Below are 57,671 nucleotides of genomic sequence, written 5' to 3'. Positions count from 1 at the left end.
TTTATCATCAACCGTCATCTTGAAGACAGTGCAGAACTCAACCTGGAACTTGGCGGCTTCGATAAATGTAAGATAGTGCGCCATATGACAATGGCTGGTCATGATCTAAGGGATACAAACTCAGCAGAAGAGCCCAATCGCGTCGTTCCAGAAGAAGCTCATGGCTTGACTGTGGAGGAAGTCCGCAGGATTACCGGATCTATTCCTCCGCTTTCCTATCATGTAGTACTGCTGACCTGCGAATGACTTACTGCCAAGACGCAAAAGAGGCTCTTTATGGACGGTGTCAAGCTGAAGAACGTTGAGAAGAACTTTGGGGACGATAAAATCATTCATGGGGTTTCCATGGACATCGCTCAAGGGGAGTTTGCCGTCTTCGTGGGTCCTTCCGGCTGTGGAAAATCTACATTGCTACGTACTATTGCAGGCTTGGAGGAGTGCAATGGAGGTAGTATAAAGATCGAAGGCAACGAGGTCACAGGCTTGGGGCCAGCGCAGCGCGGCGTGGCCATGGTCTTCCAATCCTATGCACTCTACCCGCACCTCACGGTGTTTGAAAATATGGCGTTCTGTCTGCGTCTGGCAAAAAGGAAGAAGCCGGAGGTGGAAGAAAAGGTTCGCCAAGCTGCACGTATTCTTCAGCTTGAAGAGCACTTATCCAAGAAGCCATCCCATCTCTCCGGTGGCCAACGCCAGCGAGTGGCTATTGGTCGGGCTATTGTTCGTCAACCGCAAGTTTTTCTTTTTGACGAGCCGTTATCCAACCTTGACGCTGAATTGCGTGTTCAAATGCGCCTAGAGCTTGCCCGATTGCACAAACAGATTGGTGCAACAATGATCTATGTCACTCATGATCAGGTCGAAGCAATGACGCTGGCAGATAAGATTTTTGTGCTCAAACACGGCACTGTGCAGCAAGCAGGCAGACCACTAGATCTTTACGATGATCCTGATAACCAATTTGTTGCCGGGTTTATCGGTTCGCCCAGCATGAATTTCATGACCGGCAAGGTCGTGTCGCAAGAGGAAAATACTGTAACTATCAAGCCAGAAGATAATGATGGGGGGGTAGTTACGGCACAGATAAATTACCAACAGCTTGACGAGGGCCTGACCGTCACGCTAGGCGTACGACCAGAGCATCTAGAAATTACGGATAATCCCCAAGCCGGCATCCACATTAAGGTAGATATGGCTGAAGAGCTTGGTGGTGTCTCATACCTCCATGCTCACACACTTTCTGGTCAGCACATCATTATAGAAAGGCGTGGGGCGCGGGATAACATGGAGGGAAAAGAAATATTTATTACGACCTCCCCGCAAAAGGCCCTTTTATTCGATAGTACGGGAAAACGTCTAAGATAGTCTGAGGCCAGATTTAATAAAACAATGAAAGGGAGAAACTCTATGCATAAGATGTTAAAAATATTAGCCGTTTCGACTGCACTTTTGTCATGGGCTATGCAGGCTGAGGCGCAAACCCAGCAAATCGAGTGGTGGGATTTTTTCACAGGTGGTGACGGGGTGCGTATGAAGTCTCTCATCAAGGAGTTTAATGAGGCGCATCCTAATATCCAGATAAACGCCACCTCTCTCGAGTGGGGTAATCCCTTCTATACAAAGGTAAATACGTCTACGGCTGTTGGCCAAGGCCCTGATGTAATGAGTTATCACTTGTCTCATATCCCCGCTGCTGTTCAGGCCGGCACCCTTAGCGAAATAACTGCAGCGGATCTCGAAGAAGCAGGTCTTTCCAAGAATGACTTCCACTCGAGGAGCATTCAGGCGGCTACTATAAATGGTAAGATATATGGCGTGCCTTTAGATATTCACTCCATTGTGCTTTATTACAATAAGCGCCTGCTAGAAGGGTCCAGATTCCTTGATGATAATAAGTTGACAGGTATAGAAAGTGTTGAGGATTTTGAAGAGGCGTTAAGTTATGCCAAGGAAAAAGGGAGCGAATCACCACTGTCCTATGCAACCAGCGATGATGGTGGTGTCTGGCGTGTATTTTATACGCTGCTTGCTCAACAGAACGGCGAATTTATAGAAGATGGCGAAATCCTGCCTGGAGACAATGCCGACAAGGCTGCTAAAGCAATCAATACTATGGCGCGCTGGCAAGAAAACGGTTGGACGCCCGAGCAGGCGTCGTATAGCGCATCGGTAGCCCTGTTCAGTGCCGGCAAGTCAGCGTTCCATCTGAACGGCGTATGGGAAGTTCCCACCTTTACCGATCTGGCCGAGCGGGATGCCCTGGGCTTCGACTGGGCAGCAGTGCAATTGCCCGCCCTCATGAAAACGCAGGCGACCTGGGCGGATTCACATGCTTTCGCGATTCCAAATGAAGGCGATGATACGGTTTCGGGTGAGAAGCGCAAGGCGGTTATGGAAGCTATTGGCTGGATGGAAAGACATGCCATTCAATGGGCTAATGCAGGGCACATTCCAGCCTACAAACCCATAACGCAAAGCGTCGAATATCAGAAAATGGATCCAAACGCAACTTACTCCCCCTTGGTTGAGACGGCGGTTTACGATCCTCCTTCGGAAATTACCGGGGTTGGATCACCAACTTACGATGCGGCAATCAATATCATATCGCCGGCTATCCATGGGTATATGTCTGGTGCTGACGCAGTAGAAATGTTGAAAGAGCAACTACAGCCTCTACTCAACTAGCCCTCCAAGCTAGCGTGGCGGCTCAGCCCCGGCTGAGTCGTTATCCGGCTCTACGTCAGCCTCGCATTGAGAACTGGAGAGATAGGCCATGTCCATGCCTTCCAATCGACGCAAGCAGTATCTTATCGCTTATAGCCTGATATCCCCTTTCATCATTACGTTTGGCCTTTTTTTTCTTTATCCGGCCATCAAGCTCGTTGAGCTGAGCTTTACTAACGCACCGCTAATTGGAGAAGGCGAATGGGTCGGGCTTGATAATTATATACATTTATTTTCTGATCGTTTATTCTTTACGTCATTATTTAACACCGGTTATTTTGTTATTCTCACTGTAGTACCTACTACCATATTAGCCTTGGTAATAGCCTTGATGGTTAGCCGTCTTTCCGGTCGTCTGCAAGCATTTGTTCTTGCCACATTCTTCCTTCCTTACATTCTTCCCGTTTCGGTGGTTACTCAGATATGGGATTGGATGCTGGATTTCCAGTTCGGTGTCTTACAGCCGGTTATCGAATTCTTCACTGGAAAGTCTGTTGCTGTATTCAAGCACCCGCATTGGGCCATGCCAATGGTTGCTGCAGCCACCATCTGGTGGACCAACGGCTTCAATGTACTGTTGTTCATTGCAGGCCTGCGCAATATACCGAATGACCTCTACGAGGCTGCAGCGCTAGATGGAGCCACGATGTGGCAGCGCTTTTGGCGTGTCACCTGGCCCCTGCTGTGGCCGGTAACGGCTCTTGTCCTAACGCTACAATTGATCTTGCAACTCAAGATATTTGACCAAGTCTATCTGCTGACCCAGGGTGGCCCGTTTAACTCATCCTATGTACTTCTGCTCCTTGTCTATCGGGAAGCCTTCCAGCTTAACCATGGTGGTTATGCCTCGGCGATCGCTCTCGTCCTGTTTGCCGTGATTGCTGTGGTTTCTGTTTTACAGTTCCAGTTGCTACGCGTTGGAGGTCGGAAATGAAGCTCGGTTCGAAGCTAGAGAATAGTGCGTTAACAGTAGTTACGCTGGCTGCGGCGGCATTATGGGTGTTTCCGCTGTATTGGGCCTTCATTACTTCTATACGCACCGAGGAAAGCGTAGTTTCCGACCCGAGCCTGCTGCCGGATGAGTTCAATATTGCTTCTTATGTTGATGCCTTGTTAAATACTAGCATGCTGACATGGTATCTGAATTCAATAGTGACAGCCGTTGTTACCACTGTTGTCGTGATTTTGTTTGGAATGATGTGCGCCTATGCCATTTCGCAAACTAGATTTCCTGGCCGCAAACTGCTCTATGGAGTCGTGCTGGCAAGCTTCATGGTACCCTCACAAGCACTTGTGGTTTCTCAATTCATCTTGATGAACGATCTTGATCTGGTCAATACATGGGCAGGCATTATCCTGCCACAACTGATAGTCCCCGTAGTTATTATTGTTTACAAACAGTTTTTCGATTCCGTTCCCAAAGAGATGCGTGAAGCAGCGCTGCTTGATGGAAGCGGGGAGTACACGATTCTTTTCAAAATTTACCTGCCACTTAACTGGGGGATCACATCAGCTCTTTCCATTATAACTTTCATAATGACCTGGAATGCTTTTTTCTGGCCGTTCCTTGTGACCACTTCAGAGTCGATGATGACTATCCCCGTGGGTATTACCCAAGTCAATGATATGTTTGGTGTGGCGTATGCCCGTGTCATGGCTGTTGCGCTTCTAGCCGCAATGCCGGTGGTTGTGGCCTACTTGATATTCCAGAGAAAGGTAACGCAGGCAATCATGATTTCTTCCGGTGTAAAAGGCTAGCGGGGCCTTGCCTGAAAACTTAGCTAATAACTTTTACCTGAAATATAGCTCCTGCTAGCCTTCTGCGTCAGGCATACAGGGCTGCCATGGCAGGGCATAGGGGATTTCCGATTAGGACCGGGCATTGAGAGGATATCGTTTCGCCTGACACGTCCGGTGGTCGTAGGCTCTTCGGCGAGATGCCGACACGCTCGAGTATGTCCTGTCACGGCTGCAACCGCAGCTGAGAGGGGAAGTTTATATAGATGGTCAGCCATCTTCTAGCCGAGGCGACCTGACAAACAGAACTCATTTGTATCTGATGCTAATGGGGCTGCCTTGAGTCGCCGCCATCAGTTTTCGACAGAAGGCTTGCCTGCCACTCGATAACTGCTCTCATGCGTTTCGCGGGGATCCCTACTAACTTGGTCGAGACTAGCGCCCTCGCCCTGCCCCAGCGTATTCTTTTCATAGACCATCCCAAGAATATACCGACATGTCTGAAGAATCGTTAGTGAATCGTCCAGCCACCATCCACTAGCAGTGAGGTTCCAGTTATCATAGAGGATGCCGGTGAGGCCAAAAAAAGCACAGCTGCTGCTATATCCCCTACCTCGCCGAGCCGGGGTAATAGAATCTTTCCCTCAACGTAAGCTCGAAAATCCTTTTGATTCAGACCGGCCTTAGTCATAGGCGTTTCGACAAAAGTCGGTGCTACAGCATTAACTCTTATTCTGTACCCAGCCAATTCATAAGCCATAGCTTTTGTCAGCCCCTCGATCGCGAACTTGGATGCGCAATAGACACTGCGATCCTTCAAGGCTCGATGCCCTGCTTGAGAAGACATGTTAATAATGGAGCCCTCGCCCCCTTGTGTAACCATCTTCTGCGCAACTGCCTGAGCAGCGAAAAAAGCGGCCCGTACGTTCAAATTCATCACAGTATCGAACGTCGCCGGGTCTACTTCTAAGAAAGGCTGAGGCTTATTTGTCCCGGCATTATTAACGAATACATCAACCGGTGAGAGACTGTTAAGCGCTTCGGCGAAGGCATCGATATCCGTGACATCCAGCGCCAGAATTGTGGCTTTTCCGCCCAAGGAGTGGAGATGCTCAGCGACGTTCTCAAGATCGGCCCTGCCACGGCCAACGAGGGTTACCATAGCCCCGGCACTAGCTAACGCCTCGGCACAGCCAGCACCAAGGCCTCGTGATGCTCCGGTCACCAGAGCATGGCGCCCCTCTAGTCGAAAGCTTTCCAACACATTATTGGCGGCCATCATTTATCCTCCTCTCTCGGTACCACTTGATTGCGATGCGCGACTAACGCCATGAGCCGTTTGTCTCGCCAGCTTCGCCGCTCTGCTAAAGAAGAATACGGCAATGCCCCGCGTCGTTCGGCTTCCACAGCCTTAATCAGGCTAGTTCGCCACGGCTCCTGGTCGGTACGGGAAAGGGCAATAGAATGGTAAAGTGGGCCTAAACGCTCCGCATAGTCTGCAATGCCTCCCGGAGCGTTTAGGTCAATCGTCTCGAATGGCCCCATAAATGACCACCGTAACCCAAGCCCATCACGTACGGTTTTATCGATATCCTCGATACTAGCGTAACCTTCCTCATATAGTGCCCAAGCCTCCCGCAGTAGCACGCCTTGTAGGCGATTCAGAATAAAACCCTCGATCTCTCGCTGCACAAGTACGGCTGACTGACCAACCGCCTCCATTAACTGCCGTGCTGTCTCGACAGCTTCAGGCGCTGTCCAAGGCGTTGGCACCAATTCGACTACCGGTATCAGATAGGGTGGATTCACGGGATGCACCACTAGAAACTGCTCACGCCGTGATACATCAGATGTAAAAGCTGAGGCGGGAATACCCGACGTGGAGCTACCAACCACTGCACCAGGGGCCAGATAATCAGCGATCGAGGCACTGATGCGTTTTTTTATATCAGCCCGTTCAAGAACAGACTCCTGCACGTAAGATGCACCTTCGACTGCCTCGCCAAGACTTTCGCAAATCTGGATCCGTTCTAGAATGGTAGCTGGGTCGTCCACTAAGCCATGAGCGGCTAACTCCTTGAGCTGCGCTGCTAGCGTATCGCGCAGCGCCTGCCGGAGGCCTTGGTCATCGTCAAAGACGCGCACAGCACGCCCAGCACGCGCGAACACAATGATCCACCCAGAACCGACAAGCCCGGCCCCGACAATAGCGATATGCCCTTGCATCGGATACCTCCTTAATTAACCATCTTTTTCTTTTGATGCGCTCTCCGAGATGAAAACATCCGGCCGCTTTTCATCAGCATGCAAACTATGCATTAAACTCCGCAGCCACGTTCTTTACCTTTATTCCTGCTTACCCCTCACTTACTACCTTTTGGTCGTGCGGCGTTTCACTAAATGGCCTGCGATACATCTAATGAGAGGTGGCCGCACCCCGCCGGCAATAATTTCCTGTGCTAACTCAACAGTAACTGAAACCATCTCTTTTACAGGCTGATGGTAAGTAGTCAGTGAATAGGAATGCCAACTAGCCATCGCGATATCATCAAACCCCACCACCGCAATGTCTTCCGGCACTCGCAATTTGAGGCTCGTAATGGCGTCGAGTGCTCCTAGCGCCAGTATGTCGTTAGCGCAAAAGACAGCATCCGGACGCTCATCTCCGGATAGTAACCGTAGGGTGGCGGTATAACCCGCATCATGGGAGAACAGCCCGGCTTCCTCTTTCACTGGTGTGCTGTGCCCTCTCTCCCGACAGCGTTCAAGGAAGCCTTTCCAGCGATCCTGACTGGTGGTAGCACCCGGTAGGCCGGCAACGAAAGCCAGCTTCTGATGTCCAGTTTCGATTAGATAATCCGCGACTTCGCGCCCGCCGAGGCGGTTATCGCAAATAACAGTGAAGGCGTTGCTATCGGGCACGTAACGATTAAAGAAAACTAAATGCGTTCCCTTCGCTGTTGCCTGTACCGCCACTTGGGACGATACGGTTGCGGCCATGACCACCACTAGGTCTGGCTGATAGCGAAGCGCGAGAGGAATCGCCTCATCTGCCCCATTTTCGCCATTACCCGTGAATAACATGACATTAAGCCCAATCTTCTGCAGTGCTTCAGTCAGACCTGTAAGCACTTCAGGATAAAAAGGATTGGTAATATCGGAAACTATGATTCCGGCAATTTTCGTGCGCTGCGTAATTAAGCTCTGGGCATAGGGATTTGGCTGATAGCCAAGCTCCTTGGCGCGCTGCAGCACGCGTTGGCGTGTTTTATTTCCGATAGCCGAGTTTGGAGAAAAAGCACGGGAAATAGTAGAAACGGATACCCCTAATTCCTCGGCAAGGCGTTTGGCTACCACCTTTTCTTTTATACTCGGCTTGGGTTGCATGGAGAGATTCCTATTTGCCGATCTACGGCTGGCACATGGTCACGAGGAGATTACACCTTCGTCTACCGCTCAGACGCTAATAGGGCTAGGCCAGCTCCACAGTGTATAGGGCGGTTACGACGGACAAAGCAACTGTCCACGTTTTTTGAAAGACGCTCCCTTATTACCATAGTCTGACTCAGCGCATGCCCCTTATCCTGCAACTATTTATATGCTTACTACGCTCTGTCTGAAAAATTTCTTCGCTCACTCATACAGCGTTAAAAATCAGCTCGGGCGCGAGTCCGATCAAAATGCTCATTTACACTACGTAAACTCTGCTTTATCGCTGATTTCTGCCTTGCCTGAGCATCGCTCGCCAATTTTCAGACAGAACTTAAGATTAATCGGATGTAGTTTTTACATTTCTGCAATCGTTTGCATAAACTGGACTTCCATCCGCTTGCTGTCATTTGTACTTTAGTATGAGTTAAATGCCATGTAGTGACAGAGCAAGCCCTGTTTAAGGAATGACTAATTTATATCAGGTGCTGGATAACGGTTCCCCGCCCAACCTACTGATTAAACTTTAGCCTTACATTCCAGAAGAGCTTAATAATAGCTTTACAAATTACTGCCCAAAAAATAATCATAAAAACAATAGATTAAAATACCTTCTCTACTATTTTCATTTTCCATTCATCTATGCTGATAAGCAATGTTACGTTCTTTTATGCAATGACCTTCTTGACCTGTTGCTCCTTCTGCTCAATGTTGTGCAAACGATTGCACTAGAATTGCATATTGCATATGGCCAAGCTTATTGGCTTGCACGACGTGGAGACGGAGAGATGGCTAAATATCTGAAGCGCGGACTTGAACAGGCCGAAGTCGCGGAGGCCGATGCTAAAGTCCGAGGCATTGTCGAGGGAATACTGCAAGATGTTGAGGCCCGGGGTGACTCAGCAGTGCGGGAGCTTTCAGAGAAGTTCGACAAGTGGTCTCCCGAGACCTTCCGTTTATCCGAGCAGGATATCGCCGATGCCATGAGCCGCGTCAGCAAGCAAGACTTGGAAGACATTAAGTTCGCTCAAGAACAGGTTCGCAGCTTTGCTCAGAAGCAGAAAGAGTGTCTTCGTGATTTGGAAGTGGAGACAATGCCTGGTGTTATTCTTGGCCACAAGAACATCCCCATGAATTCGGTCGGCTGTTACATCCCAGGCGGTAAGTACCCCATGGTGGCCTCTGCCCACATGAGCGTTGCGACTGCCAAGGTAGCCGGCGTTAAACGCATCGTGGCTGCCGCTCCACCCCATGAGGGAGCGCCACATCCCGCTATCGTAGCCGCCATGCACCTAGGGGGAGCCGATGAAATTCTAGTACTGGGGGGTGTTCAAGCCGTCGCGGCCATGGCACTCGGGACTGAAAGCATCGCACCGGTCGATATGCTCGTTGGCCCCGGCAACATGTTTGTCGCAGAAGCCAAGCGTCAACTGTTCGGACGGGTTGGTATTGATCTGTTTGCAGGCCCGACCGAAACATTGGTGATTGCCGATGATAGTGTCGATGGAGAGATCTGTGCCATTGATCTTCTAGGGCAAGCAGAACATGGCCCGACCTCACCGGCAGTGCTTCTGACCACTTCCGAAAGCCTCGCCAACGACACTTTAAAAGAAATCGAACGCCAGCTTGAAATCTTGCCCACCGCCGAAACTGCACGGAAGTCTTGGCAAGATTACGGAGAGGTTATTGTCTGTCGTGATGAGGAAGAAATGCTAGCCGAGGCCGAGCGCTTGGCTTTTGAGCATGTCCAGGTAATGACCCATAATCCTGATTACTTCCTTGATAACATGGTCAACTATGGCGCTCTTTTTCTCGGCCCGAGAACGAACGTCGCCTTCGGCGACAAGGTCATAGGAACGAACCACACTCTACCCACCAAGCGTGCGGCACGCTACACCGGCGGTCTCTGGGTCGGAAAGTTCATCAAGACACACACCTACCAGCGGATCGTGACAGACGACGCTTCGGCATTGATAGGCGAATATGGTTCACGCCTATGCATGCTGGAAGGCTTTGCCGGCCATGCTGAACAAGCCAATATTCGCGTGCGCCGCTACGGTGGGCATGATATAGCCCCGTACACTGCAGCCAGTGTAACAAAGAAGTCTGATTCCAAATAAAAACCAACGGTAAATGAAAGCCACCATTCATTAAATAGTTTCCGCTGCCCTAAAGGCAGGATAAAAACAAGGAACTAAACATGCCAAGTCATCTTCATACTCATACCCTACTCAACGCTAGCATCGGTGCAGTCCTCGCTGCTGCGCTGAGCGTTCCGGCCCTCGCTGAGGGGCCTAAACAACTCAATGTAGCGAGCACCTTCTCGACCCAAAATTTTCTGGGCCAGGGGGCTGTGCATCTATCCAAGGAGCTTGAGGCAGCCACCGGTGGTGAAGTATCCCTGCGCGTTCATGAGCCAGGGGATCTGGTTCCGCCCTTTGAGGTATTTAATGCGGTATCTTCCGGTGCTATCGAGGCTGGCTGGGCCTGGCCCGGATATTGGGCCGGCACGGTTCCCATTACTAACCTTTACGGGGGATTGCCATTCGGACCTTCTCCCGAAGCCTTCATGTCATGGATATGGGCTGGCGAAGGCACCGAGCTTCTTCAGAAAGCCTACGACCCCTACGGGGTTAAAGTGCTGCCGTGCTTCATCTCACCACAGGAAACGGGCGGCTGGTATAACAAGGAAATCAATACGCCAGAGGACTTCCAAGGTTTGTCGATGCGCATCTCCGGTCTCGGCGCCAAGGTGCTCAACAAACTGGGCGCTTCCACTCAATTGGTTCCCGGCAATGAAATTTACCTCGCACTGGAGCGGGGCCGTGTTGATGCTATCGAATTCTCGGCGCCTATTGTGGATTCCGCCATGGGTTTCGAAGAGATAGCGCAATACTATTATTTCCCAGGCTGGCACCAAGGGGCTAACTGGAACAACCTGCTCATTAACAAGGACGTATGGGATCAGTACAGCGACAAGCGCAAGGCCCAGTTCGAGACCGCCTGCCGTGCCAATGTACAGTGGGCATTATCGGTAGGTCCCCCCGAGCAGACGCGTGTCATTCGCCAGTTCAAGGAGAAAGGCGTCCAGGTGAAGCGCTTCCCCGATGAAGTTATCAATGCATTACAGAATGCCTGGGTCGAAGTCCGTCAAGAAGAGATGAAAAACGCTCCAGCTTTCGCTGAAGCCTACAAGTCGCTAATGGACCACACCGCACTGATCGATGAGTGGTATGAGTTGCAAGCCATGCCCGCACCCAAGCCGGTTCAGGGTGAAGGAGACAACTGATGCCGCATGCCCGCCTTGCGCCCTGGCGTGAGCAGGGTGCGGCAGTGTGTACCACCCTGGGCCGACCACTGGTCGGACTGGGGCTGGTAGTCGGCCGCATTACCAGTTGGCTGGTAATGCTGGTGATGCTGGCCGTTCTCACTACCGTCACGCTCAACGCCCTAGGCATCAACGAAATCACCCGTTGGCAAAACGATATCCTGCTGTTCGGCAATGCCCTGACTATCAATAGCATGACCGAGCTGCAGTGGCATATGTTCGGCATTCTCACCTTATTCGGTGGCACCTATGCCCTACACCACGACACCCATGTACGTGTCGACTTGGTCTATCAGAAACTATCCCCGCGCGGCCGGGCGATCATCGATATCCTCGGTCATCTGCTAATGTTGATTCCGTTCTGTCTGCTAATCGCCTGGCTGTCCCAACATTTCGTGGCTATGGCGTACAAATCTGGAGAAGGCTCCAATTATGGAGGCCTGACAGACCGATACTTGATCAAGGCGATGTTGCCTATTGGCCTGGTCTTTCTGGCGTTGGGCGCACTAGGTCAGGTATTCAACAACCTGGCGGGGCTGTTCGACCCTCGGCACCTGACACCGTCAACGACGCTGACACAAGCGGCGGAATCGATAGACAAGGAGCCGCCGCATGTCAGTTGAATTCTTCAGTGAATACGCTCTGGCCATCGCCATGGTCGTGGCGCTGCTGGCGGGTATCTTCACCGGGTATCCGGTGGCTTTCCTGCTCGGTGGACTAGGTATTGCCTTTGCCTTTATCGGCGGTATTCCTATTCCCTTTCTGGGTACGGTCGGCTCGCGCATCTTTGGCGGAGTCATCGAGAACTGGCTGATGATTGCGATTCCGCTGTTCGTATTCATGGGCCTGATGCTCGAACGCTCGGGCGTGGCCCGGCGCCTGCTGCTGACCCTGCAGCGGCTGTTCGGACGCACCCCCGGTGGCTTGGCGATCTCGGTAGCGATTCTCGGCGTGGTGATGGCGGCGAGTACCGGCATCATCGGCGCCTCGGTAGTCATGCTGGGTCTTCTGGCGCTGCCGGTAATGATGAAACAGGGTTACCGCGCCGAGATGGCCTGCGGGGTGATTGCCGCCTCAGGCACGTTGGGTATCTTGATTCCACCCTCGATCATGCTGGTGCTAATGGGGTCGATTCTGCAGGTCTCGGTGGGAGGCTTATTCAAAGCTGCGCTGTTGCCCGGGCTGCTGCTGGGCGTGCTCTATATCGCCTATCTCCTGATCACCGCGTGGCTCAGGCCCGATTGGGCCCCCCCGGCCGATCCCAATGCTGTTGATGCCGACACCACACCGCTACCCTTGGCACTACTGCGCGATCTGCTGGGCCCGGTGGTACTGATTACCGCAGTGCTGGGCTCGATCATGGCGGGCATCGCCACCCCCACCGAGGCCGCCGCCATCGGCGCCGCAGGTAGTCTACTGCTGGCTCTGGCGATGCGCAGCTTGGATTTTGCCACTCTGCGCGACGCGGTACGCGAGACCTCGCGCACCTCGGCGATGATCCTGTTCGTAGTGATCGGTGCGACTTGCTTCTCGGTGGTGTTCAAGCGCCTGGGCGGCGATTACATGATCGAGGAGATGATCACCGGCACCGGCCTGGGCCCTTATGGGTTGTTGTTGTTGATCATGGCGCTGATCTTCGTGCTGGGCTTCTTTCTCGAATGGATCGAGATCAGCTTCGTGGTGCTGCCGCTGGTCGCTCCGGTGGTCGAGCTGCTCGATTTCGGTTACGGCCTGTCGGGACAGGCGCTGTTGATCTGGTTCGCCATTCTGGTGGCGATCAACTTGCAGACCAGCTTCCTGACGCCACCGTTCGGTTACGCGCTGTTCTATCTCAAGGGCATCACCGAGGGCAAGATCGGCATCGGTACCATCTACCGCTCGATCATCCCCTTCGTATTGCTGCAGATTACCGGCCTGGCGTTATGCATTCTCTTCCCCGGACTAGTGTTGTGGCTGCCCGGGCTGATGCCGTGAGAGTGTGGAATGACCAAGCATGTGCTTTCCTGCCGGCAGTGGCGAACGCGCCCTCGCCGGCCAGGTGCTGCGTTTATGCGGTAGATGAACCGACATCTTTCGCAGCGGTCAATGCAGGCTTTCGACCGCCATGGCCGTCGCTTCGCCGCCGCCGATGCAGATCGCGGCGATACCCCGGCGCAGCCCGTGCGTACGCAGGGCATTGAGTAGCGTCACCAGAATCCGAGCGCCAGAGGCCCCGATGGGGTGGCCGAGCGCACACGCCCCACCGTGGATGTTGACTTTGTCGTGGGGGAGATCGAGCTCCTGCATGGTCACCATGCTGACCACGGCAAAGGCTTCGTTGATCTCGTACAGATCGACCTCCGCCAATGACCAGCCGGTCTTGTCCGCCAACTGCCGGATGGCGCCGATCGGCGCCGTCGGATACAGGTTCGGTGCATCGGCGAAGGCGGCATGGCCATGGACGATGGCCAGCGGTGTCAGGCCGCGCCGCTCGGCCTGGGAGCGGCGCATCATCACCAGCGCCGCGGCCCCGTCGGAGATGGAGCTGGCATTGGCCGCCGTGACGCTGCCGCCCTCGCGAAAGGCGGGACGGAGTCCGGGTATCTTGTCCAGCCGCGCCTTGGGGGGCTGTTCGTCGTGTTCTACGGTCTGCTCCTGCTTGCCGACTCGAGCGGTGACCGGCACGATCTCGGTCGCGAAGGTGCCGTCACTGATAGCCTGCTGGGCCCGGGTCAGCGAGGCGATGGCGAAGGCATCCTGGGCTTCACGGCTCAGGCCGTAAGTCTCGGCGCAATCCTCGGCGAAGGTGCCCATCAAACGTCCCGTGTCGTAGGCATCCTCGAGCCCGTCGAGGAACATGTGATCGACCACCCGGCCATGGCCCATGCGGTAGCCGCTGCGCGCCCTCTCAAGCAGGTAGGGGGCATTGGACATGCTCTCCATGCCGCCGGCCACGGCCACCTCGCGGCTGCCGGCCAGCAAGGTGTCGTGGGCCAAGATGGCGGCCTGCATACCCGAACCGCACATCTTGTTGAGCGTGGTACATAGCGTCGATTTCTCCAGCCCGGCTCCCAGCGCCGCCTGGCGCGCCGGCGCCTGCCCCAGCCCGGCGGACAGCACGCAGCCGAACAGCACCTCCTCGACCGCCTGAGGTGCCAGGCCGCTGCGCTCGAGTGCCGCACGAATGGCCGCTGCGCCCAACTGGGGGGCCGTCAGTCCCTGCAACTCGCCCAGAAAACCGCCCATCGGGGTGCGGGCGGCACCGACGATCACGACGGGATCCGATGTGGTCATAAATGCCTCCAGACTATTTGGCTGCCATCCGCAAGGCGCCGTCGAGACGGATCACCTCGCCATTGAGCATGGGATTCTCGATGATGTGGCGCACCAGCGCCGCGTACTCCCCGGGGCGGCCCAGGCGCGAGGGAAACGGCACGTTCGCGCATAGCGCATCGTGCGCCTCCTGCGGCAGGCCCTCCATCATCGGGGTCTCGAAGATGCCGGGGGCGACGGTCATCACACGGATGCCGTAGCGGGCCAGATCCCGGGCCGCCGGCAACGTCAGACTGGCGATGGCCCCCTTGGACGCCGCGTAGGCGGTCTGCCCCATCTGCCCATCGTAGGCCGCGATCGAGGCGGTATTGATGATGACGCCACGCTCGCCCTCGCCATCCGGTGCGTTGTCCGCCATGGCCTGTGCCGCCAGGCGCAGCATGTTGAAGCTGCCAATCAGATTGACGTTGACGGTTCGCGCAAAGCTGTCCAACCCATGCGGCCCCTTCCTGCCCAGCACCTTCTCGGCATTGAGCACGCCGGCGCAATTGGCGAGCCCATGCACGCCGCCAAACGTGCGCAGCGTGGCCTGGACTGCCGCTTCGACGTCGTCCTCACGGCTGACATCGGCGATGGCAAAACTCGCGTTCCGCCCCAGTTCCGCGGCCCGCGCCTCGAGTCTCTCGGCGTTGACATCGACCAGCATGACCGAGCCCCCCGCCTCGACCAGCATCCGGGCAGTGGCTGCGCCAAGCCCCGATCCCGCACCGGTAACGATGAAGACATGATCCTGAATATGCATGCACACCTCGCGACTGTTTCGATCCTGACAGGCCATTTCGCCATGCCAGCCATCCTTCGAATTATTGCTGCCGCAGAATGAAACGCTGCACCTTGCCACTGGGCGTCTTCGGCAATTCCTCGACGAACTCGATCTCGCGGGGATAGGCATGCGCCGCGAGGCGCTGGCGCACGTGCTGTTGCAGCGTCTCGACCAGCGTGTCTTCGGGCCGGTATTGTGCGCCCAGCACCACGAATGCCTTGATCCTCTCGGTGCGCTGAGGGTCGGGCTTGCCGACCACCGCGACATCGGCGACGGCGGGATGCTCCAGCAAGGCACTTTCGACATCGAAGGGCCCGACTCGGTAGCCCGAGGTGGTGATCACGTCGTCGCTACGTCCGATGAAGCTGATGCTGCCATCCTCGTTCCACTCGACGGTATCGCCGCTCAGGTAGTAATGCTCGACGAAAGCGGAGGTCGGCATGTCCTGATAGCCCCCGAACCAGCACATCGGCGACTGCGCGCGATCGACGGCCAGGATTCCCGGCTGTCCGGCCCCCTGCTCGCGATAGTTCTCGTCAAGCACCGCGATGCGATGCCCGGGGACTGGAAATCCCGCCGAACCCGGGCGCACGGTATGTTCCAGCGCATGATGGTTGCACACCACCATGCCAAGTTCAGTCTGGCCATAATGGTCGTGAATGGTCACCCCGAGCCGCTCGGCAAACCAGCGGATCACCTCGGGATTCAATGGCTCCCCGGCGCTGCTGACCGCTCTCAACTGTCCGCGCAGGGCTTTCTCGACCTCGTCACTCGCCGCCATTAGCAGGCGATAGGCCGTGGGCGACCCCGCCAGATTGGTGATGCCATACTTGCGAACCACCCGGCAGGTGCTCTCCACCGTGAAAGGTCCATTGTAGAAGGTCGTCGGGTGGCCCATCGCCAACGGGCCGGTCACGGCGTAATACAAGCCATATGCCCAGCCCGGATCGGCAAAATTCCAGAAGGCATCCTCCTCGCGCAAGCCGACGGCATCGCGCATGTAACCGACAAAGGCGACGATGGCCTTGAGCGGCACCTGCAACGGCTTGGCGGGTCCTGTCGTACCGGAAGTGAACATCAGCAGGAACGGATCCTCGCCGCTGCGCATTATCGGCTCGAATCGATCCGGCTGACGCTCCAGCTCGCTCCAGAAGCTGAAATCATCGCGCCGGATTCCCCGCCCCTTGTCGCCACCGACGGTGACGACGCTCGGCACGTCGGCGATCTCTTCCAGCTTGTGCCGGTTGGCCCCATCGGTCACCACCAGGCGGGTCTTGCCGATGCTCAGACGATGTTCGATCGCCTTGGGGCCGAAGGCGGTGAACAACGGCTGATAGACCGCGCCCAGACGCCAGGTACCGAGAATCGTCACCAGCAGTTCGGGAATGCGCGGCAACAGCCCCGCCACACGGTCCCCCGGCTGGACGCCCTGGGCATGGAGAAAGTTGGCGAACCGGGCAGCCTGCTGCTGAAGCTGGGCAAAGGTATGCATTTCGCTAGTGCCGTCCGCGCCTTCCCAGAACAGCCCCACCCGTCCCGGCAGCGCATGTCGGTCACAGCATTCGACGCAGGCATTCATGGCGGACAGATTGCCGGCCAAGACGCTATTGGCCACGGTCGAATAATCGAATTCGGCGGTGGCTTGGGTATGACTGCGCATGATCGATGTCTCCCCCACGGAATGTAAATACGAGTTGTTGTTAGGCTTACCGATGGGTCTTGAGCCGGCGCATGGTCACGGCGCTCGGAAATGTTTGCGCCGCGGGCGCAGGCCTCGACAATGTTCGCCTGATCGCTCTGACGTGAACAATGGCCTAACCCTTCAAGCTGTGTGAGCGTTTTTGCCATGGTCGATCATGACGCCTGCTCTGCGTCGCCGAGAAGCAGATCGCGATAATGCCCAGGATTGGATCCCGTCCAGCGCTGGAAGGCTCGGTAAAACGAACTGGCATCGGCGAACCCCAACTGACTGGCGATCTCCTCGACGCGCAGCGAGGATTCCGCCAGCAGGGCCATCGCCAGGTCCTTGCGCACGCTATCCTTGAGGGCCTGATAGGTTCGCCCTGAACGCTTCAGTCGCCGCCTGAGTGTCGAAGCCGACATGTGCAACTCCTGAGCCAGCCTCTCCACATGTGGCCAGGCATAGGCCGGCCGCTGACGCAGAGACGCCTTGATACGGCTCGCCAGGCTGTCGGGATCGCGGTACCTGACCAGAATGTTCTCCGGGGCTCTGGCGAGAAAGCGAGCAACTTCCGCTCGTGTGCGTTGTATGGGTAGATCGAGGTGACTGGCGGCAAAGATGATCCGTGTGACGGGGCGGGAAAAGCGCAGATTGTCGCTGAACATTACCCGGTAGTCGTGACTGTATGTCGGCAAGTCGCTGCGCAACTCCACGGCCAACAGCGGAATCCGTCGCCCCACCAGCCAGCAGGCGATGCCATGCAGGATCATCCAGTAAGTGAAATACGTGAACGGCCGCAACGGCGGTCCCGTTTCGCCCAGGCTGATTTCCGCCAGATTCGTATGCCGCCTCAGGGTGGCCGGCACGCCGTCGAGCATCAGCGAGAGAAAGCTTAGATGATGCCGTAGAGCGTCTTCGAGTTTCGTATACGCAAGCGATGCGCGGCACATGAACGCAAAGCTCCCCGTCGTCAAAGGCCGGGAATTCATGCCAAAGAATTCATCACCCAACTGTACGGCGATCGCCCGCCATAGTCGGGCGTACTGGTGTGCAGGCACGCGCCCCTCGGGTTGCTCAAGCAGCGTGGCATCGATTCCCGCTTGCCTCAGCAGGGCCTGCCGATCCGCCCCTCGGCGGACGGGCGCCAACAACGCCTCATGGACCAGCAATACCGAGATGGTGCCTTTATCCGTCACGATGATCCTCTTCGACATGGGCCGGGTACAGAGTACTCGGCGCTTACCGCTCGCACCGACACGACGCAAGCGTCTCTCTTGAAGCCAATACCGCCCCGAACGCCCCCGTCAATGGCAGCATACGCCGCGGCGCAGCGTATGCTGACGCAGCACGGCATAGACCATAGTCCCAGACGTGGTTGCCATGCTGGCACTTCCTCGCCGCAAGGCTTACGTTAACGTAAAGGTATGCCAGGTATCGTCACGACGCGCCTGGTATGGAATCCGCGCCTTCACGAGAGGCGCGTCTCTCCTCCGCCGTCACCCAGGAAGAGGATCATGACAACAACAATGTCGCCCAATACGTCAGCCATTCACGTCCATACCCCTACCTTCATGAATGGGGAAGACATTCATATTCCCGTGTTCACCCTGCTCAAGCAGGACGGCACGCTGCATGAGGGCGGCATGCCGCCTTCGCTCGACCGGGACAAGGCGCTGCGCATCTATCGCGCCATGCTGTTCACCCGTGTACTCGACGAACGCATGATGGCGGCGCAACGCCAGGGGCGCCTGAGCTTCTACATGCAGTGCACAGGCGAGGAAGCCTCGGTGATCGGCGCCACCGCCGCCCTCGACGATGCCGACATGATCATGGCGCAGTATCGTGAACAGGGCGCGCTGGCCTATCGCGGCTTCACCACCGACGAATTCATGAACCAGCTTTTCGGCAATGCACTGGACTATGGTCAGGGGCGCCAGATGCCGGTGCACTACGGCTCGCGTGAACTGCATTACATGACGATTTCCTCGCCGCTGGCCACGCAGATTCCTCAGGCCGCAGGCTATGCCTACGGCCAGAAGCTCGATGGCGATGGCCACTGCACCCTCACGCTGTTCGGCGAGGGGGCCGCCTCGGAAGGCGACTTCCATGCCGCGCTCAACATGGCTTCGGTGCTCAAGGTGCCGGTAATCTTTCTGTGCCGCAACAACGGCTATGCCATCTCCACCCCGGCGGTGGAACAGTTCGCCGGCGACGGCATCGCCCCGCGCGCCTTCGGTTACGGCATGCAGACGATTCGCGTCGACGGCAACGATATTCTCGCCGTCTACGAGGCCACGCGGGCAGCGCGCCAGCTGGCGGTTGAACACCACCAACCGGTGCTGATCGAGGCGATGACCTATCGCCTTGCCGCGCACTCCTCTTCGGACGACCCGTCCGGCTATCGCAGCAAGAAGGAGGAGGAAGCCTGGCGCGAGAAAGACCCGCTCATGCGCATGAAGCGCTGGCTGCTCGATCTGGGGTGGTGGAGCGAAGAGGAAGAGAAGCCCTTGCAGGACAGCCTGCGTCGCGAAGTGCTCGAGACCATGAAGCGTGCCGAGAAGCGTCCTCCGCCCGAGCTCGACACGCTGGTCAGCGACGTGTTCGACGAGGTCACCCCCCAGCTCGCCGAACAGTTGGCCAGCCTCAAGGCGCATATCCGCAAGTATCCCGAGGCATATCCGCATAGCGCACGCCAGGCAGACGCCGAACCGGCAAAGCGTGTGGGAGGTGCGGCGCATGACTAGCATGAACATGCTGCAGGCGATCAACAATGCGCTGGACATCGCCATGGCCAGCGACGCGCGCATGGTCTGTTTCGGCGAGGACGTGGGCATCTTCGGCGGCGTGTTCCGCGCCACCAGCCATCTGCAGGAGAAATACGGCCGGCAGCGCTGCTTCAACACGCCGCTGGTGGAACAGGGCATCATCGGCTTCGCCAACGGCCTGGCGGCCCAGGGCGCGACGGCGGTGGCCGAGATCCAGTTCGCCGACTACATCTTTCCGGCCTTCGACCAGATCGTCAACGAGTCGGCCAAGTTCCGTTACCGCTCCGGCAACCTGTTCAATGTCGGCGGATTGACGATTCGCACTCCCTACGGCGGCGGCATCTCCGGCGGGCTCTATCATTCCCAGTCCCCCGAGGCTTACTTTGCCCACACGCCGGGCCTGAAGATCGTGGTGCCGCGCAATCCCCATCAGGCCAAGGGCCTGCTGCTCGCCGCGATCCGCGATCGCAACCCGGTGCTGTTCCTCGAGCCCAAACGGCTGTATCGCGCCTCGGTGGGCGACGTTCCCGACGAGGACTACGAACTGCCGCTGGGCCAGGCCGACGTCATCAAGCAAGGCACCGATATCACCCTGCTCGCCTGGGGTGCGCAGATGGAGCCGTTGAAGGACGCCGCCGAGAAAGCCGAGCAGACCGGGATCTCCTGCGAGCTGATCGATCTGCGCACCATCGCACCGTGGGACGTGACCACCGTTTGCGACTCGGTACTCAAGACCGGTCGGCTGGTGATCTCCCACGAGGCGCCGCTGACCGGCGGCTTCGCCGCCGAGATCGCGGCCACCGTCCAGGAACGCTGCTTCCTCTATCTGGAGTCGCCCATCGCGCGGGTCACCGGGCTGGATACGCCGTTCCCCCTCGCGCTGGAGAAAGAATACCTGCCCGATCACCTCAAGATCTTCGAGGCGATCCAACGCAGCATCGACTTCTAGAGGAATGGCGTGATGAGCGAATTTATCCTACCCGACATCGGCGAAGGCATCGTCGAATGCGAGCTGGTCAAATGGCTGATTCAGGAAGGCGACCTCATCGAGGAGGACCAACCTGTAGTGGAAGTGATGACCGACAAGGCGCTGGTGGAGATTACCGCGCCGTACCAGGGACGCATCACCCAGCTCTACTACCAGGAGGGCGAGACGGCACGGGTACATACGCCGCTGTTTGCCTTCACCCCGGAGGACGACTCGGCCGGCACGCCAGACCGCGACAAGCCCCGCGCCGACAAGCCCGAGGCCGGCGAGACGCCGGCGGCACGCGACGAGACGACGCTCGACGCCGAAGTGCCGGGACGCCCGCCGGCCAGCGCATCGCCAGAGGCCGACACGCCGGCTTCAGACTCCGTGCCGAGCCCCGATGCCGACACCGACGAGGCGACCGAGGATTTCCTGCTGCCCGACATCGGCGAAGGCATCGTCGAGTGCGAGGTGGTGACCTGGCATGTGACCGAGGGCGAGCCTTTTGAAGAGGACCAGCCGGTCGTCGACGTGATGACCGACAAGGCACTGGTGGAGATCACCGCACCCAAGGCGGGACGGATGACCCGGCATCATTGCCAGGCGAAGCAGCACGCCCGGGTGCATGCCCCGCTGTTCGCCTTCGTGCCGCGCGATCGGCAAGCCTCTCCCGCACCGAGCGCATCGGCAGCGCCGTCGAGCCCCGAGCAGGTCAGCATCGAGCCGACCGCTGCCGCCGACTCCGCCCACACCGCGCCGTCCCCCCCTTCGGCCCGTCGACGTGTCCCGGCCAGCCCGGCGGTACGGCGGCTGGTACGCGAGCATGGTTTGCGCCTCGAGGACATTCCCGGCTCCGGCAAGCATGGGCGCGTGTTGAAGGAGGACGTGCTGGCCTTTCAAAAGACTCCTGCCCCGGCTGCCACCTCCTCCGAGCAGGTCCCGCCGACACCGGCCACGCCGCCAGAGGACGGCGTCAAGATCGAAGCGCTACGCGGCGTGCGGGCGGTAATGGCCAAGCGCATGGCGACGGCCGCTGCGACGATTCCGCATTTCGCCTATGGCGACGAGATCGACGTCACCGAACTGCTGGCTCTGCGTGAGACCCTCAAGCCTCAGGCCGAGGCACAGGGCACCCGGCTGACATTGATGCCCTTGATCATGAAAGCCATGGCGCTGGCGATCCAGGCTTACCCGATTCTCAATAGCCGCTTCGAGGCACACGCCAGCGAAATCCATTATCAGCCGCACTGCAACATCGGCATGGCAGTAGATAGCCGCGCGGGATTGATGGTGCCCAACATCAAGCGGGTGGAAACCTTGAGCCTGCGGGAGATTGCCGCCGAGGTCGAGCGCCTGACCCAGGCCGCTCGCGAAGGTCGTGTCGAACAGAAGGATCTTCAGGATGGCACCATCAGCATCTCCAACATCGGCGCGCTGGGCGGCACCTATGCCGCGCCGATCATCAATCCACCGGAAGTGGCGATCGTCGCGCTGGGCAAGATCCAGCGGCTGCCACGCTTCGCCGACGACGGGACGGTGGTGGCGCGCTCGATCATGACCATTACCTGGTCCGGCGACCACCGCATCCTCGACGGCGGCAGCATGGCGCGCTTCTGCAACCTGTGGAAGGGCTATCTGCAGGCGCCGCAGACGATGCTGCTCGAGATGCGCTGAGGGCCACGGGCGGGGTGGATGCGATCCAATGACACACGATGGCCTGCAACAGTTCTATATTCCCGAGGAGCAGTCGGTCTATCTGCTCAGCCATACCGATGCCCGCAAGCTCAAGGAGTGGGTGGCATTATGCAAGGCCCAGCTCGTGCAACTGGGCTATCGGGACATCGAGCTGATCGGCAAGGGCGCCTACGGTTTCGTATTCGCCGGCGTCACCGCCCATCAGGCCCACTATGTGTTCAAGTTCACGCGTCTCACCCTGCCCCAGCAGTTTCATGAGCGCCTCGAGGAGGAGGCGTTCATGCTCGAGCAGGTCGACCACCCCCAGGTGCCCAAGCTGATCGCCTACCAGCAGGTGCGCCGCCAGTCGATCCTGGTCATGGAGCGCGCGCCGGGCATCAATCTCGAGGAGTATTCGCTGCGTCACGGCCGTCTTCCGCCGCGCCTGGTGATCAGGATCGCCGCACAGCTGGCAGACATCCTGCGTAGTCTGCGCCAAGGCGCGGGGCCCTCCGGCAAGCCCATCGTGCATGGCGACATCAAGCCCTCCAATCTGGTTTTCGATCCGCGTACCGAGCGGATCGCGCTGATCGACTGGGGCTCGTCGGTGTTCGCCCAGCTCGACGCCAACCTGCAGTTTCTCGCCAGCAACGTGATGGAACTGATGTCGGACAACCTGCAGCAGACCAACGCCCGCCTGGGCGACGTCTATTTCATCGGCGAGGAGCAGTTGAACGGTGGACTCTCCTCGCCGCGCTTCGATGAGCAGGGTACGGCAGCCACGCTATACGCACTGGCCTCGGCGCAGTCCTGCCGTTTCGGCCATCGCGCCATCCCCGCGGTGTCGCTGGGGTTACCGCGGGAATTCGCCCGCCTGCTCGACGCCCTGCTCGATACCGACCCGGCGGTGAGAATGCGCGCCGGCGATTATTTTCTGGCACATATGGCGCGTATCGCACGTACCGTGATGCTCGACTTGCCCACGCCCCCCGAAGCAGCGCGGGTACCGGTCTGGGTACGGCCTAGCCGACGTGAAATCGATACCGTGGTCTATAGTTCGCGCAAGTCGTTCCTGCGTGAGGAGAGCCGCGAGGATGCGCTCAGCGAAGTCAACGACGTCCAGTTGGACCGCTATTACCGAAACTTCATGCAGGGCATGGGCGAGACCGAGAAGGCGTTTCTCGCCGCCGTCAGCCGGCTGGGCAAGTATCCGGTGGTCGGCGGCCTGGCGGTGCGCTGGGAGAAGGACGGCGTCTATATCGACACGACGCTCAACCTGCACGATGCCAGCCGCAAGGGCGCCTTCGTCGCCGCGGTCAACAACATGGTCCAGTTGGCCCGCGCCATCTATCGTCAGGGTATCTTCAAGGCTTGCCTGTTCAATGCCCGCGATACTCTACATATCGACCGCGCCACCCCCGACCGGCCGTTCAAGCTCGAACCGGGCATGAGCCTGCCCTACGAAGTCAGTGCTGTTCCCGATCTGGAAGACACCAGTCGCGTCCACTCCTATTTCGAGGATGGGCCGGACCCGGAAGAATATCTGGTCCTGCCGCAGGCGATCATGGATACGCTGATCGAGCTCAATGCCATTCATCACACCGGTATGATCATCTTCGAGGCCCTGCCCACTCATCTCAAGATTCACAGCTACTACCGCCTACTCGACCCCGCACGGGAAGCGGAATTTCGCGCGTATCTGGACACCCTGCTCGCCGCGGTACCGCAGATCAACGGCCTGGGCATCTCCGGCTTCATGAAGATGCCCTACAAGGACACCAAATTCTTCAACCACGTCGAGTGCCTGCCGGAACACTACTATCCGCGCAACCCACGTAGCGTGATAAGGCAAGGGCAAGCCGCCGACGCAAGGCAGCCCGCCAGAGATAACTGACGGGTCGTAAGAAATAATCCGATGACAGACGTGTGCAGATTAACCGCGATCAGCCGAACTTCTCGTTCTCGCCCATGTCGGGCTGCCCCTTGGTGAGGTTGGCCTTGGCGATTTCGTAGAGCTGGTAGGTCTTGCTCTCCTTGGCTCTCCAGTGCTCGCCAAACTCGACGCGAATCTCCAGCAGCGCAACGTCAGGATCATCTTTGCCCTCGGGGAACCAAGCGGCCACAAACGGATTCCAGTACTTGTCGATCAGCTCGCGATCATTGCTCAGTCCGGCCCTGCCGGTCAGCGAGACGTAGACGCCCTCTTCCTGGTCCGAAAAGCTGATGCTGACGGCCTGCTCCTGCTGGGCCTCGAAGGTCTTCTCCGCGCTACGTCGGGTATAGAACCACAAGGTGCCGTCGTAGGCGTCCTGAACGAGATGCATCGGCCGCGCACGCGGGACGCCGTCATCCAGCGTCACCAACATACCGACCTTGATATCCTCGATCATCTTCCAGATTTTCTGCTTGTGTTCGGGACTCGACATGAAAGGCCACCTCCTTTGCCTTTGGATAGTTTTAAACGCGCTCGCCCCTGAAGGCGATTCCGTGCGTACAGTACCGAGCCTAGTCCCGACAATGGTGTCGAGCAAACGGCACGGACAATGAGCAGCGCTATCACCGCGGATCAAACGCAGCCGGTCTGCGAGCATATGGTATGGTCTGGTAAACCTCTTGATGACGCATGCTGGGCATGGCATCTCAAACATAAGGAAATTTCATGAGTGAATTTTCCACTCGCCATCAGGCAATAGGCCTCGTCGTCTGGCTGGCGATCTGTTTCGTTGCTGCGGCGATCGGCGCCGTAGCCTCCATTGACGCCGCCGCGTTCTATGCAAGGCTCGAACAACCCGGCTGGGCTCCCCCGGCGGCGGCCTTCGGCCCGATATGGACCACACTGTATGCCTTGATGGCCGTCGCCGCCTGGTGGGTGTGGCGAATCGGCGGTTTTCGCAACGCGCGCGAGGCGCTGACGCTGTTTTTGGTCCAGTTGGCCGTCAACGCCCTATGGAGCTGGCTGTTCTTCGTCTGGCATCTCGGAGCGCTGTCGTTCGCCTGTGTCGTCGTGTTATGGGCCATGATCGTGATCACCTTGGTCGCCTTCTGGCGACTGCGCCGCCTCGCCGGTTTGCTGATGCTGCCTTACCTGCTATGGGTCGGCGTGGCCATGGCACTGACCTATTCGGTGTGGCATGCCAACCCGCAACTGCTCGGCTGAAGCGCACCGTCAGCCGGCTTGCCGGCGCCTGACCTGTACGCAAGAAGCCTGCCACACTCGCCGGGCCAGGCACCGCTGAGGCAGATAGATGCCGACGGGTCGGAATCGATGAGCCTGTTCATGTCCAAGGGTTTAACGCACAATTTCTTTGCCTTGCTCGACTTTCGATGCATTGCCTATAGGCCGGACGGACACTAGCCTGGGAACGGTTTCATACCCCTCTATCATCGACGGAAATTGCCTTGTCTTCAGCACCGGCTACATCACGCAGCACCATTATCGAGGTCGCCCGCGATGCCGGTGTCTCCAAGACCAGCGTGTCGCGCTACCTCGGTGGCGAGCGCCATTTACTGTCCCCCGCCATGCAAGCGTCTATTGCCACCTCGATCCATCGTTTGGATTATCGCCCCAACCAGATGGCACGCGGGCTCAAGGGCGGGCGTTCGAAGCTCATCGGCATGCTGGTGGCCGACATTCGCAATCCATTCTCAGTCGACGTGCTGCATGGCGTCGAGCAGGCCTGCCGGGCGCGGGGTTTTTCACTGCTCGTGTGCAACACCGACAACGACCCAGCTCAGGAGCGAGACCACCTAGCCTTGCTGGCGTCGTATCAGGTAGAAGGCTTGGTCATTAACGCCGCCGGACGCCCCAGTGCCGAACTCAAGACGTTAGCCACCCAGGGCATGCCCATCGTCCTGCTCGACCGTAGCCTGAGCGACTTCGAGGCGGACGTCATCGGGCTCGACAACATGGGAGCCATCGATATGGCAGTCGACCATCTGCTTGCCCAAGGTTACGGCGAGTTGCTCTATGTCAGTGAGCCACCCCAGGCGGCAAGCTCGCGCCAGGTACGCCTGGAACGCTTTCGCCAGCGTCTGCGCGAAGCCGATCTGAACGAGAATACGCTGTGCCTGGAGATGCAGCTCGACAACCCGCCGCTGCGCGAGGCGCTGGAAGATTTCCTCGCCGGCCCCCAAAAAGTGCCGCGTGCGGTTCTCTGCGCCAACGGCAACGTCACGCTGGCGGTTACCCATGCGTTGCAGAAACTCGAGATTCGCCTCGGTGAAACCGGCCTGATGGGCATCGACGAGCTCGACTGGTGTGCACTGGCCGGCCCGGGCATCACCACCCTGGCCCAGCCCACCGATGCGATCGGACGCACCGCGGCCGACACTCTGATGTATCGGCTGGAAAACAAGGGCCGCAATGAGCCTCCCAAGCGTACCGAGTATGCCGGCCTGCTGATTCCTCGCGGCTCGACACACCGTTGATTCTTCTTTAATGCCTTTGCAGGACATCCTATGCAAGACTTGATGGTAACGTTCCCAAAAAAGTCGCTCCAGCGACCCTCGCTATGGGTCGCCACCTCGGCCTACGGTCATGCATCGGTGGCACGCTACGGACAGGCCGGACTGCTGCCTTGGCTGGCAGAGGCCGGTGCCGATGGCGTGGAGATTCGCCGCGAATTGCTCCCCGAGAGCTTCGAGGATGGGGGGTTCACGGATCTGGGACGCGCCTGTGCCGAACATGGCCTGGCGGTGATCTACTCCGCCGCGGATGAGCTCTGGCAGGGCGACATCGCCTCGCCGGCCGTGGCTCGGCGTCTGGCCGAAGCCGAGGCACTGGGCGCCATTGCCATCAAGTTCTCGCTGGGGCATTACATATCCGGTACGTCCGCTGCCTGGACACATCTGAGCGAGGTCCTGGCGGCCTCGGACGTGCCGCTGATAATGGTCGAGAACGATCAGACAACATCCGGCGGGACCCTCGAACCACTGAGCGTATTTCTCGCCGCCGCCGAACAGGCCGGCTGTCCCCTGGGCATGACCTTCGATATCGGCAACTGGCGCTGGACTGGCGACGATGCCGCCGCTGCCGCACAGCGCCTGGGGCGTTACGTACGTTACATGCATTGCAAGGGCATCGATATCTCGCAGGGCCGGCCGCATGCCCGTGTGCCAAGCGAGGCTGAATTCGACGCCTGGCAAGCGTTGATGGGGCATTTTCCCGCAGGCGTACCGCGTGCCATCGAGTATCCGCTACAGTCAACGGATCCCATCCAACTTACCCGGCAGGAAATCGGACGGCTGGCCACACTCTGATCGCAGCCCACCGTTAACAGGAGCTTCACATGTCACAATCGACCGCCCCCGAGATTCTCGCCTTCGGCGAGGCCATGACCCTGTTTGTCGCCGAGCAGAGCGGAGAGCTGGCCGACGTCGAACGGTTCCATCGGCGTATCGCCGGTGCCGACACCAACGTTGCCATCGGTCTGGCCCGCCTGGGCTTTCATGTCGGTTGGTTGAGCCGGGTCGGTGCCGACAGTTTCGGCAGCTATATTCAGCGCACCCTGGAGGCCGAGGGGCTCGACTGCCGGCATCTGCAACGCGACCCCGATCATTCCACCGGACTGGTATTCAAGGCCCGTGCCGAACGCGGCGAGGATCCTCAGGTCGAGTATATCCGTCGCGGCAGTGCCGCCAGTTACCTTTCGCCCTTGGATGCCGGCGAGGTCGAGTTCGGTGCCGTTCGTCACCTGCATGCCACCGGCATTCCCCCGGCCCTATCGGCTACTGCCCGCGAACTCTCCATGCATATGCTCGACCAGGCACGCCAGGCCGGCGCCAGCATCTCCTTCGACCCCAACCTGCGTCCCAGCTTATGGAAGAGCGAACGCGAGATGCGTGAAACCCTCAATGCCCTGGCGGCCAAGGCCGATTGGGTATTGCCCGGCCTCGCTGAAGGCCATCGTCTGTCCGGACTGGAAACGGCACATGATATCGCCGGTTTCTATCTCGATCGGGGCGCCAAGGCGGTCATCATCAAGCTGGGCCCCGCAGGCAGTTACTACCGCGACCAACACGAAAGCTTTACCGTGGAAGGCTTCCAGGTCAGCAAAGTGATCGATACTGTCGGTGCCGGTGATGGCTTTGCGGTGGGCATGGTCAGCGCCCTGCTCGACGGCTTGTCGCCACGCGCCGCAGTACGTCGTGGCAACCTGATCGGCGCTCTGGCGGTTCAGGTCCCCGGCGACATGGAAGGCCTGCCCAGCCGTGAGCAGCTCACCGCTCTGGAAGCCGACCTCCCGACGCTGAACTGATAACTCAACAAGAAAAGGATTCCCAAGCATGCAAAAGCGCATCGTCGCCTTTCGTCGTCTCAACGAACAGCAACTCGCCCAGCTTCGCGAGCAGTTCCATGTCGACTATTTCCCCTCGCTCAGCGGCGCCGACGATCCCGGCTTCCGCGATGCCCTGGCCGAAGCCCACGGCTTGGTCGGCGCCAGCCTCAAGGTCACCCCCGAGCTGCTCGACGCCGCACCGCATCTGGAGGCCATCGCCAGCATCTCGGTGGGCTACGACAACTACCCCGTCGATGAACTGACCCGGCGCCATATCCTGCTTTGCAATACCCCTGACGTCCTCACCGAAACCACTGCCGATACCGGTTTCTCGCTGATCATGGCCACGGCGCGTCGAATCGTCGAACTCGCCGAATTCGTCAAGCGCGGCGACTGGCAGGAGAGCATCGGCGAAGCGCAATTCGGCGGAGACGTACATGGCAAGACGCTGGGCATGGTCGGTTTCGGGCGTATCGGCGCCGCCGTGGCCCGTCGCGGAGCCCTGGGCTTCGGCATGCGGGTGCTTTACTCGAACGCCTCGCCCAAGCCCGAGCTTGAAGCCGAGCTCGGCGCCCGGCGCTGCGAACTCGACGAATTGCTTGAGCAGGCCGATTTCGTCTGCGTCACCGTACCGCTGACCGCCGAGACCACTCACCTGTTCGGCGCCGAGCAGTTCTCGCGCATGCAGAAAAGCGCCATCTTCATCAATATCGCCCGCGGCAAGGTGGTCGACGAAGCGGCGTTGATCGCCGCGCTGGAAGCCGGTGAGATCCGCGCCGCGGGGCTCGACGTCTTCGAACAGGAACCCTTGCCCGCCGATTCGCCGCTGCTGCACATGGCCAATGTCGTGGCGCTGCCGCACATCGGCTCGGCGACGCATGAGACACGTACCGCCATGGCCCAGCGGGCGGTCGACAACATCACTTTGGCGCTCAATGGCGAACGTCCCTTAAGCCTGGTCAACGAAGAGCTCTGGGCATCACGCTAGACATCGTTTCGCCCTTTTCTGCGCTCGCGAAGAAACCCAAGAAACGGCCGGCGCCGCCCCTGCGCCAGCCGTTTTCAGGTCCCGCGCTATATTTTCTGTCCCTAAGCCCCGCGTCATGCCACTAAAGAAGAATTGGTGAAGCCGTAGGAGTCGCCTAGATTTAGATCGATCCAAAACAAACGCGACCCATCCAGAAAAACGTATCCACAAGCGGAGACGGCATGGCCAAAGACAACGACAGCCGCCAGAGCATTAAGCGCGATGGCAGCGTGACGCTGCAGGATATCGCTGCCCACGCCAGCGTATCGCGCTCTACGGTGTCGTTGGTGTTGCGCGAAAGCCCGCTGGTCGCCGAGCGTACCCGTGAAAAAGTCCAGGCCTCGATCAAGACGCTGGGGTATGTCTATAACCGCGGCGCCGCCGCATTGCGCGGCAGCCGGACCCATACGCTGGGTGTGGTGGTGTACGACATTGCCAACCCCTTCTTCGGCGCCATGGTCGCGGGTATCGACGCCGCCCTGAACCGCCAAGGCTATGTATCGTTTCTGGCCAACAGCGAGGACTCGGCCACGCGTCAGCAGCGTTTTCTCGAGCGCATGCGCGAACACCGCGTCGACGCTATTTTGCTATGCCCCGCCGAAGGCACCGACCCCCGACTGATCGAAACCCTGCATGCCTGGAACCTGCCCTGCGTGCAGGTGTTGCGTCATATCGGTAAGCCGCCTTTCGATTACGCCGGTACCGATTTCGAACTCGGCGTACGCCAGGCCGTCGATCATCTCGTCTCGCTGGGCCACCGGCGCATCAGCTTCGTTGGCGGCCACGCCGAACATTCCGCAACCCGGGCCCGCTGGCGCGGCTATTTTGCCGCCATGGCCAGTCACGGCCTCGAGCAGACGCATTTGCTGCGCAGCGGACTGACCCGGCAGGCCGGTTTCGATGCCATGCAGGCTCTGATGAACACCCCAGCCCCGCCCAGCGCGGTGATCTGTCACAACGACCTGATTGCCTTTGGCGCCATGCTCGGCCTCAAGCGACTCGGGCTGATACCCGGCATCGATTGCGCGGTGATCGGCATCGATGATGTCGAGGAAACCCAACTCAGCGATCCGGCACTGACCAGTGTCGCGACCCACCCCTATGCGATCGGTGAGGAGGCGGCACGCCTGGCGCTACGCCGTATCGCCAATCCCGACGGGGCGCGGGAGCAAGTCGTACTCTCGCCTCGACTCCATGTACGGGACTCCTGCGGTGCGCAGACACGCCTTCCCGTACTCGACCACGCCAACCCAAGCGTCACCATGAGCGACGATTGATCTGCGTCTTGCGCAGACAACAACAACGAGGTGTAACTCATGACTCAGAAATGGATCGATCCAAAACAGCCGCACGCTTCCAATGGATTCGCCAAAGGCCTGCTTGCCGGTGCCGTTCTCGCCGTCGGCCTGGGCCTGTCGGCTGCCGCCCAGGCCGTCGATCTGCGCTTTGGACACAGCGGCACCGCAGATACCGCTTATCAGCTCGGTGCCGAGAAGTTCAAGGAGCTGATCGCCGAGAAAAGCGACGGCGAGATCGGCGTGACCATCATGGGCAACTCGGTACTCGGCCATGAAGGTGAGATGTTCGAACAGCAGATGGCTGGCGCGCTGGACATGTCGATCATCAACCCCGGCCTGATCACCGAGTTCTCGCACACCGCCAACGTCTTCTCGATCCCTTTCATGTACCGCGACGTCGATCACTGGAGCACGGTACTCGACGGTGAGGTGGGCCGCGAAATCGCCGACCGGATCGAAGACGAAACCGGGGTCAAGGTGCTGGCCTTTTTCGGCGGGGGCAAACGCCAGATCATCAGTACCCGGCCACTCGAGAGTCTCGACGATCTCAATGGCATGAAGCTGCGCACCAACCCCACCGAGCCTCTGATTGCGGCTTGGTCGGCACTCGGCGCCGAACCTACGGTCATGTCTTGGAAAGAGATCTATACCGGGCTGCAGCTGGGCGCCATCGATGGGCTGCTCAACGAAGCGGTATCGGCTCTGGAAATGCGTTTTCATGAAGTCGCCCCGCATATCGGCCTGTCCGAGCACGACATCACCGTGCGTCTGCTGACCATGTCGCAGATGAGCTGGGAACAGCTTGACGACGATCAACGCCAGGCAGTGATGGCAGCGGCCCAGGAAGCCGCCCAATATGCGCGCAACGTACAGCTCGAGCAGGACGCCGAAGCCCTCAAGACTCTTGAAAAGGAAGGCGCCACTCTCTACCCGATGGATCGCGAACGCATGCAGGAAATCGTCGCTGAACCGCTGCAGCAAGTGATCGACGAGATGGGCCTGAGCGAGCTGCACGAGAAAATAGTCAACGCCGGCAAGGCATGATCTAGGTCCAGGACACCGCATTCGGTGTCCTGCCCTTCCTGTCACTTTCAGACGACGAGGACCACGCCATGGACTCTCTCCTGCACGGTCTGTCACGCCTCAACCGCGGGCTGGAGCGTGTGCTCAATCTGCTCCTGCTGGCGTTGCTGATGAGCTTCATTCTGCTGGTGATCTACCAGATCGTCAGTCGTAACCTGCCACTGATGCCCCGACTTTACTGGACCGAGGAGTTCAGCCGCTTTGCCTTTCAATGGATGATCATGCTGGGTACGGCGATCGGTGTTTATCACGCCGACCATTTCGTGCTTGAAGCGTTTCCGCGCGGCACCCGCGCCGATATGGCGACACGTCTGATCCGCGATCTGGCCTGCCTGGCGGTCGGCGTGATCTTCATTTATTACGGCAAGGATTTCGCCCTCTCCGGCCTGCGCCGCAAAGCGACGGCTTCGGGACTCTCGATGATCTACGTCTATTCGGCCTTCACCGTCAGTGGAATCTTTATCGTGCTCTACAGCGTTGAACGCCTGTTGCACACCGCCCTGCATGGCATGACAGCCATGGAATCGGCCCTCAACACTCCCACCGAGCTCGACGAACTCGCCCACGTTGACGAGGAACGGCTCGAGATCATCGAAAAAGGACCGACACCATGATGCCGATGGATTGGGTCTTCGTGATGCCCTGGCTGATGTTCGCCCTGCTCGGCGTACTGATTATTGCCGGGATCCCCATCGCCATGTCGCTAGTGTTGACCGCCTTCAGCATGATTCTGCTCGATCCGCGCCTGACGATGTGGGTGATGTTCCAACGCATGTACAACGGCATGGACTCCTTCGTGCTGCTTGCCGTGCCGCTGTTCCTGCTCGCCGGCAATCTGATGAACGCTGCGCACATCACCGACCGGCTGATCACCTTGTGCATGCGCCTGGTCGGCCATTTCAAGGGGGCGCTGGCGCATGTCAACGTCATGGTCAGCATGCTGTTTGCCGGCGTCTCCGGCTCGTCGACCGCTGACAGTGCCGGGGTGGGTACGGTACTGATCCCAGCGATGAAGCGCGAGGGCTATCCCACGCATTTCGCGGTGGCCGTTACCGCCGCTTCGTCGGTCATGGGCATCATCATTCCGCCGTCGATCAACATGATCGTGTGGGGCGCGCTGACCAATACCTCGATTGCCGGGCTGTTTCTCGGTGGCATCGTGCCCGGGGTGATGATCGGCATAGCCCAGTTGCTGCTCAATCTGGTCTACGTGCGCCGCTATGACGTACCGGTACGCAAGCGCGCGACCTTCTCGGAGCTGATGAGTTCGGGCAAGGATGGTCTGCTGGCAGCGGGGATTCCCATCGTGATCATCGGCGGCATTACCCTGGGCCTGGTCACGCCCACCGAGGCAGCCGTCATCGCGGTACTCTATGCCTTGGCGCTGGGCTTCTTCGTCTATCGCGAGCTGACCATGAGACATGTCCTGGAAGCCTCGACCAGTACCGTGCGGCTGTGCTCGCTGTCGCTGTTCAGCCTGGTCGGCGCGGCAATCTTCGGCTATCTGATCAGCTTCTACCAGATTCCGCCCAAGCTGATGGCGGGAGTCAACATCACCGATCCGGTGGTTCTGCTTATCGTCATGACCATCGTCATGCTGGTCATCGGCACCTTCATGGACTCACTGCCGGCGATGGCCATCCTGGCACCGATTTTCCAACCCTTGGCGATGCAAGCCGGCGTGCATCCGGTGCAGTTCGGGATCATCGGTGTAATGGCGCTCGGCCTGGGGCTGATCACGCCCCCCTACGGCCTGTGCCTGATGATCTCGGCCAAGATCGGCGGTATTCCGCTGCTCAAGGCGCTGGGTACCACCCTGATCTATCTGGCCATCATGCTGGGAGTCATCGTGCTGTTGATCTTCTTTCCGCAGCTGATCCTCGCCGTGCCCCGCTGGCTGACACCGGACTTCGTGTAATCTCCCCATCGGGCCAGGCTATCTGGCCCGATGAATCGCCTCTAGCCTCTTCTCGGCGCTCCTGCCCGAGCGGCAACGCCTCGTAAAATTGCCAATCGGAACATCACATTCAGAGTCCGAGGCGCTCGATCTCGGCGAACATCGCCTTTTCCATGACCTCGAAGGGTGCCCGCTCGCCCCCGGTATACAGCTCGACCTGACCACAGGACTGATGCACCATCATGCGAGTCCCGGGAACCGTCACACAACCGAGCGCATCGGCCTCGGCGATCAGCTTGGTGCGAGTCGGAATGAAGGCGACATCCATCACGATCAGGTGCGCCGCCAGGCGACCTTCGAGCGGGCTGGCGCCGGCATCTCGAAAGCCGACAGAGGTGGCGTTGACCACCACATCGAAGGCATCGGGGTCGAAGCTCTCCAGTCCGCCGCCGTAACCCACGCCAAGCGATTCGGCGAGGTCCCGGGCCTTCTCTTGAGTGCGGTTGAACACCCTCACTTCGGCACCTTGCTCGCGAAAACCGTAAGCCACCGCCCGTGCCGCCCCACCGGCGCCGATTACCGCCAGGCGCTTGCCCGCCGGGTCGGTGACCTCCCGCAGCGCGCGTACCGCGCCGACATAATCGGTGTTATAGCCGGTCAATCGCCCCTCGAGGTTGTTGATGGTATTGACGGCCCCGATAGCCTCGGCGGCCGGGTCGAGAGCATCGAGATGGGGAATTACCGCCTGCTTGTAGGGCATCGAGACGTTGGAGCCTCGAATCCCGAGGGTGCGGATCGCCCTGATCGCCGCCTCGGGATCCTCGACGCCGAAACAGACGAAGGTGTAATCGAGCCCCAGCGCCTGGTAGGCGGCATTGTGAATCCGTGCGCTGAGCGAGAAGGGCTTGCCCATAATCGAACCGCACAGCACGGGAATCGAAGTTGGCATCATGATCTCCTGAATCGATTGTAATTAAATTTATGGGAACGGTTCCATAAAGAAGCGCACCCAAACCATCGGCAGGCTTCAAGCAACCGGAAACGAGATCCCTCTGAAAAGTGGATAGGCAATGGCCAGACAAGGCAAGAATTGACGAAAGCGGGGATTCACATGGCGTGAATATTTCGAATCAATTTTTAACGTCGTATGGGCCAGCAGAGGCACTTTTCAGACAGGTTCTAGCGACTACAGCCTGTACCATCCACTATAGGGGCCGGGAAAGGCTTGCAGCAAGCCGACCGCGGCAACAGCCTATGGAGCAGACACCGTTCTTGACACGACGCATACCGGGAAGGAGCTGTCCGACGTGAGCCCCATCAGGTTGGTGAAGGCTTCGCCCATAGCAAGCGCGAACCGGACGATACGATTATCCCATCGATAAGGGCAGATTAAATTTTCGCCATGCCGGGCAGATAAATCATTCATGTCTCCGGTCTGATATGCTGATTCAAATTTCTTAGTATGGCTTAGGCCAAAGAGTACGAGGGACATATGCCAGTCGCGAACGACACTCAACCTCCATCCGAACTCCCCGCTTACCTGAAAGTGATCGGCGTCGGCGGCGGCGGCGGCAATACCATCCTGCACATGCTCGCCAGCAACCCTCTCGAGGGGGTGGACTACATCGCGGCAAATACGGACCTGCAGGCTCTCAATACCGCGCCGCAAGGCGTAGCGCTTCCCATCGGCTCGGCGACGACCCGCGGCCTGGGTGCCGGCGCCAACCCAGAGGCCGGCAAGCAAGCCGCGGAGGAAAGCCGTGAAGCGATTCGGGCCCGTCTGGTGGGAGCTGACATGCTCTTTATCACTGCCGGCATGGGCGGTGGTACCGGCACCGGTGCCGCCGCCGTGGTAGCGGAGATCGCCCAGAGTCTGGACATGCTCATCGTGGCTGTCGTCACGCGGCCCTTTTCATTTGAAGGCGCCAAGCGTCGCCAGGTCGCGGAGGCCGGCATCGAGGCCTTGGCCAAGACGGTTGATTCCCTGATCGTGATCCCCAACGACCGGCTCATGCAGACGCTCGGCAAGAGCGCGTCCCTGATGAGCGCCTTTGCCGCCGTGAACGACGTGCTCAGAAACGCCGTGACCGGCATCGCCGAGATGATTACCTCCCCCGGCATGATCAATGTCGATTTTGCCGACGTGAAGGCCGTCATGCAGATCAAGGGGCGAGCCAAGATTGGAACCGGTACGGCCCAGGGCGAAACCCGCGCCAAGGACGCCGCGCTCAGTGCCGTGCAGAGCCCGCTGATCGAGGAAACCGATATCAAGGGGGCCCAGGGCGTGCTCGTCAATATCACGGCCGGCCCCGACCTCACTATTGGTGAATTCAACGAAATAGGCGAAACCGTCCGGGCCTTTACCGCCGATGAGGCCATCGTGGTGGTGGGGACGTCTCTCGACATGGAGATGGAAAACAGGATTCGCGTCTCGGTAGTCGCCGCAGGCCTCAAGGAGCACGCCGCCGGCGAGGGCGCCACGCCGGCCAAGGCATCCTCCCGTCCGCCAGAGCCTCGAGCCAGAGCAAAAGAAACGCAGCAGGAACGGCCAAGTAAAGAAGACTATCTTGATATCCCGGCCTTCTTACGGCGCCCCAGCAAATAAGCGTCGGTAGCTTTTCTTCAAGGTCAGGCGGTGCTTATGCAATGCACCTCCTGAACCTATCCGACAAGGACGTCCGCTCAGCAATAACCGAACGCATACACAAGCGGCACTGGGCGCTGGAGGATCTGGGCTAGATATTCAGGCAAGGCGACAACAGGGCAGAATACGACAATCGAGGGGCGTTGGATCGCAGCGTCATCTCGTCAATGTTGACGATGGCAACCCTCCAGACAGCATTGGACACGAAGGTATACAGAGAACGAGAACCGCACTCACCGTTTTTACTTCGCATACAAGAGCGGAAACGGGTCTAGAAAGCGGCTGAGTTCGTGTTAGAAGGGCGTCGTATGGCTCCCCGAGCAGGACTCGAACCTGCGACCCAATGATTAACAGTCATTTGCTCTACCAACTGAGCTATCGGGGAACGACAAAACAAATCAATTCGGCACGCGATTGGCTCCCCGAGCAGGACTCGAACCTGCGACCCAATGATTAACAGTCATTTGCTCTACCAACTGAGCTATCGGGGAATGGCCGAATTGTAGTGTTCAAGATCACGCTTCACATGGCATGTGAAGTGGCTCCCCGAGCAGGACTCGAACCTGCGACCCAATGATTAACAGTCATTTGCTCTACCAACTGAGCTATCGGGGAACATCCGGAACACGCGGCGTAGTATACGTAACGAAAAAATTTCGTCAAGGGTTACGGCTGTTTACCTTCCTCGCGAACCGAGAAAATCCTCAAGGCCAAAGGCCATGGGCATACGAAAAACGCCCATCGGAGTTAGCCGATGGGCGTTGTATCGATTCTGGTGGCTACGCCCTGATTTGAACAGGGGACCCCATCATTATGAGTGATGTGCTCTAACCAGCTGAGCTACGTAGCCACTGCATCGTCAGCTAGCGCATGACACCGTTCGACGATGGAGGCGAATTATGCACATGGGCCTGCCCGATGGCAAGCCTATATCGCGGACGCACTGCCGCCGGATCAGTCCTGCAGGTCCAACGCCTTCTTGACGGCCGGCAGTCCCGGCTCGCCGCCAACGGTGGTCACCCCGTCAAGCCAGGTATCGAGCACCTCGGGATGGGACTGCAGCCAGCTACGCGCCGCTTCCCGCGGCTCTTCGCCTGCGTCCATGATGGCGCCCATGATCTGATTCTCCATCTCGAGCGAGAAGGTCAGATTCTCAAGCAACGCGCCCACATTCTGGCACTCGTTGGCATAACCGCCCCGCGTATTGGTGTAGACGGTCGCCCCACCCAGATCGGGACCAAAGTAATCATCGGCGCCTTCGAGATAAGCCATGTCGAAGTTGGTATTCATGGGGTGCGGCTCCCAACCGAGGAACACCATCCACTCCTCGTTGCCGGTCTTCGACTTGAGCTCGGCGAGCATGCCCGCTTCCGAGGAGTCGACCAACTCCCAATCGCCAAGGCCAAAGGCATCGTCATCGATCATCTGTTGGATGATCTCGTTGCCATCGTTGCCTGCTTCGATTCCATAGAGGCGATGCGCAAACTTATCGGCATGCGCATCGAGGTCGGCCACGGACGTCACACCCGCGTCGCGCACATACTCGGGAACGGCCAGCGTATACTTGGCCCCTTCCAGGTTGGCCGTCAGGCGATCCACACTGCCCTTTTCGATGTAGGGATCACTAATCGACGCCATTGACGGCATCCAGTTGCCTAGGAACACGTCGAAATCGCCGTTCTTCATACCCGCATAAGCGACCGGCACCGATACTGTGTCGGCGCGCGTTTCGTAGCCCAGCGCGTCGAGCAGTACGCTCGATAGTGCCGTCGTCGCCGTAATATCGGTCCAGCCGACTTCGGCGAAACGGACGCTCTGGCAGCTTTGCGGCACATCCGCCAAAGCCAATGGCGCGGAGAGCACCGCCAGCCCGGCGGTGACGGAGAGAGCGAGCGTTTTTTTCTTCATCGTACAATTCCTCAGGATAAGGCCGGAACCTGACACGACAGGGATACCGGCAGCGCTTGCGCGTGGCGCACCCCGGTGACGAGGGCCACGGCTGCGATAAAGATTATGCGAAGCAACTCCTGATCTTCGATAATGTTTCTTTATAGTAAAGATGTAAAGCTAGGTAATCCACCCAACACTTTTATTGATTGAACGTTCAATAAAAACGTTGCACACTATAGCTGAGCGCTACACTGACATGCCACACGCGCTTTCAACGAAGCGGTAGCGCCACCATGCAAGAGGAGACAACGCGGTGCCCAAGCTTGGAATGGAACCCATCCGCCGGCAGCAGCTGATCCAGGCCACCATGGAGGCCATCGATGAAGCCGGACTGGCTGATGCCACCATTGCCCGCATCGCTCGCCGGGCCGGCGTGTCAACGGGGATTATCAGTCACTACTTCGGCGGGAAGGATGGCCTGATCGAGGCCACCATGCGCCACATCCTCCGCGACTTGGGTAACGCGGTCATTCAACGACGCAACAGGCTTAAGCACGACACGCCGCAGGCACATCTGCGTGCCATCATTGATGGTAACTTCGACCGCAGCCAGATCAGCCAATCGGTCATGAAGACCTGGCTGGCGTTCTGGGCTTCGAGCATGCACCAGGCCGACCTACAGCGCCTGCAGTATGTCAATGACCGCCGTCTCTACTCGAACCTGAGCTCCCAGTTTCGTCGCTGCCTGCCCAGGGAACAGGCCCGACAAGCCGCCAGAGGACTGGCGGCGATGATCGACGGCCTCTGGTTACGCGGCGCCCTGGCCCCCGAAGGCCTGGATGTCGACCGCGCGCGCCACTTGGCCTATGACTATTTGGATACGCAGCTAAAACGCACCGAATGCAGCGCCTGAACGTCACGCGCTCGGCTCTGCACTACACGCCAATTTCGCAGGAGGCTCTCCATGGCCACATTCGAAACCCAGCAACTCTATATCGGCGGCCACCGGGTGGATGCCACATCCGGCGAGACGTTCGACACCCTCAACCCAGCCAATGGCGAGGTGCTTGCCAGCGTACAACAGGCCTCCCAGGCCGATGTCGACAAGGCGGTCGCCAGCGCTCGCGAAGGACAGAAAGTCTGGGCCGCCATGGATGGCATGCAGCGTGCCCGGATACTCAACCGTGCCGTCGCCCTGCTTCGTGAAAAAAATGACGCGCTGGCACACCTGGAAACGCTGGATACCGGCAAGCCGATCAGTGAAACCAGCGCGGTGGATATCGTCACCGGCGCCGACTCCCTGGAATATTTTGCCGGTCTGGCGCCGGCCATTGAAGGTACGCAGATTCCGCTGCGCGAGACGTCCTTCGTCTATACGCGTCGCGAAGCACTAGGCGTAGTGGGCGCCATCGGCGCCTGGAACTATCCGATCCAGATCGCCTGCTGGAAAGCCGCGCCGGCGTTGGCCGCCGGCAATGCCGTCGTCTTCAAGCCCAGCGAGGTGACGCCGCTCTCCGCTATCAAGCTGGCCGAAATATTTACCCAGGCCGGTCTGCCCGATGGCGTATTCAACGTGGTCCAGGGCGACGGTCGCGTGGGCGCGATGCTCACCGAGCATGACGATATCGACAAGATCTCCTTCACCGGCGAGGTGGGTACCGGCAAGAAGGTCATGTCCGCCGCCGCCGCGTCGACGCTCAAGGATGTCACCATGGAACTCGGTGGCAAGTCGCCGATGATCGTCTTCGACGACGCCGATCTCGACCGCGCCGCAGACGCCGCGATGATGGGCAACTTCTACTCCAGCGGTCAGGTCTGCACCAATGGCACCCGTGTCTTCGTACAGCGCTCGGTGAAGAAAGCCTTCGAGGCCAAGATCGTCGAACGCGTCAACCGTATCAAGAGCGGCGACCCGCTCGACCCCTCAGTCAATTTCGGCCCGCTGGTCAGTTTCGAGCATCTCGAGAAGGTGCTCTCCTACCTGGAAATCGGTCAGCAGGACGGTGCGCGCCTACTGGTGGGCGGCTCGCGAATGACGCAAGGCGGCGGTTCCGGTTACGACTATGGTAAAGGCGCCTGGGCCTCGGCCACGGTGTTCACCGACTGCACCGACGACATGCGCATCGCCCGCGAGGAGATCTTCGGCCCGGTCATGACCATTCTTGCCTTCGATGATGAAGAAGAAGTCATCGCCCGCGCCAACGACACCCATTACGGCCTGGCCGCTGGCGTGTTCACCGAGGGGCTTAACCGCGCGCACCGGGTCATTCAGCGCCTCGAGGCCGGTATCTGCTGGATCAATACCTGGGGCGACTCCCCGGCGCAGATGCCCGTCGGAGGTTACAAGCAATCCGGCGTCGGCCGCGAGAACGGTCTGTCGACGCTCGATCACTATACGCAGATCAAGTCGGTGCAGGTCGAGATGGGCCCCTTCCCAGCCGTTTTCTAAGCGACGGCAGCCGGGACTGTCCGGCTGCTCCTCTCCGCAGTATCCGCTCCATGAATATCAATAGGAGGGCCTTGGTATGGCACAGGCTCGTGAATACGACTACATCATTATCGGCGCCGGCTCGGCCGGCAACGTGCTCGCCACGCGGCTGACCGAGGATGCCGATGTCAGCGTACTGCTGCTGGAAGCCGGCGGGCCCGACTACCGCTTTGATTTCCGTACCCAGATGCCGGCGGCACTCGCCTACCCACTGCAGGGCAAGCGCTACAACTGGGCCTTCGAGACCGACCCCGAACCCTACATGAACCACCGCCGCATGGAGTGCGGGCGCGGCAAGGGGTTGGGCGGGTCGTCATTGATCAACGGCATGTGCTATCTGCGCGGCAATGCGCTGGACTACGATCGGTGGGCCGCGGCGCCGGGACTCGAGGACTGGAACTACCTCGAGTGCCTGCCCTACTTCAAGAAGGCGGAGACCCGCGACATCGGCCCCAACGCCTACCACGGCGGCGACGGCCCGGTGTCGGTGACCACGCCCAAGGAGGGCAACAACGAGCTCTACGGCGCCTTCATCCGCGCCGGGATCGAGGCCGGCTATCCCGAAACCGAGGACGTCAACGGCTATCAGCAGGAAGGCTTCGGACCGATGGATCGCACCACCACGCCGGGCGGACGGCGAGCCTCCACCGCGCGCGGCTACTTGGATCAGGCCAAGGATCGCCCCAACCTGACCATCGAAACTCACGCCATGACCGACCGCATCCTCTTCGAGGGCAAGCGTGCCGTAGGTGTGGCTTACGCCCGCAAGGGTCAGGCTCAGGAAGTTCGCGCGCGTCGCGAAGTCCTGCTGTGTGCCGGGGCCATCGCCTCACCCCAGATTCTGCAGCGCTCCGGCGTGGGCAACCCCGAGCATCTCAGGGAGTTCGACATCCCCGTGGTCCACGACCTGCCGGGAGTCGGCGAAAATCTGCAGGATCACCTGGAGATGTATATCCAGTACGAATGCACGAAGCCGATCTCGCTGTACCCGGCGCTCAAATGGTGGAACCAGCCCAAGATCGGCGCTGAATGGTTGTTCAACGGTACCGGCATCGGTGCCAGCAACCAGTTCGAGGCCGCCGGTTTTATCCGCACTAGTGACGACGAGGAGTGGCCCAACCTGCAGTACCACTTCCTGCCGATCGCCATCAGCTACAACGGCAAGAGCGCAGTACAAGCGCACGGCTTTCAAGCGCATGTCGGTTCGATGCGCTCGATGAGCCGCGGTCGTATCCGTCTGACCTCGCGGGATCCCAACGCCGCGCCGAGCATCCTGTTCAATTACATGTCCGAAGAGAAGGACTGGCAGGAATTTCGCGATGCCATCCGCATCACCCGCGAGATCATCGCCCAGCCGGCTATGGACCCGTATCGCGGCCGCGAAATCTCGCCGGGACCGAACGTACAGACCGACGCCGAACTCGATGAATTCGTCAGGCAACATGCCGAGACGGCTTATCACCCCAGCGGCAGTTGCAAGATGGGTTATGACGACATGGCGGTGGTCGATGACGCCGGGCGCGTTCACGGTCTCGAGGGGTTGCGGGTGATCGATGCCTCGATCATGCCGGTGATCACTACCGGCAACCTCAACGCCCCGACGATCATGATTGCCGAGAAGATGGCCGACAAGGTCCGCGGCCAGGCGCCACTGCCCAAGGCCGAGGTCCCCTATTACGTGGCCGGAGAGGCGCCGGCACGCACCCCGCCGAAAGCCTGAGAGCTTCTTTTTTGATTGTCCCGACCTGCCCCGCTCTGCGGGGCTTTTTTGTTACAGGATGTCCGCCTTCCGGCTGGTCAGGTGACGTCTTATACACTAGGCTAGGTATTCAAACAGCTGTTCGAATACAGACTGGATTGTCGGGAGAGCCTAATGCTGCAATTTATACTGCTTGTGCTGGTGGTCATCGGCCTGTTGGAAGTGATGCGCCGCGAAGCCGGTGCCGTGTCGGCGATCGGCGTGCTGAGCGTGGCCGGTGTGATCGGCGTGCTGTTCGGTGCCCCGCTGGTCGGCATCCTGCTGTTGATCGGAGCGGGTGTGGTCGCCGCCGCCGGCCTGCCCGGGCTGCGCCGCCGCTGGCTGACACCGCGCGTTTATACCCTTTTCGACAAGGCGGCCCCCAAGGTCTCCGAGACCGAACGCTCTGCGTTGGAAGCCGGCAGCGTTTCCTGGGACGGCGAACTCTTTTCCGGCAATCCCCAGTGGCAGCGCCTGCTCGACTACCGCGATGACGGGCTCAGCGAGGAAGAGCGCGCCTTCGTCGAGCATCAGTGCTCGGTGGCTGCCAGTATGTGCAGCAATGGCTGGGAAGTCGCTCGCGAGCGTGCCGACCTGCCCGAAGCGCTATGGGAATATCTGAAGAAGGAGGGCTTCTTCGGCATGATCATTCCCAAGCAGTACGGCGGGCTGGGATTCTCGGCTAAAGCGCAGTCGGCCATTCTGCAGAAACTCGCCATCAACGAGACGCTGATGGTGTCGGTCGGCGTGCCCAACTCGCTGGGGCCGGGCGAATTGCTGCTCAAGTATGGTACCCAGGAACAGAAGGATTACTATCTGCCGCGTCTGGCTGACGGACGAGAGATTCCCTGCTTCGGCCTGACCGGCCCGCGCGCCGGCAGCGACGCCACCTCTTTGCCCGATGTCGGCATCGTCTGTCGGGGCATGTACAACGGTGAAGAAGTGCTCGGCCTCAAGCTGACCTTCGAGAAGCGCTGGATCACTCTGGCCCCCATCGCCACCGTGATCGGCCTGGCCTTTCGCATGTTCGACCCCGATAAGTTGTTGGGCGAGGAAACCGATCGCGGCATTACCTGCGCGCTGATCCCCCGGGACACTCAGGGCATGGAGATCGGCCGACGCCATCATCCCCTCGGCAGTCCGTTCATGAACGGGCCCATCGTTGGCAAGGATGTGTTCATTCCGCTCGACTATCTGATCGGCGGGCCGGAAATGGCCGGCCAGGGCTGGCGGATGCTGGTCGAGTGCCTGTCGGTGGGCCGTTGCATCACCCTGCCCTCCGGCGCTTCGGGCTTGGGTCGCTACGCCATTGGCTGGGCCGGCGGCTTCACTCGCATCCGCCGCCAGTTCAACATGCCGGTAGCCGACATGGAGGGCGTGCAGGAGCCCCTGGCGCGACTTACCGCGCACGCCTACATCGCCCAGGCCACGGTGATGCAGACCGCCAACCTGATCGATCATGGCGAGAAGCCCGCGGTACCCTCGGCGATTCTCAAGAGCCAGTTGACCGAGTTCCAGCGCAGCATCGTCGCCGATGCCATGGACGTCCACGGCGGACGTGCCGTCACCCTGGGGGCACGCAACTATCTGGGTCTGGCCTGGAGCGCGGTGCCGGTGTCGATCACGGTGGAAGGCGCCAATATCATGACCCGCAATCTGATGATCTTCGGCCAGGGAGCGATTCGCTGTCACCCCTACGTGCTCGAAGAGCTCGCCGCCAAACAAGCCAACGACATCGAGGCGTTCGACAAGGCGTTCTTTGCCCATGCCGGGCTGATCTTCGGCAATGCCGCGCGGGCCTTCGTGCAGGGACTGGGCGCCGCCCGGCCCAAGGTCCCCTTCGACAAGGTTGCCGCGCCGTATGCCCAGGATGTGGCACGCCTCTCCGCGGCGTTCGGCCTGTGTGCCGATGCCGCCATGGCCAGCGTCGGTTCGGGACTCAAGAAACGCGAAATGCTCTCGGCGCGTCTCGGCGATGTACTCTCCAATCTCTACTTGGTCTCGATGGTGCTCAAGCAGTGGCATGTGGGCAACAACGTCGAGCACGAAGCTGCCCTGCTGCATTACAGCTGCCGGATGCTGCTGTTCCGCGCCGAGCAGGCGCTGATCGAATTCCTCGACAACCTGCCCAATCGCGCCTTGGGCGGCACGCTGGCGGTGATCGTCATGCCGCTGGGACGGCGCTGGAAGAAACCGGCAGACAGCCTGACTCGCGAGATCGCCAGGGCGGTATCTACCGATAGCGCATTGCGTCGTAAACTGACGGCCAATACCTGGGACACCCTGGACGATGAGCAACGGGAGAATCCCCTGGCCCGTTATAACGCCCTGCTCGCCGAATATGATCGAGCCGAACCGATCTATCGGGCGGTTACCAAGGCATACGCCACGGGTTCGCTGCCGGCCGAGGCACTGCATCCCGAACAGCGTATCGAAGCCGCGCTCGCTGCCGGGTTGATCAGCGAAGACGAGGCTGCGTTCATGCGCCGCTACGAGAAGGAAGTGCTCGAGATGCTCAGCGTCGACGATTTTCCCTTCGACGCCTTCGCCACCCATAAGGACAAGGTCGTCTGGCATAACGTCGCCTGAGCGTGGCGCGCCAACGCCGATGCCCCGGCCGTCTGGTCGGGGCATTGCGTTTTCAGACTGACCGGGTAGGCGCCGGTGTCAGTTCTCGACCCGCACGGTCACCGGTACGACGCCGCTGCGAATCATGCCCAGCCGCTCGGCCGCCGCGTAGGAGAGGTCGATGATACGGCCCCGCTTGAAGGGCCCGCGATCATTGATGCGCACCGAGACTTTCCGACCGTTGGCGAGGTTGATGACCCGTACGCGGGTGCCGAAAGGCAGCTCGCGATGCGCCGCTGTCATCGCCCCGGGATCGTAACGTTCGCCACTCGCGGTACGCTTGCCCCTGTGAGCGTCGCCATAATAGCTCGCCTGGCCCTTCTGAACGGGGATCGTGAGCGTGTCGGCCGACGGACCGGAAGACGAGGTGCCCGCACAACCTGCCAGCAAACCGACGCCCCCCAACCCCAGCAGCAGCGCGGCGGCACGCACATACCCACGCCACGCGCTTGTCCGCGTATTCGCAGCGGTCTGCGCCGAGAGTGGCAATATGGATTCCGGCATCCGCTCGGCTCGCTCAGGGCAATAGAATGGTCGAGCCGGTGGTCTTGCGCGACGCCAGTGCCTGCTGAGCCTCGCCAGCCTTCTCCAGCGGATAACGCTGGGCAACGTCGATCTTGACCTTGCCGCTCTCGAGCACTTCGAACAATTCGCCACACATCTGCTCGAAACGCTCGCGCGTGTCGGCATAGCCATTGAGGCTGGGACGCGTCACGTACAGCGAGCCCTTCTGGTTGAGAATCGCCAGATTGACGCCTTCCACCGGGCCGGAAGCATTACCGAAGCTGACCATCAGCCCACGCTTTTGCAGACAGTTCAGCGAGATTTCCCAGGTATCCTTGCCCACCGAGTCGTAGACCACCGGCACCATTTCGCCGTGAGTCAGTTCACGCACCCGTTCGGCAACGTTCTCCTGGGTATAGTCGATGGTTGCCCAGGCGCCGTTCTTCTTGGCCAGCTCGGCCTTCTCCGGCGAGCCTACGGTGCCGATGACCTTGACGCCCAACGCCTTGGCCCACTGGCAGGCGATCGAGCCCACTCCGCCCGCGGCGGCGTGAAACAGAATCGTCTCGCCCCCCTGCAGCCGGTAGGTCTGGCGCAGCAGGTATTGCACCGTCAGCCCTTTGAGCATGCAGGCCGCCGCCGTTTCGAACTCGATGGCGTCGGGCAGCTTCACGACCTTCTCCGCCGGCAGCACGTGCAATTCAGCGTAGGCGCCGAGCGGCCCCTGAGCGTAGGCGACACGATCGCCCTCCTTGACATGCGTCACGCCTTCGCCGACCGCCTCCACCACACCGGCGCCTTCGGTGCCCAGGCCCGACGGCAGCTCGGGGGTCGGGTACAGCCCCGTACGCACATAGATGTCGATGAAATTCAGGCCCACGGCATGATTTCGGATACGCACCTCACCGGCCTGCGGATCGGTGGGCGTCATCTCGACATATTCGAGCACTTCCGGCCCGCCGGTGCGGGACAACTGGATACGCTTGGCCATAGCGGACATTCCTTATTCGGCTAATTTGACCGTTTCACCATACAAGCGCCCTGCCGTCAGCGCCAGATCTGCGCCGTGCAGGCCGTGTCAGAGCACCGCCGGGAAGGACTCCAGCCCGCGAATGAAGCGCTTCTTGTAGCCCTCGAAAATTTTCTCGTCCTGCTTGAATGACTGAATGACAGCACGCTCGTCAAAACGCATGGTGCCGGGCAGATCGTTCGGCCCGGTGGCGGGATGTTTGGGCCCCAGTCCGACACGCTCGCCTTCGCGTCCCGCGAACCAGCGCTCGATCCCGCATGCGCGAAACATCGCTTCCTGTTCCGCATCGATGGCATTGACGCGCAACGGCGCCTTGCTCGCCAACTCCTTTACCAGACGCTCGGCAGGTCTCGTCACTTGGCTATTATCCAGCGCCGAGAGCAATGCCATCTCCATGCTGCTACCCCGCTCATCGAGCACCAGCAGGGCCAGGGCGACCGGACGCGAGGCGTCATCGACAAGCGCCAGCACGCGGGCGGCCTCCTGTTCGAACAGCACGCCCAGTGTCCCGGCAAAGGTCGTCAGCGGGGCGATGCCCGCCTCGTAGCCGTAAACTTCGGCACACAGCCGTGCGAGACAAGCGTCGCGTTGCTGCTCGTTTTTGATATGCACGACTTTCATTGGCTCTCCACTTTTTACCGTTCTTGATGGGCGCAGAAGCCTAGCATATCGCCGTTCCCGCTACCTCTCCCATGGAGCGTTGCGGTGATCGACACTCGACACGTTCGGAAGCACTTGACGCGCCGGCGGAATTTGTCGAAGTTCAGGCTCCGTCACAGCACTCAGAGATACTATCCATGAACGACGCTGCTCTCGTTGACCTGCCCCGCACCATCGCGCACCGAGGACTGTCGGCACACGCTCCCGAAAACACCCTGGCGGCGGTGCGTGCCGCGTCTGACGCCGGCTGTCATTGGGTGGAACTCGACGTTCAACTGCTTGGCGATGGTACGCCGGTCGTCTGGCATGATGCCGGTGTGCGACGCTGCTCCGATGGTCGCGGCAGGCTGCGTAAGCTGACGCATGAACAGGTGTGTCGCCTCGATGTGGGGGGGTGGTTTGGTAAAAGGTATCGTGGCGAGCGCATCGCCACCTTAGACGCGATGCTGTCGCTTATCGACGCGCTCGGCATGGGATTGAATCTTGAACTCAAGGTGAGCCGCGGCCACGACCCCGCCGCCTTGGCCAGTGCGGCGTTACCTGCCCTGCTCGCGGCGCTGCCTCCCGCCCGGCTGCTCGTTTCGTCCTTCCATCACGACGCCCTGCTGGCGGCGCGTAGTGTTGAGCCCGACCCCGCCCGCCTGCCTCTGGGAATTCTTTACAAATACATCCCCGACCACTGGCAGCGTGAAGTGGAGCAGCTGTCAGCCTTCAGCTTGCATGTCGACTGGCGCAAGCTGAAGGAAACCCGGGCGCGCGAGATCAAGACCAGCGGTACCCGGCTATTGTGTTACACCGTCAACGACGCCAGGGTCGCCCAGCGGCTTTGGCAGTGGGGCGTGGACAGCCTGATCAGCGACGACCCCAGTTGTCTGGCCCAACCCACCGCCGCCGCTGGCTAAGCGCCACGCGTTCAAGTTTCGGGTCCAATAGCCGATGACTTTGTCATTGAGTGATCATTTTTTTCACAAAGGACCCGCTATGAACGCCTCCACCGTGATCGGCATGGTGGTCAGCTGCCTGCTGCTTGCCACCGTGTTGCTGTTCACCGCCGAATCGCCCGACAGTTTCCTGAATCTTCCCGGCCTGGCGATCGTCCTCACCGGGACGCTGGCCGCCACGTTCATCAGTTATCCGTTGCGCGAGGTAGTGCGTGTCGTGCGGCTAGTGGGCATTGTCTTTCGCCGTGAAAATTCCTATACGCGAGACGACATCAAGGAGCTTGTCGACATGGCCCGCCTATGGTTCAAGGGCGATGTACGCGCCGTGGAGAGCGCATTGGAAGGCACCCGCAACCCCTTCCTGCGCACCGGTATCCAGTTGGTCATCGCCAACACCAAGGAGAGCGAGATTCTCGATCTGCTGCGCTGGCGCATTGCCCGACTCAAGGCCCGCGAGCATGCCGAGGCGCACATTTTCCGTACCATGGCCGCCTATGCACCGGCCTTCGGCATGCTCGGCACCCTGGTGGGCTTGATCAACATGCTCGAGGTCATGGAAGCCGGTGACATGGCCGCCATCGGTCCGCGCATGGCCGTTGCGCTATTGACCACCTTCTATGGCATCCTGCTTGCCAACCTGGTATTCAAGCCCATCGCGGTGAAGCTTGAGCGGCGTACCGAGGAGCGCCTGATCGCCATGAACATGGTGCTCGAGGGCGTGTCTCTGCTTTCCAAGCGCCGCCTGCCTTCGTTCATCGAGGAGACGCTGAACTCGTTCATGGCCAACTATCAGGACGAGATCCGCGACGTTCAGCCGCCCGAGCGCAACGATGGCGCGATGGGAGTCCGAACCAGTGACTAACCCCCCGTACCATGACGATTTACTCGGCGGCGCCAGTTCCGGCGATGACGATGGCGAAAGCTGGCTGGTCAGCTACCTCGATGTCCTGACATTGCTGATCACCTTATTCGTGCTGCTGTTGGCCATGTCGGGCAACGGCGAGGCCACCACGCAGGCCTCAGCAGCGCAAGCCTCCTCGGAAAGCGTCCCGTCCGGGGCTGAGACCCGCGGCTTGAAGCCGCATCATACCGGCGTGCTGCCTCAACTCGACGGCGTCACGGTTTCGCGCAGTGAGCAAGGGCTTAACCTGCGGATACAGGATCATCTGCTCTTCGACAGCGGCCAGGCGACGCTGACCGACTCCGGCCGCAAGGTGCTACGGGGCGTGATTCCGCTTCTGGAGCGCTTTCCGGGTCTGATATCGGTGGAAGGCCACTCCGACAGCGTTCCCATCCACACGCCGCGCTTTCCCTCCAACTGGGAATTGTCCGGTGCACGCGCGAGTGCCGTGTTGCGCTATGTACACGATCAGGGGATCCCGGTGAAGCGCCTGCGCGCGATCGGCTATGCCGACACGCGCCCCCTGGCGGATGACGGGACGCCCGAAGGCCGAGCCGCCAACCGGCGCGTCGAGATGGTGCTGCAGGAAAATGCCCCGTCCCGCTAGGCCCTTATGATAACAGGCGTATCCGACCAGATCCCCGGTTCCGCTTGAGCCGACGATTGTCCTGCCAATCCGCCGAGAAACTGGCATCTGCCCCCGTGCCCTGCGTTATCATGCCCGCCCAGCGGCACGGAACCTTATCGATTCGCTGTCGCGAGATCCGATGGCGTTGACTGCCATGTTCATCCCACAATCCTTAGGCTCCCCTATGCAGCAAACACTCATGGGACTGGTCGGCATCGCCGTCGTGCTTCTCCTCGCCCTCGCCCTGTCGGAAAACCGCCGCGCCATCCGACTGCGTACCGTCCTCGGCGCCCTGCTCATCCAGGCGGGATTGGCACTGTTCGTGCTGTATATCCCGTTCGGCCAAGCCAGCCTGCAGACCTTGAGTAATGGGGTGCAGTCTGTCATCGACAGCGCCAATGCCGGCATGAACTTCATGTTCGGGGGGCTGGTCAGCGATACCATGTTCGAGGTGTTCGGGGGCGGCGGTTTCGTCTTTGCCCTGCGCGTCCTTCCGATCATCGTGTTCTTTTCGTCGCTGATCGCCGTGCTTTACTATCTCGGCATCATGCGCTGGGTGATCAATCTGATCGGGGGAGGCTTGCAGAAGTTGCTCGGCACCAGCCGCACCGAATCGTTGTCGGCCGCCGCCAACATTTTCGTCGGTCAGACCGAAGCTCCCCTGGTGGTGCGCCCGTTCATTGCCAACATGACCCGCTCCGAGCTGTTCGCGATCATGGTCGGTGGTCTGGCCTCCGTCGCCGGCAGCGTGCTGGGCGGCTATGCGGCCATGGGCATTCCGCTGCAGTATCTGCTCGCGGCCTCGTTCATGGCCGCGCCGGGAGGGTTGCTGATGGCAAAGATCATCGTGCCGGAAACGCAACCTCACGCCCAACGTGTCCAGGAAGCCGTCGAAACGCCCATTGAGGAACGCCCCACCAACGTCATCGAGGCTGCCGCCAGCGGTGCCGCCTCAGGCGTCCAGTTGGCGATCAACGTCGGCGGTATGCTGCTGGCCTTCATCGCGCTAATCGCGTTGTTCAATAACCTGCTTGGCTGGGCCGGCGGTCTGTTCGGCTTTGAGGACCTGACGCTGGAATTGATTCTCGGCTATGTGTTCTCCCCGCTGGCCTTCCTCATCGGCGTCCCTTGGCATGAGGCTATCCAGGCCGGCAGCTTCCTCGGCGAAAAACTGGTGCTCAACGAGTTCGTTGCCTTTGCCGACCTCGCCGCGGCTCCGGAAGCCTTGAGCCCCCACGCGCATGCCATCGTGGTGTTCGCATTGTGCGGCTTCGCCAATCTGTCATCCATCGCCATTCTGATGGGCGGTCTGGGGCTGATGGCCCCCAATCGGCGCAGCGAAATCGCCCGTCTGGGCCTTAAGGCCGTGGCAGCGGGCACGCTCTCCAACCTGATGAGTGCTGCTCTGGCCGGACTGTTCCTGTCGCTGTAACTCCCCGCCATGTCAGTCGCCGCGGCTCGCTCGCCAGCCGTGGCGTCTGATGTTTGCCATCTCGTCACGTGGAACTTCGTTGTGTCGAGCCCCCGGTACTCGAGCTATGGGAACGCCCTGAGCCGTCGTTGCATCGACCCGATCATTGTCCCCATGAGATCGACGCGGTATTCGACATCGTAGGGCCGTTCCGAGCATGCAAATGTCGCGGCTCTTGGCTGCGTTGCGCTGGCAGCGAGGCCATGCCTATACTGTTTATATAAACAGTATCCAAAAGGCTGTCTCATGAGCATCTGCCATCCCTCTATGGCCCGCAAAGGCCGTGGCGCCACCTTCGATCCGCATAATCGCTTCGCACCTACGATCAGCGTGAGCGTCGACGACGGCTGGTGGCAGGAAGACGCTCCGACACGCCTGGCAACCCAGATCATCACGGAAGCCGCGAAAAGCGCCCTGTCGTGGAATACTTCGCCGGATCTGGGCTTCGACCGTTCGCTGAATCCCTATCGCGGCTGCGAGCACGGCTGCATCTACTGCTATGCCAGGCCCAGCCACGCCTACTGGGACATGTCGCCGGGGCTCGATTTCGAGACACGGCTGATTGCCCGTACCGGCTTGGTCGAGCGACTGCGCGAAGAGTTCTGCAAGCCCGGTTATGTCTGCCGACCGATCAATCTCTCCGGCAATACCGACTGCTATCAGCCGTTGGAAGCCGAGCGTAGAACCACTCGCGCCGTGCTCGAATGCTTGCTGGAGTGCCGCCATCCGGTAACGCTGGTCACCAAGAGTGCGCTGATCCTGCGCGATCGCGACCTGCTCGTGGAAATGGCCAAGCACCGCCTGGTGCGGGTCTTCATCAGCCTGACCAGCCTGGATACCGAGTTGAAGCGTACCCTTGAGCCACGCACCGCCTCTCCCGCGTCACGTCTTCGGACCATGCGCGAACTCAGCACCGCTGGCATTCCCGTCGGGGCACTGATAGCGCCCGTGATTCCCGGTTTGAACGACCACGAGCTGGAGCGGCTGCTGGAGGCCGCGCACGATCATGGCGCGCTAACGGCGGGCTGGGTTCTACTGCGCCTACCTCACGAAGTCGCACCGCTATTCGAAGACTGGCTGAATACGCATTATCCGCAACGCGCCGCCAAGGTTATGAGCCTGATACGTCAGTGTCGGGACGGCCAAGACAATGATGGCCGCTTCGGCCAGCGCATGCGTGGTCAGGGCGTGTTCGCCGAGCTACTCGCCCAGCGTTTTGCCAAGGCCAGCCGTCGTCTGGGGATGGGGCAGCGCGCCGAGATGGGGTTGAACTGCGGCGCCTTTCGCCCACCGCACCGCCAGGCCGATCTGTTCAGTGGGATGTGACTCATGGCACGCGCTGGCATAGGCTTGTGCCTGGCCCTTTGCCATACTTCGCCACTTCCTCAGGAGCCCTCGATGAACGACGACCGTGACCGCCGCCACAAGCAGTCGATGCAGAAACTAAAATCCCACGTCGACGAGAAAGTCGCCGCCGCCCAGGAGCAGCGCGGTCAGTTGCTGGTCTTCACCGGCAACGGCAAGGGCAAGACCACTGCGGCCTGGGGTACCGTGACCCGCGCCTTGGGCTATGGCTACAAGGTGGGCGTGGTGCAGTTCATCAAGGGGCTCTGGGAGTGCGGCGAGCGCGAACGGCTGATCGACGATGCCAATCTCGACGTGCATATCATGGCCACTGGCTTTACCTGGGACACCCAGGATCGCGCGGCCGACACCGCCGCCTGCCAAGCCGTATGGCAACAGGCCGAACGCCTACTGGCCGATGAAGACGTCTATCTGGTGGTACTCGACGAGATCACCTACATGCTCAAGTTCGGCTACCTGAATATCGACACCGTCGCGCTCGCCCTGCGCAATCGCCCCGCCGAGCAGACGGTGATCGTCACCGGGCGCAACGCCCACCGCGAGCTCATTGCCATGGCCGATACCGTCACCGAGATGCAGGAGGTCAAGCATGCCTTCAACGTCGGCGTTCAGGCGCGAAGAGGCATCGATTACTGATCGGCCAGGCCTCCTTACCCATTAGAAAAGCCTATTGAGGCCATTCTGCGCCGCCACCCGGTAGGCTTCTGCCATGGTGGGATAATTGAACGTCGTATTGATGAAATACTTCAGGCTGTTGGCCTCGCCCTGCTGCAGCATTACCGCCTGGCCGATGTGCACGATTTCCGAGGCCTGGTCGCCGAAGCAATGGATACCCAGGATTTCCAGGCTGTCTCGGTGAAAGAGGATCTTCAGCATCCCCACGGTATCGCCAGTGATCTGGGCACGCGCAGTGTCCTTGAAGAAGGCTCGCGCGACTTCGTAGGGAACCCTGGCCTGCGTGAGCTCTGCCTCGTTCTTGCCGACCGAACTGATCTCGGGAATGGTGTAGATCCCGGTGGGGATGTTGTTTACGAAGCGGAACTCCTCATCAAGCAACTCATTGCTGGCATTCCGCCCCTGATCGTAGGCGGCGCTCGCCAGGCTCGGCCATCCGATCACATCCCCTACCGCGTAGACATGGGGAGTCGCGGTACGATAGTGTTCGTCAACTTGAAGTTGTCCTCGGCCATTGGGCTCCAGGCCGATATTGTCCAGTCCCAGCTCGTCGGTATTGCCGGTACGGCCATTGGCCCACAGGAAGGCATCGGCACGCAGCTTCTTGCCGGATTTCAGGTGCACCACGACCCCCGACTCGTCGCCCTCCACCTTCTCATAATCTTCATTGTGGCGAATTAGGACGCCATGCTGACGAAGGTGATAGGAGAGTGCATCGCTGATCTCGGCATCCAGAAAGGAAAGCAGCCGCTCACGCATGTCGATCAAGTCTACCTTGACCCCGAGCCCCGAGAAGATAGAAGCGTACTCCGAGCCGATGACACCGGCACCGAAAATGATCATGGTACGCGGCGTATGCGAGAGGCCGAGAATGGAGTCGGAGCAGTAGATGCGGGGATGACGAAAGTTGATGTCCGCAGGTCGGTACGGGCGCGATCCCGTAGCAATCACGATCTTCTGGGCACACAGCTCTTCGGTACCCTCATGACGGCCGCGAATGGCCAAGGTGTGCTCATCCTTGAAGCGAGCCGTTCCGAAGAAAAGGTCGATGCGATTGCGCGAATAAAAGGTGGTGCGCATCTCGACCTGCTGATCGATCGTTACCCGTGAACGCTCCATCACCCGAGGAAAGGAGAACATGCGCGGCTCGCCGATATCACGGAACATGCGGTTGGTATTGAACTGCAGGATCTGCTTGACCTGATGCCGCAGCGCCTTGGAGGGAATCGTACCCCAGTGGGTACAGTTGCCCCCAACGACCGGCTGCTTCTCGATAACGGCCACCCGCTTGCCGTGCTTGGCCGCATTGATCGCTGCGCTCTCTCCTGCTGGCCCGGTACCAATGATGATGACGTCGTAATGGCGGGCTGACATCAATGCTTACCCCCTTAGCCGCAAATTGTGAAAAAAATCTGTAAAGCGTGCCGGACTAGCCGGCTGTCACCTGCATACAGCACTATAGGCCCTGAAACATGACGGCATGCATGAAATTGCCTCGCCGCAGATAAAGCCGACAGGATAGCATGGCCCTTCAGGCCGTTTGGTTGGCCGCATTCCCCTGAGCCTGATCGCAAGGAGATCATCATGCCGCTCATGCCACACACGTCCCTATCACGACGCTACCCGCTCGCCCGCACTGCTCTCGCCGCCCTGTGTCTGGGCATCGTCTGCTACGCGACACCGGCCATGGCGCAACAACCCGCCTCGCCGGAAGCATCGCGTCTCCATGTCCAGGCGCAGGCGACCCTGGAGGTGGTTCCCGACATGGCTACCCTGAATGCACGCCTGTGGGAGCGTACGCCGGCCATTGCCCAGCGCGAAGAGGCCACTGCCGACCCGCAGACACTGCGGGAGGCTCGTGAGCGCCTCGAACAGCGCACCGGCGAGCTGATCCGCACTCTCGAAAGCAATGGCGTGGATTCAGAGGCGATTCGTGCCGGCTCGCTCAACATTCATCCCGAATACGTGCAGCGCTCCGGGCGTGACAACCAGGACGCAGAGCCCTGGGTGCGCACTCAGATCGAACGCCCCGTGGCGCTGACGATTCACGACCTTACCCGGTTGCCTGCCATTCTGGAGGCATTGACCGAGGCTGGCGTCAATGCACTGGACGGCGTGGAATATGATCTCAAGGACCGTGATAGCGCCACAGACCAGGCCCTGACCCAGGCGCTGGAGCGCGCCAAGCACAAGGCTCAATTGATGGCTCGGACCATGAACGTTCAGTTGGGCCAGGTCAGCAGCATCCAGGAGACCAATGCGCCCATCTTCATGCCCAAGATGATGTCGATGCGCGGCGAAGCCGCGGACTCCCGTTCCGTACCGGAATATCGTCCCGGCGAGATCAGCATCGATGCCGGGGTCAACGTGAGTTGGGAAATCGAGTAACGCCGGGCCGTCACCTCAGCGGCAATGGCACAACTACAGGCTTAAAAACAGCCGGCTTTAAAACAGCAAAAGCCCCGCATCGAATGATACGGAGCTTTTGCTGCGCTACGGCAAATGCCCGGCCAAGCCAGGACCGGAGCCAGCCGATTAGCTCGCCGGCGAACGCCGCAGACGCGGGCTGAACCACTCGCCAACCAGCGTGATCAGAATCAGCACCGCGACGAACCACGGCCACTGGGTGCCCATGTCGAGAGACATCAGGCCCAGCGCATCGATGAAGATCAGCACGATGCCCAGCGGGCTTACGTAACGCACCATGAACAGCCACAGCGCATAGGGTTTGTGTGACAGTCCCAGCTCCGAGCGGAAGATCTCGTTGTTGAGCACGAAGCCCGCCAGAATCGCCATGCCCAGACCGCCCAGCGGCATCATCCAGCGCGACGTCAGATAGTCCAGCCAGTCGAAGAAGGTCTTGCCCGCCAGCGTCCAGTCGGCGCCGAGATTGAAGGACAGCATCGCCAGAGTGCTGACCAGCCATAGCACGATGCCGGTCGCCCAGGAGGCGTTCTTGCGCGTCATGCCCTTGCTTTCGGTCAGCCAGGCCACGGTGGCCTCGATCATGGAGATCGCCGAGGTCAGCGCCGCCACGGTCAGCATGATGAAGAAGATCACTTCGAGCAGCGTGTCCATCGGCATCTGCTGGAACGCCAGCGGCAGGCTCATGAAGATCAGTCCCGGTCCGCTGGCGGGGTCCATGCCGTTGGCGAAGATGATCGGGAAGATCGCCAGGCCGGCCATCAACGCGATGAGCGTGTCACAGATCGCCACGGTGAAGGTGGTTCGCGCGATGGACGTGTTGTCCGGCAGATAGGAGCCATACGCCATGATCGCCCCCGCCGCCAGCGACAGGGTGAAAAAGGCGTGGCCCATGGCGGCGAGCAGCCCCTCGCTGGAAAGCTTGCCGATCTCGAAGGAGAACAGGAAATCGACCGCCGCGCCGAAGCCGCCCGAGAACATGGCGTAGACGATCATGATCGCCAGCATGATGACCATTCCCGGCATCATCCAGCGTACGTTCTTCTCGATGCCCTCCTGCACGCCCTTACCGACGATGACCATGGTCACGATGGTCACCAGCGTGCTCCAGAAGCCCAGATTCCACGGATTGGCGTTGTTGGCGCCGAAGATCGCCGCCATCTCCTCGACGCTGTTGCCGTCGAGCCCGCCACTGAGCGCCTTCCATAGATAGGAGACCGCCCAGCCGGCCACGACCACGTAGAACGACAGGATCATGAACCCCGCCAGCATCGACATCCAGCCGATCAGCGACCAGACGCGGCTACTGCCGGATTCCTGGGCCACGCGGCGCACGGCGTCGATCGGGCTGCCCCGACCGCGCCGACCGAAGGCGATCTCGGTCATCATGATCGGGATACCGATGGCGAGAATACAGGCCAGATAGACCAGCACGAAGGCGCCGCCACCGTACTCGCCGGTCATGTAGGGAAACTTCCAGATATTGCCCAGCCCCACGGCCGAGCCGGTGGCGGCGAGGATGAACCCCCAGCGGCCGATCCACAGATTCTTGGGTTGCTGTCTTGCTGTCATGGTGCACCTAACGAAGGATGAGGGTGGTTCATGCAACGCAATACGCAGCATTGCCCACGCGGCGATTCTACCCGTTTCCGGCGACGGTTCGCGAATGCGTGCCGGACGCTCCGGTATGGCGCGTTCTCCGTCGCGTAGTGCAGACT

Annotated in this window: 49 protein-coding genes and 4 tRNA genes (1 of these 53 only partly in view); 34 read left to right on the top strand and 19 right to left on the bottom strand. The window is 59.8% G+C overall.

The genetic code is table 11. The annotated features are described in order from the left end of the window. The 5 genes from arfA to ACW4DH_RS16695 form a co-directional block, all read left to right on the top strand. Positions 1-246, top strand: partial view of an arabinosylfuranosidase ArfA gene (arfA, locus tag ACW4DH_RS16715; protein WP_459637540.1) — the final stretch only. It extends 1,269 nt beyond the left edge of the window; 246 of the gene's 1,515 nt are visible here — the last part of the coding sequence; its start codon lies beyond the left edge, outside the window; its stop codon occupies positions 244-246. A gap of 30 nt (positions 247-276) precedes the next feature. Next, positions 277-1,365 carry an ABC transporter ATP-binding protein gene (locus tag ACW4DH_RS16710; RefSeq protein ID WP_459637539.1) on the top strand — a complete coding sequence of 363 codons (1,089 nt, stop codon included), beginning with the start codon at positions 277-279 and terminating at the stop codon, positions 1,363-1,365. A 42-nt stretch (positions 1,366-1,407) separates the two neighbouring features. Beyond that, positions 1,408-2,685: an extracellular solute-binding protein gene (locus ACW4DH_RS16705; protein WP_459637538.1), complete on the top strand. Its 1,278-nt coding sequence runs from the start codon at positions 1,408-1,410 to the stop codon at positions 2,683-2,685. An 88-nt stretch (positions 2,686-2,773) separates the two neighbouring features. Further along, complete coding sequence (locus tag ACW4DH_RS16700; RefSeq protein WP_459637537.1) at positions 2,774-3,658, top strand: carbohydrate ABC transporter permease; 885 nt, start codon at positions 2,774-2,776, stop codon at positions 3,656-3,658. After that, the gene (locus ACW4DH_RS16695) at positions 3,655-4,482 is read left to right on the top strand and encodes a carbohydrate ABC transporter permease (RefSeq protein WP_459637536.1); all 828 of its coding nucleotides are present in this window, start codon (positions 3,655-3,657) and stop codon (positions 4,480-4,482) included. Before ACW4DH_RS16700 ends, ACW4DH_RS16695 begins: the two co-directional genes overlap by 4 nt. 490 nt (positions 4,483-4,972) lie before the next feature. Here the strand turns inward: ACW4DH_RS16695 and ACW4DH_RS16690 are convergent, their stop codons facing one another. From ACW4DH_RS16690 to ACW4DH_RS16680, 3 genes are all read right to left on the bottom strand, one after another. Next, positions 4,973-5,743 (bottom strand): SDR family NAD(P)-dependent oxidoreductase, encoded by a 771-nt coding sequence (locus ACW4DH_RS16690; protein ID WP_459637535.1) that lies wholly within the window; start codon positions 5,741-5,743, stop codon positions 4,973-4,975. After that, entirely contained in the window at positions 5,740-6,687 is a 948-nt protein-coding gene (locus tag ACW4DH_RS16685) for a 3-hydroxyacyl-CoA dehydrogenase (protein ID WP_459637534.1), read from the bottom strand. Before ACW4DH_RS16685 ends, ACW4DH_RS16690 begins: the two co-directional genes overlap by 4 nt. A 144-nt stretch (positions 6,688-6,831) precedes the next feature. Next, entirely contained in the window at positions 6,832-7,848 is a 1,017-nt protein-coding gene (locus tag ACW4DH_RS16680) for a LacI family DNA-binding transcriptional regulator (RefSeq protein ID WP_459637533.1), read from the bottom strand. Positions 7,849-8,678: 830 nt separating this feature from the next. On the opposite strand from ACW4DH_RS16680, the gene hisD reads away from it, so the two are divergent. From hisD to ACW4DH_RS16660, 4 genes are all read left to right on the top strand, one after another. Continuing rightward, entirely contained in the window at positions 8,679-10,010 is a 1,332-nt protein-coding gene (gene hisD / locus ACW4DH_RS16675) for a histidinol dehydrogenase (RefSeq protein WP_459637532.1), read from the top strand. Positions 10,011-10,090: 80 nt separating this feature from the next. After that, positions 10,091-11,179 (top strand): TRAP transporter substrate-binding protein, encoded by a 1,089-nt coding sequence (locus ACW4DH_RS16670; RefSeq protein WP_459637531.1) that lies wholly within the window; start codon positions 10,091-10,093, stop codon positions 11,177-11,179. Further along, entirely contained in the window at positions 11,179-11,841 is a 663-nt protein-coding gene (locus tag ACW4DH_RS16665; protein ID WP_459637530.1) for a TRAP transporter small permease subunit, read from the top strand. Before ACW4DH_RS16670 ends, ACW4DH_RS16665 begins: the two co-directional genes overlap by 1 nt. Next, positions 11,831-13,192 carry a TRAP transporter large permease gene (locus ACW4DH_RS16660; protein ID WP_459637529.1) on the top strand — a complete coding sequence of 454 codons (1,362 nt, stop codon included), beginning with the start codon at positions 11,831-11,833 and terminating at the stop codon, positions 13,190-13,192. Before ACW4DH_RS16665 ends, ACW4DH_RS16660 begins: the two co-directional genes overlap by 11 nt. Positions 13,193-13,300: 108 nt before the next feature. On the opposite strand, the gene ACW4DH_RS16655 is transcribed toward ACW4DH_RS16660, so the two are convergent. From ACW4DH_RS16655 to ACW4DH_RS16640, 4 genes are all read right to left on the bottom strand, one after another. Continuing rightward, complete coding sequence (locus ACW4DH_RS16655) at positions 13,301-14,491, bottom strand: acetyl-CoA C-acyltransferase (RefSeq protein ID WP_459637528.1); 1,191 nt, start codon at positions 14,489-14,491, stop codon at positions 13,301-13,303. A 13-nt stretch (positions 14,492-14,504) separates the two neighbouring features. Then, complete coding sequence (locus ACW4DH_RS16650; protein WP_459637527.1) at positions 14,505-15,272, bottom strand: 3-hydroxyacyl-CoA dehydrogenase; 768 nt, start codon at positions 15,270-15,272, stop codon at positions 14,505-14,507. Between the two features lie 61 nt (positions 15,273-15,333). Next, positions 15,334-16,953: an AMP-binding protein gene (locus ACW4DH_RS16645; RefSeq protein WP_459637526.1), complete on the bottom strand. Its 1,620-nt coding sequence runs from the start codon at positions 16,951-16,953 to the stop codon at positions 15,334-15,336. 194 nt (positions 16,954-17,147) lie between these two features. After that, positions 17,148-18,170 (bottom strand): AraC family transcriptional regulator, encoded by a 1,023-nt coding sequence (locus tag ACW4DH_RS16640; protein WP_459637525.1) that lies wholly within the window; start codon positions 18,168-18,170, stop codon positions 17,148-17,150. A gap of 318 nt (positions 18,171-18,488) precedes the next feature. Between ACW4DH_RS16640 and ACW4DH_RS16635 the strand changes: the two genes are divergently transcribed. Genes ACW4DH_RS16635 through ACW4DH_RS16620 form a run of 4 tightly spaced genes read left to right on the top strand, consistent with a single transcriptional unit; the run spans position 18,489 to position 24,277 of the window. Beyond that, a complete protein-coding gene (locus tag ACW4DH_RS16635; RefSeq protein ID WP_459637524.1) occupies positions 18,489-19,718 on the top strand; it encodes a thiamine pyrophosphate-dependent dehydrogenase E1 component subunit alpha in 1,230 nt (409 codons plus the stop codon). Further along, positions 19,711-20,688: an alpha-ketoacid dehydrogenase subunit beta gene (locus tag ACW4DH_RS16630; RefSeq protein ID WP_459637523.1), complete on the top strand. Its 978-nt coding sequence runs from the start codon at positions 19,711-19,713 to the stop codon at positions 20,686-20,688. Before ACW4DH_RS16635 ends, ACW4DH_RS16630 begins: the two co-directional genes overlap by 8 nt. 12 nt (positions 20,689-20,700) lie before the next feature. Further along, positions 20,701-22,383 carry a dihydrolipoyllysine-residue acetyltransferase gene (locus tag ACW4DH_RS16625; RefSeq protein ID WP_459637522.1) on the top strand — a complete coding sequence of 561 codons (1,683 nt, stop codon included), beginning with the start codon at positions 20,701-20,703 and terminating at the stop codon, positions 22,381-22,383. Between the two features lie 28 nt (positions 22,384-22,411). Continuing rightward, complete coding sequence (locus ACW4DH_RS16620; RefSeq protein WP_459637521.1) at positions 22,412-24,277, top strand: protein kinase domain-containing protein; 1,866 nt, start codon at positions 22,412-22,414, stop codon at positions 24,275-24,277. A 49-nt stretch (positions 24,278-24,326) separates the two neighbouring features. Here the strand turns inward: ACW4DH_RS16620 and ACW4DH_RS16615 are convergent, their stop codons facing one another. Further along, positions 24,327-24,809 (bottom strand): pyridoxamine 5'-phosphate oxidase family protein, encoded by a 483-nt coding sequence (locus tag ACW4DH_RS16615; protein ID WP_459637520.1) that lies wholly within the window; start codon positions 24,807-24,809, stop codon positions 24,327-24,329. Positions 24,810-25,042: 233 nt separating this feature from the next. Between ACW4DH_RS16615 and ACW4DH_RS16610 the strand changes: the two genes are divergently transcribed. The 9 genes from ACW4DH_RS16610 to ACW4DH_RS16570 all read left to right on the top strand — a co-directional run bounded on the left by ACW4DH_RS16610 (position 25,043) and on the right by ACW4DH_RS16570 (position 33,987). Then, a complete protein-coding gene (locus ACW4DH_RS16610; RefSeq protein WP_459637519.1) occupies positions 25,043-25,540 on the top strand; it encodes a TspO/MBR family protein in 498 nt (165 codons plus the stop codon). A gap of 236 nt (positions 25,541-25,776) precedes the next feature. Continuing rightward, positions 25,777-26,811: a LacI family DNA-binding transcriptional regulator gene (locus tag ACW4DH_RS16605; RefSeq protein ID WP_459637544.1), complete on the top strand. Its 1,035-nt coding sequence runs from the start codon at positions 25,777-25,779 to the stop codon at positions 26,809-26,811. A 30-nt stretch (positions 26,812-26,841) separates the two neighbouring features. Further along, on the top strand, positions 26,842-27,642 hold the full coding sequence (locus ACW4DH_RS16600; RefSeq protein WP_459637518.1) for a sugar phosphate isomerase/epimerase family protein: 801 nt from the start codon (positions 26,842-26,844) through the stop codon (positions 27,640-27,642). Between the two features lie 29 nt (positions 27,643-27,671). Then, positions 27,672-28,640, top strand: coding sequence for a sugar kinase (locus ACW4DH_RS16595; protein WP_459637517.1), 969 nt, complete (start codon positions 27,672-27,674; stop codon positions 28,638-28,640). 28 nt (positions 28,641-28,668) lie between these two features. Continuing rightward, positions 28,669-29,649 (top strand): 2-hydroxyacid dehydrogenase, encoded by a 981-nt coding sequence (locus tag ACW4DH_RS16590; protein ID WP_459637516.1) that lies wholly within the window; start codon positions 28,669-28,671, stop codon positions 29,647-29,649. A 221-nt stretch (positions 29,650-29,870) separates the two neighbouring features. After that, positions 29,871-30,965: a LacI family DNA-binding transcriptional regulator gene (locus ACW4DH_RS16585; RefSeq protein WP_459637515.1), complete on the top strand. Its 1,095-nt coding sequence runs from the start codon at positions 29,871-29,873 to the stop codon at positions 30,963-30,965. A 39-nt stretch (positions 30,966-31,004) separates the two neighbouring features. Further along, a complete protein-coding gene (locus ACW4DH_RS16580) occupies positions 31,005-32,030 on the top strand; it encodes a TRAP transporter substrate-binding protein (RefSeq protein WP_459637514.1) in 1,026 nt (341 codons plus the stop codon). Between the two features lie 68 nt (positions 32,031-32,098). Next, positions 32,099-32,683, top strand: coding sequence for a TRAP transporter small permease (locus tag ACW4DH_RS16575; protein WP_459637513.1), 585 nt, complete (start codon positions 32,099-32,101; stop codon positions 32,681-32,683). Then, on the top strand, positions 32,680-33,987 hold the full coding sequence (locus tag ACW4DH_RS16570) for a TRAP transporter large permease (RefSeq protein ID WP_459637512.1): 1,308 nt from the start codon (positions 32,680-32,682) through the stop codon (positions 33,985-33,987). The genes ACW4DH_RS16575 and ACW4DH_RS16570 overlap by 4 nt, the downstream gene beginning before the upstream one ends. Positions 33,988-34,096: 109 nt before the next feature. On the opposite strand, the gene aroE is transcribed toward ACW4DH_RS16570, so the two are convergent. Further along, the gene (gene aroE, locus ACW4DH_RS16565; protein WP_459637511.1) at positions 34,097-34,915 is read right to left on the bottom strand and encodes a shikimate dehydrogenase; all 819 of its coding nucleotides are present in this window, start codon (positions 34,913-34,915) and stop codon (positions 34,097-34,099) included. 543 nt (positions 34,916-35,458) lie between these two features. On the opposite strand from aroE, the gene ftsZ reads away from it, so the two are divergent. Further along, positions 35,459-36,571 (top strand): cell division protein FtsZ, encoded by a 1,113-nt coding sequence (gene ftsZ, locus ACW4DH_RS16560; RefSeq protein ID WP_459637510.1) that lies wholly within the window; start codon positions 35,459-35,461, stop codon positions 36,569-36,571. A 348-nt stretch (positions 36,572-36,919) separates the two neighbouring features. Here the strand turns inward: ftsZ and ACW4DH_RS16555 are convergent. The 5 genes from ACW4DH_RS16555 to ACW4DH_RS16535 form a co-directional block, all read right to left on the bottom strand. Further along, positions 36,920-36,995: transfer RNA gene (locus ACW4DH_RS16555), tRNA-Asn, on the bottom strand. 30 nt (positions 36,996-37,025) lie between these two features. After that, positions 37,026-37,101: transfer RNA gene (locus ACW4DH_RS16550), tRNA-Asn, on the bottom strand. A 48-nt stretch (positions 37,102-37,149) separates the two neighbouring features. Then, a tRNA-Asn gene (locus ACW4DH_RS16545) sits at positions 37,150-37,225 on the bottom strand. Between the two features lie 158 nt (positions 37,226-37,383). Next, a tRNA-Met gene (locus ACW4DH_RS16540) sits at positions 37,384-37,460 on the bottom strand. 104 nt (positions 37,461-37,564) lie between these two features. Next, positions 37,565-38,518 carry a choline ABC transporter substrate-binding protein gene (locus ACW4DH_RS16535; RefSeq protein WP_459637509.1) on the bottom strand — a complete coding sequence of 318 codons (954 nt, stop codon included), beginning with the start codon at positions 38,516-38,518 and terminating at the stop codon, positions 37,565-37,567. A 295-nt stretch (positions 38,519-38,813) separates the two neighbouring features. Here ACW4DH_RS16535 and betI point away from each other — a divergent pair, with 295 nt between their 5' ends. The 4 genes from betI to ACW4DH_RS16515 all read left to right on the top strand — a co-directional run bounded on the left by betI (position 38,814) and on the right by ACW4DH_RS16515 (position 45,315). After that, a complete protein-coding gene (gene betI / locus ACW4DH_RS16530) occupies positions 38,814-39,413 on the top strand; it encodes a transcriptional regulator BetI (protein WP_459637508.1) in 600 nt (199 codons plus the stop codon). 51 nt (positions 39,414-39,464) lie between these two features. Continuing rightward, a complete protein-coding gene (betB, locus tag ACW4DH_RS16525) occupies positions 39,465-40,949 on the top strand; it encodes a betaine-aldehyde dehydrogenase (protein ID WP_459637507.1) in 1,485 nt (494 codons plus the stop codon). A gap of 76 nt (positions 40,950-41,025) precedes the next feature. Next, positions 41,026-42,708, top strand: a complete 1,683-nt coding sequence (betA, locus tag ACW4DH_RS16520) for a choline dehydrogenase (protein ID WP_459637506.1) — start codon at positions 41,026-41,028, stop codon at positions 42,706-42,708. Positions 42,709-42,861: 153 nt separating this feature from the next. After that, positions 42,862-45,315: an acyl-CoA dehydrogenase gene (locus ACW4DH_RS16515; RefSeq protein ID WP_459637505.1), complete on the top strand. Its 2,454-nt coding sequence runs from the start codon at positions 42,862-42,864 to the stop codon at positions 45,313-45,315. Between the two features lie 78 nt (positions 45,316-45,393). Here the strand turns inward: ACW4DH_RS16515 and ACW4DH_RS16510 are convergent, their stop codons facing one another. The 3 genes from ACW4DH_RS16510 to ACW4DH_RS16500 form a co-directional block, all read right to left on the bottom strand. Continuing rightward, on the bottom strand, positions 45,394-45,858 hold the full coding sequence (locus tag ACW4DH_RS16510; protein ID WP_459637504.1) for a septal ring lytic transglycosylase RlpA family protein: 465 nt from the start codon (positions 45,856-45,858) through the stop codon (positions 45,394-45,396). A gap of 13 nt (positions 45,859-45,871) precedes the next feature. Next, complete coding sequence (locus ACW4DH_RS16505) at positions 45,872-46,849, bottom strand: NADPH:quinone reductase (protein ID WP_459637503.1); 978 nt, start codon at positions 46,847-46,849, stop codon at positions 45,872-45,874. An 87-nt stretch (positions 46,850-46,936) separates the two neighbouring features. After that, a complete protein-coding gene (locus tag ACW4DH_RS16500) occupies positions 46,937-47,509 on the bottom strand; it encodes a hypothetical protein (RefSeq protein ID WP_459637502.1) in 573 nt (190 codons plus the stop codon). 176 nt (positions 47,510-47,685) lie between these two features. Here ACW4DH_RS16500 and ACW4DH_RS16495 point away from each other — a divergent pair, with 176 nt between their 5' ends. The 6 genes from ACW4DH_RS16495 to cobO all read left to right on the top strand — a co-directional run bounded on the left by ACW4DH_RS16495 (position 47,686) and on the right by cobO (position 53,490). After that, positions 47,686-48,450: a glycerophosphodiester phosphodiesterase family protein gene (locus tag ACW4DH_RS16495; protein ID WP_459637501.1), complete on the top strand. Its 765-nt coding sequence runs from the start codon at positions 47,686-47,688 to the stop codon at positions 48,448-48,450. Between the two features lie 79 nt (positions 48,451-48,529). Then, a complete protein-coding gene (locus ACW4DH_RS16490; RefSeq protein WP_459637500.1) occupies positions 48,530-49,351 on the top strand; it encodes a motility protein A in 822 nt (273 codons plus the stop codon). Beyond that, positions 49,344-49,997, top strand: coding sequence for an OmpA/MotB family protein (locus ACW4DH_RS16485; RefSeq protein WP_459637499.1), 654 nt, complete (start codon positions 49,344-49,346; stop codon positions 49,995-49,997). The genes ACW4DH_RS16490 and ACW4DH_RS16485 overlap by 8 nt, the downstream gene beginning before the upstream one ends. A gap of 205 nt (positions 49,998-50,202) precedes the next feature. Beyond that, positions 50,203-51,450: a NupC/NupG family nucleoside CNT transporter gene (locus tag ACW4DH_RS16480; protein ID WP_459637498.1), complete on the top strand. Its 1,248-nt coding sequence runs from the start codon at positions 50,203-50,205 to the stop codon at positions 51,448-51,450. Positions 51,451-51,735: 285 nt separating this feature from the next. Then, positions 51,736-52,815 (top strand): PA0069 family radical SAM protein, encoded by a 1,080-nt coding sequence (locus ACW4DH_RS16475; RefSeq protein ID WP_459637497.1) that lies wholly within the window; start codon positions 51,736-51,738, stop codon positions 52,813-52,815. A 72-nt stretch (positions 52,816-52,887) separates the two neighbouring features. Beyond that, positions 52,888-53,490 carry a cob(I)yrinic acid a,c-diamide adenosyltransferase gene (gene cobO / locus ACW4DH_RS16470; protein ID WP_459637496.1) on the top strand — a complete coding sequence of 201 codons (603 nt, stop codon included), beginning with the start codon at positions 52,888-52,890 and terminating at the stop codon, positions 53,488-53,490. Positions 53,491-53,511: 21 nt separating this feature from the next. Here cobO and sthA read toward each other — a convergent pair whose 3' ends face one another. Then, positions 53,512-54,903 carry a Si-specific NAD(P)(+) transhydrogenase gene (gene sthA, locus ACW4DH_RS16465; RefSeq protein WP_459637495.1) on the bottom strand — a complete coding sequence of 464 codons (1,392 nt, stop codon included), beginning with the start codon at positions 54,901-54,903 and terminating at the stop codon, positions 53,512-53,514. 219 nt (positions 54,904-55,122) lie between these two features. On the opposite strand from sthA, the gene ACW4DH_RS16460 reads away from it, so the two are divergent. Further along, the gene (locus ACW4DH_RS16460; protein ID WP_459637494.1) at positions 55,123-55,917 is read left to right on the top strand and encodes an SIMPL domain-containing protein; all 795 of its coding nucleotides are present in this window, start codon (positions 55,123-55,125) and stop codon (positions 55,915-55,917) included. Positions 55,918-56,064: 147 nt separating this feature from the next. Here ACW4DH_RS16460 and ACW4DH_RS16455 read toward each other — a convergent pair whose 3' ends face one another. Beyond that, the gene (locus ACW4DH_RS16455; RefSeq protein WP_459637493.1) at positions 56,065-57,525 is read right to left on the bottom strand and encodes a sodium-dependent transporter; all 1,461 of its coding nucleotides are present in this window, start codon (positions 57,523-57,525) and stop codon (positions 56,065-56,067) included. Positions 57,526-57,671 lie beyond the last annotated feature (146 nt).

The sequence above is a fragment of the Halomonas sp. WWR20 genome, assembly GCF_054602495.1.
The sequence above is the reverse complement of the archived record's forward strand: the minus strand, read 5'-3'. Positions and strand labels throughout refer to the sequence as shown.

Coding starts and splice junctions, on each gene's coding strand:
- ACW4DH_RS16670 (WP_459637531.1), top strand. CDS start 10,091: ATGCCAAGTCATCTTCATACTCATACCCTACTCAACGCTAGCATCGGT.
- ACW4DH_RS16460 (WP_459637494.1), top strand. CDS start 55,123: ATGCCACACACGTCCCTATCACGACGCTACCCGCTCGCCCGCACTGCT.
- ACW4DH_RS16475 (WP_459637497.1), top strand. CDS start 51,736: ATGAGCATCTGCCATCCCTCTATGGCCCGCAAAGGCCGTGGCGCCACC.
- ACW4DH_RS16510 (WP_459637504.1), bottom strand. CDS start 45,858: ATGCCGGAATCCATATTGCCACTCTCGGCGCAGACCGCTGCGAATACG.
- ACW4DH_RS16685 (WP_459637534.1), bottom strand. CDS start 6,687: ATGCAAGGGCATATCGCTATTGTCGGGGCCGGGCTTGTCGGTTCTGGG.
- ACW4DH_RS16500 (WP_459637502.1), bottom strand. CDS start 47,509: ATGAAAGTCGTGCATATCAAAAACGAGCAGCAACGCGACGCTTGTCTC.
- ACW4DH_RS16650 (WP_459637527.1), bottom strand. CDS start 15,272: ATGCATATTCAGGATCATGTCTTCATCGTTACCGGTGCGGGATCGGGG.
- ACW4DH_RS16515 (WP_459637505.1), top strand. CDS start 42,862: ATGCTGCAATTTATACTGCTTGTGCTGGTGGTCATCGGCCTGTTGGAA.
- ACW4DH_RS16570 (WP_459637512.1), top strand. CDS start 32,680: ATGATGCCGATGGATTGGGTCTTCGTGATGCCCTGGCTGATGTTCGCC.
- ACW4DH_RS16690 (WP_459637535.1), bottom strand. CDS start 5,743: ATGATGGCCGCCAATAATGTGTTGGAAAGCTTTCGACTAGAGGGGCGC.
- betB (WP_459637507.1), top strand. CDS start 39,465: ATGGCCACATTCGAAACCCAGCAACTCTATATCGGCGGCCACCGGGTG.
- ACW4DH_RS16660 (WP_459637529.1), top strand. CDS start 11,831: ATGTCAGTTGAATTCTTCAGTGAATACGCTCTGGCCATCGCCATGGTC.
- aroE (WP_459637511.1), bottom strand. CDS start 34,915: ATGCCAACTTCGATTCCCGTGCTGTGCGGTTCGATTATGGGCAAGCCC.
- ACW4DH_RS16480 (WP_459637498.1), top strand. CDS start 50,203: ATGCAGCAAACACTCATGGGACTGGTCGGCATCGCCGTCGTGCTTCTC.
- ftsZ (WP_459637510.1), top strand. CDS start 35,459: ATGCCAGTCGCGAACGACACTCAACCTCCATCCGAACTCCCCGCTTAC.
- ACW4DH_RS16595 (WP_459637517.1), top strand. CDS start 27,672: ATGTCACAATCGACCGCCCCCGAGATTCTCGCCTTCGGCGAGGCCATG.
- ACW4DH_RS16630 (WP_459637523.1), top strand. CDS start 19,711: ATGACTAGCATGAACATGCTGCAGGCGATCAACAATGCGCTGGACATC.
- ACW4DH_RS16610 (WP_459637519.1), top strand. CDS start 25,043: ATGAGTGAATTTTCCACTCGCCATCAGGCAATAGGCCTCGTCGTCTGG.
- ACW4DH_RS16580 (WP_459637514.1), top strand. CDS start 31,005: ATGACTCAGAAATGGATCGATCCAAAACAGCCGCACGCTTCCAATGGA.
- ACW4DH_RS16575 (WP_459637513.1), top strand. CDS start 32,099: ATGGACTCTCTCCTGCACGGTCTGTCACGCCTCAACCGCGGGCTGGAG.
- ACW4DH_RS16625 (WP_459637522.1), top strand. CDS start 20,701: ATGAGCGAATTTATCCTACCCGACATCGGCGAAGGCATCGTCGAATGC.
- ACW4DH_RS16680 (WP_459637533.1), bottom strand. CDS start 7,848: ATGCAACCCAAGCCGAGTATAAAAGAAAAGGTGGTAGCCAAACGCCTT.
- ACW4DH_RS16495 (WP_459637501.1), top strand. CDS start 47,686: ATGAACGACGCTGCTCTCGTTGACCTGCCCCGCACCATCGCGCACCGA.
- ACW4DH_RS16505 (WP_459637503.1), bottom strand. CDS start 46,849: ATGGCCAAGCGTATCCAGTTGTCCCGCACCGGCGGGCCGGAAGTGCTC.
- ACW4DH_RS16490 (WP_459637500.1), top strand. CDS start 48,530: ATGAACGCCTCCACCGTGATCGGCATGGTGGTCAGCTGCCTGCTGCTT.
- ACW4DH_RS16585 (WP_459637515.1), top strand. CDS start 29,871: ATGGCCAAAGACAACGACAGCCGCCAGAGCATTAAGCGCGATGGCAGC.
- cobO (WP_459637496.1), top strand. CDS start 52,888: ATGAACGACGACCGTGACCGCCGCCACAAGCAGTCGATGCAGAAACTA.
- sthA (WP_459637495.1), bottom strand. CDS start 54,903: ATGTCAGCCCGCCATTACGACGTCATCATCATTGGTACCGGGCCAGCA.
- hisD (WP_459637532.1), top strand. CDS start 8,679: ATGGCTAAATATCTGAAGCGCGGACTTGAACAGGCCGAAGTCGCGGAG.
- ACW4DH_RS16635 (WP_459637524.1), top strand. CDS start 18,489: ATGACAACAACAATGTCGCCCAATACGTCAGCCATTCACGTCCATACC.
- betA (WP_459637506.1), top strand. CDS start 41,026: ATGGCACAGGCTCGTGAATACGACTACATCATTATCGGCGCCGGCTCG.
- ACW4DH_RS16695 (WP_459637536.1), top strand. CDS start 3,655: ATGAAGCTCGGTTCGAAGCTAGAGAATAGTGCGTTAACAGTAGTTACG.
- ACW4DH_RS16645 (WP_459637526.1), bottom strand. CDS start 16,953: ATGCGCAGTCATACCCAAGCCACCGCCGAATTCGATTATTCGACCGTG.
- ACW4DH_RS16590 (WP_459637516.1), top strand. CDS start 28,669: ATGCAAAAGCGCATCGTCGCCTTTCGTCGTCTCAACGAACAGCAACTC.
- ACW4DH_RS16710 (WP_459637539.1), top strand. CDS start 277: ATGGACGGTGTCAAGCTGAAGAACGTTGAGAAGAACTTTGGGGACGAT.
- ACW4DH_RS16705 (WP_459637538.1), top strand. CDS start 1,408: ATGCATAAGATGTTAAAAATATTAGCCGTTTCGACTGCACTTTTGTCA.
- ACW4DH_RS16655 (WP_459637528.1), bottom strand. CDS start 14,491: ATGACCACATCGGATCCCGTCGTGATCGTCGGTGCCGCCCGCACCCCG.
- ACW4DH_RS16620 (WP_459637521.1), top strand. CDS start 22,412: ATGACACACGATGGCCTGCAACAGTTCTATATTCCCGAGGAGCAGTCG.
- ACW4DH_RS16700 (WP_459637537.1), top strand. CDS start 2,774: ATGTCCATGCCTTCCAATCGACGCAAGCAGTATCTTATCGCTTATAGC.
- ACW4DH_RS16665 (WP_459637530.1), top strand. CDS start 11,179: ATGCCGCATGCCCGCCTTGCGCCCTGGCGTGAGCAGGGTGCGGCAGTG.
- ACW4DH_RS16535 (WP_459637509.1), bottom strand. CDS start 38,518: ATGAAGAAAAAAACGCTCGCTCTCTCCGTCACCGCCGGGCTGGCGGTG.
- ACW4DH_RS16455 (WP_459637493.1), bottom strand. CDS start 57,525: ATGACAGCAAGACAGCAACCCAAGAATCTGTGGATCGGCCGCTGGGGG.
- ACW4DH_RS16615 (WP_459637520.1), bottom strand. CDS start 24,809: ATGTCGAGTCCCGAACACAAGCAGAAAATCTGGAAGATGATCGAGGAT.
- ACW4DH_RS16600 (WP_459637518.1), top strand. CDS start 26,842: ATGCAAGACTTGATGGTAACGTTCCCAAAAAAGTCGCTCCAGCGACCC.